This window comes from Kitasatospora sp. NPDC088779, assembly GCF_040685395.1.
Classification (GTDB): domain Bacteria; phylum Actinomycetota; class Actinomycetes; order Streptomycetales; family Streptomycetaceae; genus Kitasatospora.
Genome location: NZ_JBFBHW010000054.1, coordinates 1 through 55,678 on the forward strand (window position 1 = coordinate 1; position 55,678 = coordinate 55,678).

The window sequence follows — 55,678 nt, forward strand, 5'->3', positions numbered from 1 at the left end:
GGCGGGGGCCGCCCGCCCCCCGGCGGGGGCCGCCCGCCCCCCGGCGGGGGCCGCCCGCCCCCCGGCGGGGGCCGCCCGCCCCCCGCCGGGCCGCCCGCCCCCCGCCGGGCCGCCCGCCCCCCGCCGGGCCGCCCGCCCCCGCGGGCGGCCCGGGGGCCCGGCCGTCAGCCGGCGTGGATGCCCTGGCCCGGCGCCAGGATCCCCGCCGGATCCCACCGCCGCTTGGCCCGCTCCACCCGCTCCCACAGGCCGCCGTAGTGGCGCCGCCAGTCCGCCCCCGTCATCCCCGGCACCGCCCCGATCAGGTAGCGCTTGCCGCCCAGCTCCACCGCCCGGTCGTACAGCCGCCGGTTGCGCTCCAGCATCGCCGCCGTGTCCGTCCCCGGCGCCGGGAACGCCAGCAGGTCGAAGTGCCAGCCCACCGGCTCCTGCGGCAGCACCGCCAGCGGCGCCCCCACCCGCGCCCGCGCGTACGGGTAGAACAGCAGCAGCCCCGCCCCCAGGTCCGCCGCCGTCAGCAGCGCGGTCGCCTCGCGCATGAACACCCCCACCGTCGAGGCGGGCAGGAACAGGCTCAGCCACGGCTTCGCCAGCCCCCAGAACCCGGCCGCGCGCAGGTACCCCGCGAACGCGTCCACCCGGAACGCGTACTCGCGCCAGCTCTGCTCCACCACCGTCGTCTCGCCCGGCACCCCGTGCAGCCCCGCCAGCAGCGCCTCCCGGTCCACCGCCCGCCCCGCGTCCCCGTAGGCCACCAGCTCCGCCGTGTAGCGCCACCGCTGCCCGTCCGCGCTGCGCACCACGTTGCCGACCTGGAGGTCGAAGCGGCCCTGGGCCAGCACCTTCTCCTGGTCCGCGCGGTAGAGGTCCGCGTCGTCGTAGGCCAGGGTGAACACGGTGGCGCGCTCGCGCACCGGCACCAGGGCGAGCGTGGCCCGCACGATGATCCCCACCTGCCCGCCGCCGGCCAGCACGGCCTCGAACAGCTCCCGGTTGTGCTCGCGCGAGGCCGTCACCAGCTCGCCGGTGCCGGTCACCACGTCCAGCGACCGCACGGTGTCCGCCTGCAGCCCGTGGCGCTGCACCGCCCCGCCGATGCCGCCCACGCTCAGCGTCCCGCCCACCGACAGGTGCAGGTAGTCCGTCAGGCACGGCGGCATCCAGCCCGCCGCCAGCGCCGCGTCCGTCAGCTGCGCCCAGGTGGCGCCCGCCTCCACCACGGCGAGCCCGGGTTCGACGGAGAGGACCCGCGACAGCCCCCGGGCGTCGATCGCGATGCCGCCGCGGGGGTTGGCCTGGCCGTAGCTGGAGTGCGACTCCAGCCCGCCGTCGCCGACGACCGCCTGGTCGCCGCTCTGCCCGTTGACCGCCACCGGGATGCGGTGGCGCCGGGCGAAGGCCACCACCTTCTGCACGTCGCGCACCGAGGCCGGGCGCAGCACCGCGCGGGGCGAGGCGGTGACCAGGTGCCCGAAGTCGGAGGAGAACCGTTCCACCTCGGCGCCCCGCAGGGCCACCGTGCCGTCCAGGGCGGGCAGTTGATCCACGTTCTCGCCCGGCTCGGCGGCCCAGGCGCGGGCGGCGGTGTTCCAGCCGACGACGGCGGCGCCGGCGCCGGCGATCAGTGCGCGGCGGGACAGACCTGAACTGCTCATACGAGAACTTCTCCGATCAGTCGTCAAATAGGGATTGTTGTACCGCAACCACCCCGCGACCACCTACCTCCCCGCACGCCCCTCCTGCTGCTCCCGCTCCAGCCCCGCCAGCGCGGCCGCGACGTACTCCCGCATCCGCACCTGGTGGGCCGGGGCGCCGGCGGGGATGTGCGCGCAGGCGGCCCGCGCCTCCTCCAGCAGCGCCCGCCGCGTCTCGGGCAGGTGCGCCACCCGCGGCGAGTCGGCCGCCGTCCACAGCACGTGGGCGAGCTTGTAGGCGTACACGCGCGGGCTGACCGGGAACAGCGCCCGGTACACCCACAGCCCCTCCGGGGCGTCCAGGACCCACTCGTTGTGGCTCAGCAGCCGCACCCGCGCCTTGAGCACCAGGTCCCTGTGCGCCACGTCCCTGCGCGCCACATCCTTGTGCGCCACGTCCTTGTGCGTCACGTCCCTGTGCACCGTCATCCTCGCGTCCCCCTTCGTCCGTTCACCGCCCACCGCCCCCGGCGCCGTACGGCCCGTGCGCAGCACGGCGCGCGCCCCGGCCGCCCTGGGCAGGGGGCCGGCGCGTGGCCGAAGGAGTGGATGCGGACGAGTCTGCGGGCTGCGCCCGCCGCCCGGCAAGGCGTGATCCGGGTGCTCTGCGTCCTACCGCAACCCCCCGCTGAACTGGCACAATGGGGTCCGGTACACGCCGCGAGCCCCGGCCGCGAGGCCCCTGCCGTGCGGGGCTAGCCTGGTCGCATGTTCGTACTTGAGCTGACGTACACCGCCCCGCTGGAGCGCATCGACGCCGTCCTGCCGCAGCACGTGGAGTGGCTGCGCGGGCACTACGAGGCCGGTACGTTCCTCGCCTCGGGCCGCAAGGTGCCGCGCGAGGGCGGGGTGATCATCGCGCTGGGCGAGGACCGTGCCGCGGTCGAGGAGCTGACCCGCACCGACCCCTTCGCCCGCGAGGGCCTGGTCGCCTACACGGTGACCGAGTTCCTCGCCACCACCACCGCCCCCGCCCTGGACGCCTACCGCCAGCAGTTGCCCGCCTGAACCCCGGCCCCTGAACCCCGGCCCCGCCGTGCCCCGCCCCGCCTCGCGGTTCGGGGCACGGTCGCGTTCTGGCTACGATCGGTGGCACGGGGCAAGGACGCGTACGGGAAGTTGGCGGGAGAAGACGGATGGCACACGCACGGGCCGGGCAGTTGGCGCAGCCGGATGACCTGGTGGATGTGGCGCGGCTGGTGACGGCGTACTACGCGCTGAACCCGGACCCTCAGGAGGTCGGCCAGCGGGTGGCGTTCGGCACCTCGGGCCACCGCGGGTCCTCGCTGGACGCCGCGTTCAACGAGGACCACATCGCCGCGACCACGCAGGCGATCTGCGAGTACCGGGCCCAACAGGGCATCGCCGGACCGCTGTTCCTGGGCGCCGACACGCACGCGCTCTCGGAGCCGGCGAAGGTGACGGCGGTGGAGGTGCTGGCCGCCAACGGCGTGCAGGTGCTGCTGGACGCGGCCGACGGCTACACCCCCACGCCCGCGGTCTCGCACGCGATCCTGGCCCACAACCGGCGCAGCCCCCGGGCGCTGGCGGACGGCATCGTCGTCACCCCCTCGCACAACCCGCCGCGCGACGGCGGCTTCAAGTACAACCCGCCCAGCGGCGGCCCGGCCGGCTCGCAGGCCACCGGCTGGATCCAGGACCGCGCCAACGAGCTGATCCGCGAGGGCCTGCGCGGCGTCAAGCGCGTCCCGTACGCGCGGGCGCTGGCGGCGGCGACCACCGGGCGCCACGACTACCTGGGCACCTACGTCGAGGACCTGCCCGCCGTGCTCGACCTGGACGCGGTGCGCGCGGCCGGGCTGCGCATCGGCGCGGACCCGCTGGGCGGGGCGTCGGTGGCGTACTGGGCGCGCATCGCCGAGACGCACCGCCTGGACCTGACGGTGGTCAACCCGGTCACCGACCCGACCTGGCGGTTCATGACGCTGGACTGGGACGGCAAGATCCGCATGGACTGCTCCTCGCCGTCCGCGATGGCCTCCCTGATCGGCCGCAAGGACGAGTACGCCATCGCCACCGGCAACGACGCGGACGCCGACCGGCACGGCATCGTCACCCCCGACGGCGGCCTGATGAACCCCAACCACTACCTGGCGGTGGCCGTCGACTACCTGTACCGCCACCGCGCGGACTGGCCCGCCGACGCCGCGGTCGGCAAGACGCTGGTGTCCTCCTCGATGCTGGACCGGGTCGCCGCCGACCTCAAGCGCGAACTGGTCGAGGTGCCGGTGGGCTTCAAGTGGTTCGTCGACGGGCTGGCGGAGGGCTCGATCGCCTTCGGCGGCGAGGAGTCGGCCGGCGCCTCGTTCCTGCGCCGCGACGGCGGGGTGTGGACCACCGACAAGGACGGCATCCTGCTGGCCCTGCTGGCCTCCGAGATCACCGCCGTCACCGGCGCCACCCCCAGCGCCTACTACCGCGAGCTGACCGAGCGCCACGGCGCCCCCGCCTACGCCCGCGTGGACGCCCCGGCCGACCGCGAGCAGAAGGCGCGCCTGGCCCGGCTCTCCCCGCAGCAGGTCACCGCGGGCGAGCTGGCCGGCGAGGCGGTGACCGCGGTGCTGGCCGAGGCGCCCGGCAACGGGGCACCGATCGGCGGCATCAAGGTGTGCACCGACAACGCCTGGTTCGCGGCCCGCCCCTCGGGCACCGAGGACGTCTACAAGATCTACGCCGAGTCCTTCCTCGGCACCGGCCACCTGGCCCGGGTGCAGGAGGAGGCCCGCGCCCTGGTCGGCGAGGTCCTCGGCGCCTGATCCCGCGCCCGCGGGTGCCCCGGACCGGTTCCCCGGCCCGGGGCACCCGCGTTTTCCGGGCCCGTCCTTCCCGGAGGCGCTGTCCCGCGCGCCCCGTCGCCCCTTAACCCCGCCGCCCCGTGCGCCCCTTGGCCCCGTTGCTCCTTCGCTCCGCCGTCCCTTCGCCCCGTGCTCAGCCGAACGGGCCCTGCTCGGTGAAGCGCCGCAGCGACCGGGCGAACGCCTCGGCCTCCCCGGGCGGCCAGGAGGCGAGCGCCTCCTCGATGCCGCCGGCCAGGCGCCGGCGCATCACCGCCACGGTGCGCTCGCCGGCGCCGGTCAGGGTCAGCAGGGTGGCGCGCTGGTCGCGCGGGTCGGCCTCGCGGCGCAGCAGCCCGGCCTCCTCCAGGCGGGTGGCCCGGCGGCTGACCCCGGAGCGGTCCAGGCCGATCTCGGCGGCCAGGTCGGCGGCGCTGCGCGCCCCGGTGCGGGCCAGGCCGGAGAGCACGGGGTAGGTGACCTCGTCCACCGCCTCGCCCAGGCCCTCGGTCAGGCGCCGGTAGAGCGCGGCGCGGGCGGGGCGGCGCAGCAGGACGGCCAGGGCCTGGGCGACGGCGTCCCCGAGGCCGGAGGCAGTTTCAGGAACGGGGTCGGGGTCGGGGTCGGGGTCGGGGTCGGGGATTTCGGGGGAGTGGTCCACCCCCCGATCATAGCGTGCGCGACGCACGCGTTCCTGGGGTACGCTCATCCCATGAAGCGTGCGCCACGCACGCATTGTCGGATTCCGAGAAGGGAACCCCCATGCCCGCCACCGCCCCCCGCACCACCATCGCCGCCGCCCTCGACGACCTGCTCTTCACCCCCGGCCTCGACCTGGAGACCGCCGTCGAGCGCCACTTCACCCCCGACTACCGCCAGCGCACCGACGGCCGCTGGGACGACCGCGCCGCCTTCACCGAGCACATCCGCCACCTGCGCGCCGTGGTCGCCTCCGGCCGCGTCGAGGTCCACGAGGAACTCCACGACGGCGACCGCACCGCCACCCGGCACACCGTCGACGTCCTCAAGACCGACGGCGCCCAGGTCTCCATGGAGGTCTACCTCTTCGGCCAGTACGGCCCCTGCGGGCGCCTGCGCCGCATCGAGGAGACCACCCTGCTGCTCGCCGGAGCCGAGGCCGACCGCAACCTCGGCTCCGCCCGCTGAGACCCCGCCCGCCGAACCCCGCCCGTCCGAGGATCAGGACCGCGACGGTGCCGGTGCCGGTGCCGGCGCCGGCACCGTCGCCTCCTCCTCCGTCGGCGCACCCGCCCGCGCGTCCCGCGTGGTCGCCGCCGCCGTCACCGCCGCCACCAGCGCCAGCCCCGCCGCCGCGAACGGGAACCACCGCCCGCCCAGCACCGCGATCGCCGCACTGCCCGCCACACCCCCGGCCGCCGTCCCCAGGTACAGCGCACTGCTGTTCAGCGAGATCAGCAGCGGCGCGTTCCCCGGATCGATCGACGCCAGCCGGTGCGGCAGCGCCACCGACACCGCCCACCCCGCCAGCGGCACCACCGCCGCGTACACCAGCGCCCCCGGCATGCTGCGCCCCAGCCACGGCAGCGCGGCGAACGCGCCCGCCGCCACCGTCGAGCCGGTGAGCAGCACCCGCCGCACCCCGACCCGGTCCACCAGGCGCCCGCCCAGCCAGCTGCCCGCCACCGACATCACGCCCGCCGTCAGCAGCACCAGGCTCAGCCGGTCCGCGTCGCCCCCGGTCGCCCCCGAGACGGCGGTGGCCAGGTAGATGTAGACGCACTGGAAGGCCAGGAAGAACGCCAGCGTGGTGGCCGCCGCCCCCAGCACCCGCCGCTGCCCCAGCGGGGCCAGGCGCGCCCGCAGCCCCGGCGCCGCCACCGGCGCCGGCAGGTCGCGCAGCAGCAGCGCCAGCCCCGCCAGCGCCGCCACGCCCAACGCGGTGACCAGCCACATCGTCATCCGCCAGTCGCCGCGCCCCACCCAGGTGCCCAGCGGTACGCCCAGCGCGGTGGCCACCGTCATCCCGCCCAGCACGGTGGCCAGCGCCCGTCCGCGCCGCTCGGGGGCGACCAGGGTGGTGGCCACCGCGTTGGCGGTCGGCGTGTACAGCGCGGCCCCGGCCGCCGCCAGGACCCGGGTGGCCAGCAGCAGGCCGTAGCCGGGGGCGAGCGCGCTGAGCGCGTTGGCCGCGCTGAACACCGCGAGCGCGGTCAGCAGCAGCCGCCGGCGCGGCCAGCGGGCGGTGAGCGCGGCCAGCACCGGGGCCAGCAGCGCGTAGCCGAGCGCGAAGACGGTGACCAGCTGGCCCGCGGCCGGCACGGACACCCCCAGGTCGGCGGCGATCGGGCCGAGGATGCCGGCGACGACCATCGAGTCGGTGCCCATGGCGAAGGTGCCGAGGGCGAGCAGGAGCAGGCGTACGGGCATGGAAAAGCCCCCCGATTGTTTGACGATAGGGCAACAGTTTGACGCTCGTCAAACACTAGGGATGGGTGGATGATTGTCAAACCAATGTCCAGCCGACGAGGACCACGCGCCATGACCGAAGACGAGCGGCTGCCCCAGCCCGCCACCGCCGACATCGACCTCGTCACGGTCCTGCACGCCCTCGGCGACCCCGTCCGGATGACCCTGCTGCTCAGCTACGCCGACGGCGCCGAACACTCCTGCGCCCCCCGCGACCTGGGCCTGGACCACCTCCACAAGTCGACCGTCTCCCACCACATGCGCGTCCTGCGCGAGGCCGGCGTCACCACCACCCGCGTCGCCGGGCGCAACCGCTTCGTCAGCCTGCGCCGCACCGACCTCGACGCCCGCTTCCCCGGCCTGCTCGACGCCCTCCTCGCCGGTGCGCCCGCCGCCCTCGACGGCTGAACCTGCCTGAACCTGCCTGGATCCGCCAGGACCCACCGCCCGCGGGGTGCCGGGGCGGTGGGTCCTGGAGTGGGAAGTCGACCTGTCCGACTTCTCGTGGCGGCGCCGTGCCGGGGCGTCCGTCGACAGGAGGTCGGCAGGAGGTCGGAAGGGGATCGGTAGGAGGTCAGCAGGAGGTCAGTAGGGAATCAGTAGGGGATCGGGCGGTTCTCGCGGGCCCACAGCTGTTCGGCCTCGCTCTGGGACGGGGGCGGGGCGATCCCGTTGATCATCCACAGGTCCCGGGGCGTCTCGTCGATGTGGAACTCGCAGTACAGGCCGCGCCCGGTGGTGTGGGGCGCGAGGAGGGCGGCGAGGGCCTCCCGGGTGCGCTTGCGCAGGTCGGGGTCCTCGGTGTGCCGGGCGATGTGCTCGACCACGATCCGCACCGCGTCGTGCGCGGGCTGGTCGCCCACGTGGAAGGAGTCGGCGCCGATCTCGTGGAAGAGCGTCATCACGTAGAACTTCGGCAGCCCGAAGCGGGTGTAGAACCCGGTGATGTCGGCGGCGAGCTGCTGCTTCTGCCCGGGGGTGTAGGTGCCGGGAGGGTGGTAGACGTGCCACAGGGGCATGGGTGTTCTCCTCGGTGTCGGCCGGCGGTGGCCGGCGGGTTTCGACGGGTTTCGGCGGGGCGCGGTTCAGCGGCGGATGGGGATGGTGAGGCCCTCCACCGGGCCGGGGAGCGCGGACTTGAGCGCCCGGGTGAGGTCGTCGACGAGGACTTCGCGATCGCCGCGCTCGACGCCGTCCAGGACGATGCGGGCCACCTCGGCGGCCGGGATCTTGTCGACGGGCAGGGCCGCCACCATCTCGGTGTCCGCGAAGCCCAGGTGCACGCCGACGACCTGGGTGCCCTGGGCGGCGAGCTCCAGGCGCAGGGAGTTGGTCAGGGACCACAGGGCGGCCTTGGAGGCGCCGTAGGCGCCGGCGCCCGCGCCCCAGGACAGCGCGGAGTGGATGTCGACCAGCGCCCCGCCGCCACGGGCCGCCAGCACCGGCGCGAAGGCCCGGGCGATGCGCAGCGGGCCCAGGACGTTGGTGTCGAAGGTCGCCTGGACCTGCCGCAGGTCGCCGGTGAGCAGCGCTCCCGGGTACAGGACGCCGGCGTTGTTGAAGACGAGGTCGACGTCCTGGACGCGCTCGGCCAGGGCGGCCACCGAGGCGTCGTCGGTGACGTCCAGGGCCAGGACCTCCACCCGACCGTCCTCGCTGGGCACGGGGGTGCGGGCGGTGGCGTAGACCTTCTTCGCGCCGCGCGCCAGCAGTTCCCCGACGAACGCCCGGCCGAGGCCGCGCAGGCCTCCGGTGACCAGGGCGGTGGAGCCGTCGATCACGGTCATGTGCGTGTTCCTCGCTCTCGGAAGGCGGCGCCCGTAGCCGGAGCACCGCAACGTTTAGATTATTACCATCATCTAAACTGGATGGGGAAGCCCGGATGGGAAAGTAGGACCACCACCACCGCAGGACGAGGAAAGGAACGCAGGCATGCCCCGCGTGTCACGGGCCGAGGCCGAACGCCACCGCCAGGAGGTGATCGACCACACCGCCAGACTGATCCGGGAGCAGGGCTCCGACCAGGTCAGCGTCCCCCAGGCGATGGCCGCCGCAGGCCTGACGCACGGCGGCTTCTACCGGCACTTCACCTCCAAGGACGACCTCGTCGCCCAAGCCCTCACAGCCGCCTTCACCGAACGCCGCGAAGCCATGGACCGCCTCGCCGACGACCCCACCCCCGACCCGGCCGCCGCCCAACACCCCACCCCCCGCGCCGAGTTCCTCGCCCGCTACCTCTCCACCCCCCACCGCGACAACCCCGGCCAGGGCTGCGCCGCCGCAGCCCTGGCCGCCGACGCGGCCCGCGCCGAACCCGGCTCCCCGCTGCGCACCGCCTTCACCGCCGGACTGCGCGACCTGGCCGACGGCTTCCAGCACCTGCCCGACGCCGCCGACCGCGAGAGCGCCCTCGCCGACCTGTCCACCATGGTCGGAGCCCTCCTCCTGGCCCGCGCCAGCGAGGACCCCGCCCTGTCCGACGAACTCCTCACCGCGGCCCGCCACCGCCTGACCACCCCCGCCGCGGACGCGGACACGGGCGCGCCGTCCGCGTAGGGCCCGCGGCCGGACCGGGGTCATCCCGCGCGCGCCTGTCCGCCTCCACCTTCGCCGTGTCCCCGGCGCTGCCGTGGACGCCAGGCGTGCCGCCGCTCCCGCCCGCCCCGCAGGGGCGTTGGCGCCTCCTGGCCCTGGCTCGACGCTATGGGGATGAAGCGCGGCCGGACTGTGAAAGGATGGTTCTCGCCCGAATTCATCCGGAATATCCGCTTTAGGCGAGGACTATTCCGGAAGGTTCGGTTTTGTTCGGCCACTGGGGGATTGACTCCGGGTCAGAGGCCAGTCGGCAGCGCGGCTAATGGCTTTGACGTGCGCGGATTTCAGCCGATAGCGTCCGCTTGATCTTTTCTTTGCCAGCTCGGGGGATGCTGGTATGCCTCCCCCGGCGCGTCTCTTTGGGGAGTCCTTGTGCGTACGGTGAGAAGACTGGCCTGGCCGCTCGGCGTGGCCTTGGCGATACCCCTGATGGCCGGTTCGATGCCGGCTACGGCCGCGTCACCGGAGGCCACGCCGCCGGTGGCGGTGGAGAGTTTCTCCTATCCGGACGCCGAGAAAATCCTCGCGGACCGGAAGATCACCCTGAAGGCGGGCGACGGACACATCCAGCTCGCCGACTGCGCCTCAGGTCCCGGTCTTTTCCAACTGCTCAGCCGAGCGACCACTCCCAGCCAGGTCTGCTTCACGATCACCGGACCCACCGGTTACCTGGCGATGGAGATCCCTAAGGTCTACGACATCCGGGGCGATGCCCACACGGTCAAGGCCACGCTGAACACCGCTGGCAGGATCACCACCTTCGACGTTCCCAAGAATAAGTGGACGGGGCTGGGAGAGGGTGCGTCTGCCGATGCGACGACGCTGCTCGAACTCAACGCCACCGACGGACCGGGCGTGCCGACCTCCACTGGCGAGTACCCGGCGGTCGGCACCGTGACGGTCGGGCAGCCCGGACGCAGCGTGGACTCGCGGTCCTGCACTGCCACCCTCGTCGACCGCTACTGGCTCCTCACCTCGACAGGCTGCTTCGCCAGCGACCCGGCGGCCGTCGTCGCTGGAGCACCCCCGGTCCCGAGCAGTGCCACCATCGGTGGTAAGTCGGTCGCCATTGCCCAGCTCGTTTCCCGTGGCGATCGCGACCTAGCCATGGCCCGTCTTGCCACCCCCGTGACGGACATCAAGCCCGCCGCTCTCGCCACCACCGCCCCGGTGACTGGAGAGGGCCTGCGGGTACTCGGGTATGGCCGCACCGCCACCGACTGGGTCCCCTCCAAGGTTCACGCCACGACCCACGCCATCGGTACCGTCACCGCCACCAGTGTGGACACTGCGCCGACCGACGGCGGAGCCGCCATCTGCCCGGGAGACGCCGGCGCGCCCCTGCTGCGTGCCACGAACGGCGTCCCGGAGGTTGTCGGCGTTGCATCCCGCTCCTGGCAGGGCGGCTGCCTGGGCACACCCTCCACCGAGACCCGCATCGGAGCCTCCTCCAGCCGTGTAGACGACCTCGGCCCCTGGGTGCAGCAGGCCATTTCTGCATGGGGAACTGCGGTGGATTACTCCTCCGCAGTCGTGAACTCCGTGTACAACCCTGACTCCAAGACCGCGGAGATCTTCGCCCTGGGCACCGACGGCGTCCTCGCCCACGCCTCCAACACCGAGGGCAAGGGCTGGAACAGCGGCTGGGAGGCCCTGGGGGACTGGCAGTTCACGGGCATCCCCGCCACGATCTACAACCCCGCCACCAAGGCCACCGAACTGTTCGCCATCCGCAAGACCGGCGAACTCGGCCACAACTACTGGGACCCGGCCACCAAGAAGTGGGCCGGCTGGAGCGTCGTCCCCAGCGCCCTCAAGCTCAAGGCCAACCCGGTCGCCGTGTTCAACCCCTCGAACCAGACCGCCGAGGTGTTCACCCTGGACACGAACGGCTACATGACCCACACCTACAGCACCAACGGCGCCCGCTGGGACGACGTCCGGGGCCTGGGCACCTGGCAGTTCACCGGCACCCCCACCACCCTCTACAACCCCGCCACCGACGCCGTCGAACTCTTCGCCACCAGCAACCGGAACGAACTCGGCCACAACTACTGGGACAGCAAGACCAGGACCTGGGGCGACTGGAGCACCGTCGGCGGCCAGGCGGTGACCGGCAGCCCCACCGCCGTCGTGAACCCGGCCAACAACAGCGCCGAGGTCTTCGTCACCACCACCAACAACGCGATGGCCCACAGCTACAGCCTCAACGGCGCCCGCTGGTCCGACATCACCACCATGGGCGGCTGGCAGTTCAACGGCACCCCCACCGCCGTCTACAATCCCGCCGCAGGCGCCGTCGAACTCTTCGCCGTCCGCGACACCGGCGAACTCGGCCACAACTACTGGGACAACAAGACCAAGACCTGGGCCGACTGGAGCACCATCAGCGACTGGAAGTTCTCCGGCACCCCCTCCGCCACCTACAACGCCTACACCAACGCCCTCGAACTCTTCGCCACCGGCACCAACGGCACCATGTCCCGCGCCACCTACCAGAACAACCAGTGGCTCGCCTGGGAGAGCATGCCCGGTTGGACCTTCGCCATCACCGGCTGATTCACGCTCGTGCTGGCTCCCGGCGGAACACGCCATGAGCTGGGCCGGCGCTACATGACGCATATCGCCTGCCGCAACGCCTCCTGGCGGTGCGGCAGGCCGTGGTGCGGTGCTTCATCCCGCACCCCACGCTTCTGATCGATTTCCAGGGCCGCCGAACGTCGTGCCACTGGTTGCACGACGCTCCGGCACGCCCACACAGAACGGATTCGTATATCTATGAGGGTGTCTTTGACATCACGGGCCCGGTCGCGGCTGGTGGCCGGGTTTGTGGCCGGCAGCCTGTTGACGGGGCTTCTGGTGATCCCGGCGGCGGCGGCCGATGTGCCGCTGGCGACCGGGCCGAACGCGGACCGGGTGAAGGTGGTCGCGGCGTGGCAGGCCGGGGGACCCGCGGTGCGCGGGGCCGCAGAGACCGCTCTGACGGGCTCGGCCGACGACCTGAAGAATTTCCTGATGATGGGTCAGGCAGCCGCCGCCGACAAGGACCTGAGGACGCGGATCGAGGAGCTGATCGCGACCTCTGGTCCCGGGGTGCGTGAGGCCGGGACCGCCGCGTTGAAGGGGTCGGCGGCAGACCTACAGGCCTTCCTCGATAAGGACGCCAGGAAGGCCTACGAGGACGACCAGCGGGTACTGCTGTCGCAGATCATGACCGCAGGCGGACCCGGCGTGCGGGCCGCGGCCAACGCGGCTCTGGACGGTTCCTTCGGCGACGTGACCAGGTTTTTGAACGTCGATCAATACAAGGCGAGGGAAGACGACGACCGCGTCCGCCTCTCCCAGCTAATGACCTCCGGCGGACCGGAGGTGAAGAAGGCCGCGAACACCGCGCTGGACGGCACGATGGAGGATGTCCGGCAGTTCCTGCAGTACGGCTACCAGACCGCGGCAGCCCACGACCAGGAGACGCTGACCGTCGCGCAGTTGGCGGACCTGACGAAGAATGCCTCCGCCCAGGCGGGTGAGCAGTCCCGGACCGCCAAGGACGCGGCGGGTAAGGCACTGGACGCGACCCGTCTGGCCAAGGAGGCCGCCGAGCGGGCTGCCACCGAGACCAAGGCCGCGCAGGGTTCGGCCGGTCAGGCGTCGGACGCTGCCGGGCGCGCGGCGGACGCTGCCGGGCGCGCGGCCGACTCAGCTCAGACCGCCTCGTCGGCGGCCAAGGCCGCGAACGAAGCCTCCCGACAGGCTGCGAACGCCGCGGCCGCCGCGGCCTCGGCCGCGACGAAGGCGGGCAATGCCGCATCCCGTGCGCTGGCTGCTGCTGCGGGGGCCGCCGGCGATGCGGGAAAGGCTGACCTGGCGCGTGCAGCGCCGGTGACCGCCCGCAATGTCGCCGTGGACGCTCGTGCTGCGGCTGAGGCCAGCCAGTGGGCCGGCACCGCCGCGACTCAGGCCCGCGCCGCGGCTCAGGCCGCCGCCTCTGCGGGTATCAACGCTGCCGCCGCCGCCCAGGCCGCCGCCGAGGCGGCTGGCTACTCGGGTGTGACGGACGCTGCCGCCTACCGGGCCCGCCAGGCCGCCGCCCGAGCCAAGAGTGCCGCGGCCGAAGCCACCCGCGCGGCGAACGCTACCGTGAAGATCGCCAGCGACGCCGCCGCCGCGGCCGGTGATGCCCAGCGGGCCGCCACCGCCGCCGCGGACCACGCCGACGCGGCCGCTGCCGCGGCTGACGAAGCAGCCCAGCATGCTGGCAACGCCGGAAGCTGGGCCGCCACCGCGCAGGCCGCCGCCACCGCGGCCGGTGCCGCCGCAGACTCGGCCGCGAACTCCGCCACGCAGGCTCACAAGGTCACCGACATCGCCCGCGCCTCCGACCAGGAGCGTCTGGACGAGCAGCAGGCCGTCGAGATGGCTGCCGCAGACGAGGCTTCCCGCGAAGCGGACCGGAAGGCCAGGACCGCCGTGTGGGAGGCCGGCAAGGCAACCCAGGTCGCCACCGAAACCGAACAGCTGATCAAAGACGCGACGGCCGCGGGGGTCGACCCGAAGTCCGCGCTCCTCAAGGGCCGTCAGGCTGCGCTGCGGCTGCTGGATGCCGGCGGCCCGTGGACCAAGGCCGCCGCCCAGACCGCTCTGGAGGGCGATGACAGTGCCGTCCAGACCTTCCTGAACACCGGCCTGGCGGTGGCCCGAGACCGCGACGACCGCACCAGCGTGATGGCGATCTCCCAGGCCCCGGGCAAGCTGGAGAAGCGTCTCGCGGCGGAGACCGCCTCGGTGGGCACCCCCGATCAGGTGCGCGCTTTCCTGGCTACCGGGCAGTACCCGGGCAAGGACGACGATGACAGGGTCCTGCTCTCCCAGGTCATGACGGCCGGTGGCCCCGGCGTGAAGGAGGCCGCGGGCAAGGCCTTGGACGGCACGATCGACGACGTCCGCGCCTTCCTGGCCATTGGTCAGTTCAAGGCCCGCGACGACGACAACCGAGTCCTGGTCTCCCAGGCCCTGACCAGTGGTGGGCCTGAAACGAAGGCCGCGGCCCAGGCCGTCCTCTCCGGCCCGGCCGACCGCTTGATGCCGTTCCTGCAGACGGGCCTGCCCAAGGCCCAGCAGCGTGACGCCGTCACCGCCACCCACGTCGCCACCATCCAGTCCTACCTCGCCACCATCGACGGCTCGGTCGCCCTCGCCCGCCAGTACGCGGCCGAGGCCTCCCAGGCCTACGCCACCGCCCGCGGCGCCGCCGACGAGGCCGTCGGCTACGCCAACCAGGCCCGCACGTCGGCGGCCCAGGCTGCCGACTGGTCCAGCAAGGCCGCTGCCTCCGCCCAGCAGAGCCAGACCTCCGCCCAGCAGGCCGCTGGCTACGCCAAGCAGGCCCAGATCTCCGCCGCCTCCGCCAACGCCGCAGCACGCAGTGCCAGTGCCTCGGCGGCCATGGCCACCGGCTACGCGGCCCAGGCCCGCCAGTACGCGGCCACCGCCAAGAACGCCGCCGACCAGGCCCAGTCGAGTGCCGCAGCCGCACACAAGAGCGCCGACGAAGCCGACAAGGTCGCCGCGGAAGCCTGGGCCGCCGTCTGGCAGAAGCAGCAAGCGGAGGCCGCCGCCGCCGAGACCGCGGCCGGCACCGCCGGCAACGACGGCAGCGACGGCAGCGGCAGCGACAACGGTGGCCGGGCGTACTACGTCGAGGTCGTGCCCCACGACGACGTGAAGCCAGACATCGTCAAGGACGACATGTCCAAGTGCATCGCCGACGACCCTGGCACCCTGGGCGGCTGGCTCTTCGGCGACTCCAAGACGTGGCACAAGAACTCCGCCGGGGAGCAGATCTGCACCGTCCCGGTCAAGGTCAGGATCTCTGGCACCGTCGACTACGTCATGCGCACCTGCCCCGAGGTCGGGCTCAGCGTCGACGCCTGCAAGGGCAAGTACGGCAAGTGGGACACTCTCGTCCTCAACACCCAGCAACTCGACGGCAAGGCCCAGTACGACTCCACCATCGAGCTCACCTACAGCTACTTCGCCCAGCACTACAAGGTCTACTGCGGCTCCGAAGGCGTGTGCACGAGCGGGGACAGCTCCCGGCTGCTCCTCCACATGCTGACCGACGACTTCGTCAAGTGCTTCAACGACCCCCGCCTGAACGCGTCCTGCGGCTGGGCGGCGGCGACCGTCGCCCCCGTCGGCACCCTGACCAAGGCCGCCAAGGGCGTCATCGCCTTCCGCTTCGCGCTGGAGGCCGGCGTCGGCATCGAAGAGGCCAGGCTCGCCCTCCAGGCCACCCTCAACGGCTACAGCGAAGCGGCACTCAAGGGCTTCAACTCGGTGGCCGACGCAGTCGGCAAGTTCCGCCTCACCCTCGACAGCGGTGCCGGGACGGAAGAGGCACTCAAGGTGCTTCGCAACAACCCCGCCGTCGACCGCGACACGCTCCGGGGTCTTGAGGCCGAGGCCAAGGTTGCGGACGACCTCCGCAAGGTTTGCCTGGTCCCCGGCGCCCCCGGACTCCGCGCGTCCTACGGGTTCGCCGCGAACACCTCGGGACCGGTCTACAGCACGGCGTCCGACGACCCCAACCCGACGGTGTTCGACAACTTGTACCCGGAGGACAAGGACGGCTGGACCAGGATCTTCGCCCCGGGCACGGTGGGCACGCGCACCGGCAACTACGTGTACGTGGTTCTGACCGACGGTACCCTGCTGATCGGCCGGGGCGACGGCCACATCGCACTCACCAAGGGCGCACAGGTGCTGGCCGCTGGCGAGGTCCGCTTCAAGAGCGGCAGGATGGTAGAGGTGAACAACAAGTCCGGCCACTACAAGCCCCGCGGGACCAACGCCGAAGCCGCAGCCGTTGAAGCCTTCAACAAGGTCGGACTCGACGCGACAGGAAAGTATGTTGAGTACAAATTCCCCTGCTGACGACGGTGGCTGCGGCCTCGTCCTCGACAAGATCGACTTTCTGCTGAAGGTCCAGCAGATCGCCGACGGCGTGGACCAGGTCGAGCCGCTCCTGGAGGACCTGGCCGATCACATCACCGCCGCAGGGGAGCGCTGCAGGCCGGCGGTCCGTGTGCGGTTCCTCGCGCTCATGCAGGACATCGACCCCTGGAACCTGGAGGTGATGCAGTACTGCATGCACGCCCTGCGGTGGCAGGAGGTGCTCGACCACGCCGAAGCCCTCTTCCGGCAGGAGAAGGGCGTCAACCGGCACCGCCTGTACGAGCGCCTCATCGAGTCCTTCGACGACGACTGGCCGGATCGTGAGTTCTTCCGCCGCTACTCGGACTGACCCGCGCCCGACGGCGGTGAACGCATAGCCACCGTCACCGGTGCACAAGCTCGGGCCGTCTCAGAGGAAGCCCTGCCGAACACGTTCGGCAGGGCTTCCTCGCGCTTCGGCGACTTTCGGCGACCGGTTCCCCCGAACCCGCCTTCCAGGGGAGCCTCTGACGAGCCCCCGGTCGGCGGGGGAACGGAATCCCGTTGCGAGGTGAGGGCCGTCGCTGTAGACATGCCGCGATGACGATTTTTCATTGCGCCGCCTGCGGCGAGGCCCTCACGGCCGACCTTGAGCCCCTCCCGGCGGTTCCTGCCCGGCACCTGTTCGAGGGCGAGCTCGTCAACGGCCGGCGACAGGCCCCACCCACCATGCCCCGTGGCCACTACGCCGTCGATCCGCAGCCGCACGGGCCGCCGTTCGTCCCGGCCGAGGACCAGGACGACTGGCCTCCCGCCTACCCCGGCGGCCCGTGCATCAGCGACTTCGACGGAACGGTCGTCGTCTCGGCCGGACCCCGGAACACCTTCGTCCTGCACCCCGAGGACGGGACCGGCCTCACCTGGCACACAACAACGACCGGGCCACCCAGCTGCTGCGGAGCCCCCGGCGACGGCCCACCCAACCGTGCCTGCCACTGCGGCGCCGTGGTCGGAAGCGAAATGTCGGACTGCTACACACCCTACGAACTCCACCTGCTGCCCGACGCCGTCCGCCCCGCTGCCCACACCCCCGACCACTGACGCACGCGGCCACACGGACACCACGGGCGACTGGACGGCCGAGACGAGGCTGTCACCAGCACCCAACAGTTCCTTTGTTCCACCCAGGAATTGCCACTACCGGGCGTCGAACTCACCCGCGCGGACGGCGGCGACGAAGGCCCGCCAGGCGGGGGAGCGGAAGAGGAGGACAGGCCCGTCGGGGTCTTTGGAGTCCCGGACGGGCTGCACACCGGTGAAGCCGTCGGCGACCTCGACGCATTCGCCGCCCTGGCCGCTGTAGCTGCTCTTGCGCCAAGTGGTGTCCATCGCGGTTGCCTCCTGCGGGCGGAGTGGAAAGTCGATGGGGATGACTTCCCACTCCGGCGCCGGGTTAGACGCAGGTGTCAGCGCGGGCCGGAACGGATGTCGCTGCCCCGGGACCAGAGTTCTTCGACGTGTTCGGCGAAGCGGTCGAACATGCGGTTCTCCTCGCTGCGCCGCAGGTGCATCAGGGGCGAGTCGTGGCCGACGGTGTGGGCGAGGTGGGGCGTGACGAGGGCGTGCTCGTCGAAGCGGAAGACGGAGAGGCCGACGTGGTTCGGGCCGTCGTCCGGAGCGCTGAACCGGGCCTCGATGCCCTCGGTGCCGGAGAGCTTGGCCAGGTTCTCCAGGGTGACCCTGATCCTGGTGGACACCGTGAGCGCCACGTCCTCGATCTGCTCGCGCTGACGCGTCGTGTCGGAGACCGGATCCCCGAGGAGAAACCGGACCCGGCAGCCGCTCTCGGCCTTGCGCCGCAGAGTCTGCAACAGGGCGGGCTGCTCCAGCCAGACGAAGTAGCTGGTGTAGCCGGCGAGGAAGATGTCGGACCGGGCCTCGGCGATCAGCTGCGCCCAGACCGACTGCGGGCAGCCGAGCGGTACGGGTAGACGGCGAACACCTCCCGGTCGTGCCCGGTCTTGACGTTCGCCCGGACGGTGTTGGGCCAGATCATCCGTTCATCACCCCTGAGGTCACGGCGGCGGGTTGAACCGGGTGGAGGGGTTGAGAAGGCCCCGCCGCCCTGGATCGGGGCGTCGGGGCCGGAGTTGCTGCTACCGGGCGTCGAACTCGCCGGCGTGGACGGCGGTGACGAAGGCCTGCCAGGCGGGGGAGGGGAAGGCGAGGGTGTGGCCGTTGGGGTCCTTGGAGTCGCGGACCGGGACGATGCCGGGGAAGCCGTCCGCTACCTCGATGCATTCGCCCCCTCCGCCGCTGTACGTGCTCTTGCGCCAGCGAGCGCCGGATAGGTCAATGTGCACTTTCAAATTCCTTCCGTACTGCGCGGATCAGCTCAAGCGACGCAGCCAGAGGTAGTGCCTCGGCTTGCAGCCGATCGTACTCCCTGGCCCAGCCCGCGAGGGTTTCGGCGTCGCGCTCCAGATGGCCGCGCAGATGGCTCTCCGAATAGCCGAGCAGCGAACGATTCGGCATCGTCAGAAGCGTCACTGGGTGCGCGAACGGCCGGTTCTCCCCGAGGCTGATCGGGGCTACCTGGATGGTCATGTTCGGCCGACTGGCTAGCTCTTCCAAATGGGCCAGCTGGCCCACCATCACCGCTGGTCCGCCGACCGGCCGTCGCAGGCTCCACTCGTCGAGTACGGCCTGGATGTATGGCGGAGACGGCTGGTTGATCCGTTCCTGCCGGGTGAGGAGGAACCGCATGCGTTCGTCGGCCTGCTGCTGAGTGACGATCCCGCGCCGTACGAAGGCCTGTTCATAGGCTGCCGCATACTCGGGAGTCTGCAGCAGCCCTGAGATGACCCCGATCTGGAAGGGCCGGATGACGGTCGCTTCGGCTTCCTTGTCGGCGTACTCAGGGAAACCCTCTATCAGGATGCTGTGTTCGAGCTGGTCGAGCATCAGGCCGAGCGTGCCGCCGGTGGCGAGGTGCTCGTCCACGAGATCGACGAATCGGCGGCTCGGCGCGCGGATGCCGCGTTCGATGCTGGAGATGTAGGCGCCGGAGTAGGCGATGGCCTCTCCGAGTTCCGTCTGGGTCAGGCCGCGTGCCTCGCGTGAACGGCGGAGCTGAATCCCGAGGGTCGCGTACGGGGATGACGCAGGATCAAGCTTCTTACGGTTCATGATGCTTCCCAACTGAACCATGCTGAACTGGCGACTTCAGATGCTTCCCTAGGAGGGGGTCGTTCCGCAAGTCTTTCCCACACAGAAAGTGAAGGATTGACTGCGGAAGGTTATTCCCATGGCTGATGCCCAAGTTCCCCGCCTCCACGGCTACGGGGTGCGGTGGGACCCGGAGGGCCGGTGTTACCGGGTGCGGAACGAGACGACGGGGGAGTGGCTGCGCAGCGGCACCTCGGGTGAGCTGGCCTCCTTCTCCTCGTTCTCCGCCGCCTTCAGCGCCTGGCGGGGGTTCGAGGTTCGGTGGCAGGTGGGGGCGTGATGGGGGAGAAGGTCTACCGGGCCACGGCCGACCAGCGGCGCCAGGCGGCCGACGTCCTCGACGACCTGATCACCGTCCTTGCCCTGGGCGGGGTGAAGTTGCCCTCCGTCGAGGTGGATTGGGAGCACGGCCGCAGGACGGGTTGCTACCTCATCGGCCTCGGCTGCGCCCGCCCGTCCGAACTCCTGCGGGTCGTGGACCTGCTGCGCAAGGGGCTGCGCTACGAGCGCCTGACGCATGACGACTGAACTCCTGGTCCGCCTGCTCTGGTGGGCCGGCTTCTCCCTCGTACTCCTCGCCGCCCTCAGGAAGTGAACCGCCCGATGCGTGACCCCCGTCTGCTCGCCAAGCCGCCGGTGTGCCGGCTCGGCTGCCTCGTCCTCGTCCGCAACCCGCGCGGCGACGTCCTGCTCGTCGACCCGGACTACATGGACGGCCTGATCCTCCCGGGCGGCGCCGCCCAGCCCAACGAGCCGCCCAACCTCGCCGCCGCCCGCCACCTCCACGCCGAGACCGGCCTCAACCTGCGCCTCGCCGACGTCCTGGCCGTCGACTTCACCCCGGCCGACCGCCACCTGGAGCGCCTCAACCTGGTCTTCGACGGCGGCACCGTGCGCGACGACACTCGCCTCACCGTCCCGCCGCAGCACCGCAGTGGCCTGTTCGGCGCCCGCTTCGTCCCCGCCCACGAACTCCCGGACGTCATGGCCCCCGCCCAGGCCGCCCGCGCCGCCGAAGCCCTCGCCAACCGCGCCGTCCCCCTCCTCCTCCACGGCCAACGCACCACCTGCGACGAGAACCGGCCCCCACCGCGCTAGAACGCCGGGAGGCAGCTACCTCGCCGACACCCGAATCCGAACCCGGCCCCGGCAGTGGGCGCTCAGCTGACGCCCCGCAGGACACACAGGGTCCCCTGCGGCGCGTGGAACGCCTGCCGCACCTCCCACGCGCCGCTCTGCCCCGCCTTGACGTTCACCGCCGTGTCGCCGAGGGCGAGCACCGTGGCCTTCGCCGAGGTGAAGTAGACGACGATCCGGTAGTCCGCGTCCCGGCCGCCGGGGTTCACCGCGGTGCCGGCCGCGCGCCAGCCGTCCTTGGTCGCCTCGCAGGTGCCGATGGTGACCTGCTTGCGCTTCTCCTGGTCGTTGGCGACGGACGACGGAGGCGGCAGCGTCGGCTGCTCCAGCACGGCGATCTCACCGCTGCTCGCAGCGTCCTCGGAGGGCGCGGCCGTAGCGGCCTGCACGTCCTGACTGCCACCGCTGTGGGGCTGGCGGCAGCCGGACAGGGCGGCGAGGGCGAGCAGTGCGATGCCGGCGGCGGCACCCGCTCGGGCCTTGTGCTTGGTTTCGCGCATCTCTTACTTCCTTCGGCTGTGGGCGGCGCCAGGAACGATCACACCGGTGTCACCGCAGAGGGGCCCGGCCTGTCTTACCGTGCCGGTGCGGGCGGCGCGGGCTCGGCGGGCCTGGCGGTGGCGGAGGTTCATCCGTTCGGCTGAGGTTCGTCCCGTCGTCCGCCCCTCACCCACGGGCCGGACGGACGACGGACGGACGACGGACGGGCACAGAACGGCGGCGGTCCCCGGAGCCCATGCTCCGGGGACCGCCGCCGTCAGCCGCCGTTGCTAGCCGCGACGGCGGGTGCGGCGCGTCACCAGCGCCAGCCCACCGCCGAGGAGCAGGAGACTCCCCGCCAGCCCGGCCAGGTGGGTGTTCGCGCCGGTGCTCGGCAGGTGGCCGTGCGGCGGCTTCGCGGTCACCGTCGCGCTGGACGGCGGGGAGGTCACCGGCGGCCCGGACGGCGGAGTGCCCGTCGCCGTCGCCGTGTTGGTGATCTTCCCGCTGTTCAGGTCGGCCTGCGTGACGGTGTAGGTGGCGGTGCAGGTCACGGACGCGCCCGGTGCGAGAGAGGCGGCGCCGGCCGGGCAGGTCACCACGGGAGCGGTGCCGCTGCCGGAGAAGGCCGTCTCGTTCACCGTCACGTCGGTCAGTGTGACGTTCCCGGTGTTGGTCACCAGGAAGCTGTAGTCGACGGTCTGACCCGCGGCCGTGACCGTGGTCGGGGAAGCCGACTTCACCACGGTGAGCGCCGGGGCCGGGGTGTTCGGGACGTTGGTCGAGGACGGCGGGGACGTCACGGGCGGGCCGGTGGGCGGAGTGCCCGTCGCTGTTGCCGTGTTGGCGACCTTGCCGCCGTCCAGGTCGGCCTGTGTGACGGTGTAGCTGGCGGTGCAGGTCACGGACGCGCCCGGTGCGAGGGAGGCCGCGCCGGCCGGGCAGGTCACCACGGGAGCGGTGCCGCTGCCGGAGAACGCGGTCTCGTTCACGGTGACGTTGGTGAGGGTGACGTTGCCGGTGTTGGTCACCAGGAAGGAGTAGTGCAGCACCTGGCCGACGGCGGTCAGTTCCGTCGCATCCACCGACTTGACGATGGTGAGCGCCGGGTTGGGGGTCGTCGTGACGGTTGCGCTGGAGGGCGGTGAGGTCACCGGGGGGCCGGTGGGCGGTGTGCCGGTGGCCGTCGCGGTGTCCGTGATGCTGCCTGCGTTGAGATCAGCCTGTGTGACGGTGTAGCTGGCGGTGCAGGTCACGGACGCGCCGGGCGCGAGGGAGGCGGCGCCTGCCGGGCAGGTGATCACGGGCGGGGTGCCGGTGCCGGAGAACGCGGTCTCGTTCACGGTGACGTTGGTCAGGGTCACGTTCCCGGTGTTGGTCACCAGGAAGCTGTAGTCCACGACCTGCCCGACGGTCGAAACCGTGCTCGGCGAGGCGGACTTGACGATGGTGAGCGCCGGGGCCGGGGTGTTCGGGACGCTGGTCGAGGACGGCGGGGACGTCACCGGCGGGCCGGTGGGCGGGGTACCCGTTGCCGTCGCCGTGTTGGTGACCTTCCCACTGTCGACATCCGCCTGCGTGACGGTGTAGCTGGCGGTGCAGGTCACGGACGCACCGGGCGCGAGCGAGGCGGCGCCTGCCGGGCAGGTGATCACGGGCGGGGTGCCGGTGCCGGAGAACGCGGTCTCGTTCACGGTGACATTGGTGAGGGTGACGTTGCCGGTGTTGGTCACCAGGAAGGAGTAGTGCAGCACCTGGCCGGCACCGGTCAGTTCCGTCGCATCCACCGACTTCAGGATGGTGAGCGCCGGGTTGGACGTCGCGGTGACGGTCGCGCTGGAGGGCGGTGAGGTCACCGGCGGGCCGGTGGGCGGTGTGCCGGTGGCCGTCGCGGTGTTGGTGATCGAGCCCGCGTTGATGTCGGCCTGCGTCACCGTGTAGGGGGCGGTGCAGGTCACGGACGCGCCGGGGGCGAGGGAGGCGGCGCCTGCCGGGCAGGTGATCACGGGCGGGGTGCCGGTGCCGGAGAACGCGGTCTCGTTCACCGTCACGTTGGTGAGGGTGACGTTGCCGGTGTTGGTCACGAGGAAGCTGTAGTCCACGACCTGCCCGACGGTCGAAACCGTGGTCGGGGACGCGGTCTTCATAATCGTGATCGCCGGAGCCGGTGTCGCGGTGACGGTCGCGCTGGAGGGCGGTGAGGTCACCGGCGGGCCGGTGGGCGGTGTGCCGGTGGCCGTCGCGGTGTTGGTGATCGAGCCCGCGTTGATGTCGGCCTGCGTCACCGTGTAGGGGGCGGTGCAGGTCACCGACGCGCCGGGGGCGAGGGAGGCCGCGCCGGCCGGGCAGGTGATCACGGGCGGGGTGCCGGTGCCGGAGAACGCGGTCTCGTTCACCGTGACGTCGGTCAGCGTGACGTTCCCGGTGTTGGTCACCAGGAAGCTGTAGTCCACGACCTGCCCGACGGCGGTGACCGTGGTGGGGGACGCGGTCTTCACGATCGTGAGCGAGGGCGTCGCGGGGACCGGGGTGTTGGTGAAGGTGCAGAGCACCATCGGGCTGTTCTTGCCCTCCACCGTGGGCGGGAACGGCAGGTTGAACGTGGTCGCGCCGGTGCCCGAGGCGACCGGGGCGTTGCCGTTGGCGGTGTCGACGCAGTCGTAGGCGGTGGTGTAGTTGGCGAGGCTGCCGGAGACGGCGGTCTCGGTCAGTGTGTAGGTGGTCCCCGATACGGCGATGACCGGGCCGGCGGGGGGTGCCTGGACGCCGGTGCTGGTGCCGGTCGTGGTGGCGGTGTTGCCCTGGGTGATGCCGCCGCCGGTGATCGCCAGGCCGAACTGGTCGTTCGAGGTGGTCGACTCGGCGAACCGGCCGACGATGTTCTTCTGCAGGGCCAGGGTCGGGTTGGTGGAGCAGGCGCCGAGGTCCACGGACAGGAACGCGTTGTTGGAGTACGGCGTGGGCCCGGCCGTGATCACGCCGGTGTTCGGGTTGAGCTGCTCCAGGTAGGTGGTGCTCCCCGAGGCGAACTCGATGTAGAGGTTTCCGGCGTTGTCGAAGGCCGCCCCGTTGAACGAGTTGCCGTTCGGGTTGGGCAGGGTGCTCAGCACCGTGTCGGTCAGCGGCACACCGGTGGCCGACCCCGTGGTGGGGATCGGCCCGGCCACCCGACCGATGGCGGCGTCGGTGCCGACGGAGGAGAGGACGTAGAGGTTGCCGGCCGCGTCGAAGGTGATGTCGCCGTTGGGGCCGGAGGCTCCGGTGACCGGCAGGTCGAACGTGGCGATCACGCCGGGGATCGCGGTGTTGGTGACGGTGTTGAAGCCGTAGAGGGTGGCCACGCCGGGTGTGGTCGCCGTGCCGGGTTCGAAGCTGGCGTAGTAGTAGATGCCGTTGGCCGGGTTCACCGCGCCGGCGACGAAGGAGTCGGTGGTGGCGCCGGCGGATCCGGTGTAGGTGGTCCAGGCCCCGGTGGCCGCGTTGTAGCCGTACACGTTGACGGACCCGGCGACGGTCGGGGTCTGGTCGACCACGTAGGCGGCGGTGCCGCCGTCGGTGATTCCGAGGGCGTTGGTGAAGCCCGACCCGGCGGGGAGCGTGCTGACCGTCGTCGCGGTCACGCTGGATCCGCCGACGGTGCCGGCGGCCAGGGCGAGCAGGGTGCCGGTCGCGGCGGTGGAGGAGCCGCGCTGGATGGCGTAGATCGTGTTGCCCGTGCAGTCCAGGGGGTCGCCGGGTGCCCGGGGCAAGCGGCCGAGCGGGGCGGCGCTGCTCGGGCCGGCCGGTCCGGCCGCTGCGGATGGCGTGGTCTCCGGGGACGGCGTGGTCTCCGGGGACGGGGCTCCTGGAGCGCTGCTCTGGCCGGTGGGCGTCGAGGCCGCTGACGGGTCGGCCTTCGCCGTCGTGGCGCCGGCGCCGGGATCCTTCCACTCCAGCACGACGAGGCCGTTGCCGCCGTCGCCGCTGTGGCCGCCGCCCTTGGCCGCGTCGGCGCCGGTGTTGGCGTCGGTATCGGCGCCGTTGACGTCCGTGATGGACGGCGCGAAGCCGCCGAAGGCCGCCCCGGTGACGTACTGGCGCTCGGTCACGTGAGGGGCAAGGCCTTGCGGCCCGTCTTCAGGACCGGCCCCGGCAGCACCGGTGCCGCTCGCGGTCGCGGTCTCAGTCTCGCTCGTGGCCGTGCCGCCGTCGGCTGCCAGCAGGGTGTCCGCGGGGGTGTGGGACTGGCCCGACCGGATGGTGGAGGCGCCGCCGTTGCGGGCCGCCGGGGAGTCTGCGGCGTCGTCGGGGTGCGAGCGCCCGCCCTGACCCGGTACCACCGTCAGTCGCTGTCCGGCCGTCACTTCCAGTAGCGCGGTCGCGTAGGCGCCGGCGGCGCCCGGTCGGTTCGCGTGCTCGCGGCCGGCCGCGGCGGTGTCGCCGTCGGCGGCCGCACCCGCGCCCCAGGCCTTCGCCCTGATCGAGGAGACCCCGGTGGGGACGGTGAATTCCTGGTCGCTTCCGGTGTAGGCGAAGGACAGGCAGTCGGTGTAGCCGGCATCCGCCGGGCACGCCTGAGCCGCGTGCGCGGCGGGGGCGGCCAGCAGCGGGACGAGCGGCACCGGCGCCAGCATCAGCACGGCCGCGAGTACTCCGGACCAGCCGCGCCGATTCGGGGCGGCTCTCCCCGGTGCCTCGAAGGCTCGGGCCAAGCCCCAGCGGCGTCTGACTTCGGGCATCGGGGACTCCCCAGGGTGTTCACGGGACGCGTGGATGGCGGCATAAATACGCCATAAGGTGACGAAACGACTATGCCGTATACACCATCCGGGCCGATTCGGCACGCGGGGGAAGTCATCCCGGCGGCCCACAGGGACGGGCCGGCAATAGCGGACGGGCCGTCAAGGTGCGGCCGTCGGAGTGACGGCCGGTACTGCGGCGATCGTGGCGGCCCCCGCCCGCCCCTGGGGCTCCACCCGCCGACGGACGGTCGGGCGCAGTGGGCCCGGCGAGGCCGCCTTGCGTGCGAGACCCGCTGGGCGCGCCCGTGTTGTGCGGAACTCACCTTCTGCCAGCAGGAGTTGATCCGACCGGATCGAGGAGCGCCGAGCATGGCGGAGGGCCGGGGCGGTACCCGGTGCCTCCCGAACGGCCTTGGCAGGGGCGGGCCCTGGTCACGGGACGAGCACCGGGCGCTCGCGCAGGCCGCCGGCGGCGAGGCGGGTGCGGGCGTCGGCGGCGCGGGCCAGGCGCAGGGTGAGGCGGCCGTCGGCGGTGATCCACGCGTTGGCCACGCGGATGCCGCGGATGCCGCGGATGCCGCGCAGGTCCGCTGGCCGGCTGCCGCCGGCCACCGCGACGAAGGCGCCGCGGCGGCGCACCGCGCCGAGGGTGGCGGCGCCGAGCGGGGCGGCGCAGTTGGCCGGCCGGGGCTGTTCGCAGCCGGAGAATTGATGGTTCGTCAGTCGCCGGGTCCGGTGGCGAAGGCGGCGATGTCGGCCAGCGGCGGGCGGTAGCCGTGGGTGGTGTCCACGTGCAGGTGCGGCGCCGGCAGGGACGGCGGGGTGAAGTCGTCCAGCAGGTTGCCCGGGCCGGGCGGGGCGGCGAGGAGCGTGCGGTCGGCGTGCGCGGCGCGGTGCGGGTGCGTCGTCAGGCGGGTGCGGATCCGGGCGCGGGCCACTGCCGGGTCCACCCGGCAGTGCACGATGCGCAGTTCGGCGTGTTCGGCCAGCGGGCTCAGGCCGGGCCGCCACAGCCGGTCCTGGTACGCGGCCTCCGCCACCACGCTCACCCCCGCGCGCACCAGGACCTCCAGGACGTCGAAGAACGCCGCGCGCACCGCCTCGTCGGGGTTCCCGGCCCGGGTGCCCGCGTGCACCAGGCCCTCCTTCAGCTCGTCCCGGCACACCGCCGGGCAGCCGAGGGCCTGTGCCAGCGCGTGGGCCAGCGTCGTCTTCCCGCTGCCCGGCCCGCCGCTCACCACGATCAGCATCTCGGACCCCTTTCGTCAGGCCAGGTCAGGTCAGGTCAGGTCAGGGCGCGGAGCAGGCGGTCGGCGAGGGTGGGGTAGGGGCGGCAGTCCAGGACGGGCAGGTGGTGGGTGCGGGCCTGGTCGGCGAGCCAGTGGGAGTAGCGGGCGCTGACGGCGGCGCGGCGCTCCTGCGGGCCGCAGTCGGGTTCCCGCTGGGCGTAGTTGGCGCTGATGCCGGCCGCGTCGCCCTCGTGCAGGAACACGGCGCGCACGACGCGGCCCTGTCCGGCGGCCTCGGCGGCGGCGCGGGCGGCGGCGGCCGGGGTGAGGTAGTCGCCTTCGACGATCGCGGGCACGTCGACGGTGAGGCGGTTGCGCACCACGCCGAGCAGGGCGTCGTCCAGGGCGCGGGCGGTGGCGATCTGCAGTTCCAGGACGCGGTCGGCGGGCAGCGCGTCGGGGTCGTCGAGCCCGTCGAAGTGGTGCAGGCCGGGGTGGCCCTCGGCGGTGGTGGCGGCGTGCAGGGCGGCGGCGACGTCGTCGAACTCGACCACGAACGCGCCGCTGTGCCGGGCGAGTTCGGCGGCGGCGCGGCTCTTGCCGAGGCCGGAGGCGCCGCCGAGCAGCAGGACGTCCCAGGTGGGGGTGCTGCCGTTGACGTCCCCGTTGCCGCTCCCGCTGCCGTTGTTGTCGTTGCTGTGCATCCGGGCACGGTACCCGCCGCGCGGGGTGGGGCGGTAAGCGGTTTCGGGGGCGGGCGGGCTCTGAGGGGTGAGGGAGATGTGGGACTTCCTCGCCTGGCCCCCGGCGCCCGACAGCCGGCCCCGGCCCGGTCCCGTCCGTCACCCGCGCCGCGCCCGCCCCCGGCGCGGCGCGGGTGACGGGAAGCGGGCGCGCTGTCCCCGGTGGTGCCGGCCGCCGGGCGCCGGTTCAGTCGTCGTGCAGCGGGCGGCGCACTGCCCAGGGCAGGACGAACCACAGCCCGGCGAAGATCAGCGCGACGACGGAGGTGATGGCCAGGGCCGTGGCGGTCCCGAGCACGACGTCCAGGACGAGCAGCACGGCGCCGGTGAGCGCGCAGGCGAGCAGCATCAGGCCCAGCTGGGCGATGTGGGCGGAGACCTTGACGATCCGCGCCTTGCCGGGGTGGCGGAACAGCCCGCGGTGCAGCGCCACCGGGGTGGCGAACACGGCCGAGGAGATGACGGCCAGCAGCAGGGTGGTGACGTAGACGTCCTGCTGGCCGTCGGTGAGGGTGGCGAAGCGCGGGGTGAAGGCGACCCCGAGCAGGAACGCGAACACGATCTGCACGCCGGTCTGCAGCACCCGCAGCTCCTGCAGCAGTTCCACCAGCCGCCGGTCGGCCCGGGCCCCCGGGCTCTCCGGGCTGCCGGACGGCGACGGCTGGGGCGGCTGGGGCTGCGGTCCGGGCTCGGGTTCGGGCTGGGACGGCGGCGGAGTGCTGGTCATGCGTCACATTCTGCTGGCCCGCCGCCCGGTGCGGTGCCGTCCAGGCGGTGCTGCCAGGCGGTGAGGAGGGTCTGCAGGGCGGCGGCCTCCTCGGGGGACAGGAGGGCGAGCAGGCGGTGCTCGTTGCGCATGTGGGCGGTGAACGCCTCGTCGATCAGCCGCAGGCCGGCGTCGGTGAGGGCGACGAGGCGCCCGCGCCGGTCGCCCTCGGCGAGGCGGCGGGTGACCAGCCCGGCGCGTTCGAGGCGGTCGATCCGTTTGGTCATCGCGCCGGTGGTGACCATGGTGTGGGCGGCGAGCTCCCCGGGGGCCCGCTCGTAGGGGGCGCCGGCCCGGCGCAGCGCGGCCAGGACGTCGAACTCGCCCTCGCCGAGGCCGTAGCGGGAGTAGACCAGGGCGAGTTCGCCGGTCAGCCGGGCGGCGAGGCGGTGCAGGCGGCCGATGACGGCCAGCGGGGAGACGTCGAGGTCGGGGCGTTCGCGCCGCCACTGGGCCTGGATCAGCGCCACGTGGTCGGCGTCCGCGCCCGGCGGGGAGGGCGTCCGGGGGTGCTGCTGGTGGTGCTCCATGGGGCCATCCTACCGCCAGTACCTTCCCGGGAAGGTATATTGCCTTCCATGGAAGCCAATCTGCGGTGGGTGCTGCTGACCGCGGTCGCGCCGCTCGCCTGGGGCGCCAACTACTACGTCACCCACGCCTACCTGCCCGCCGACCGGCCCCTGTGGGGCGCGGCCCTGCGCGCCCTGCCCGCCGGACTGGTCCTGCTCGCCCTGTCCCGCCGCCGCCCGCACGGGCCCTGGTGGTGGCGCAGCGCCCTGCTCGGACTGCTGAACACCGCGGTGTTCTTCGTCCTGCTCTACCTCGCCTCCCAACTGCTGCCCACCAGCACCGCCGCCACCGTCATGGCCGCCTCCCCGCTGGCGATGCTGCTCACCGCCTGGGCGCTGGCCGGGCAGCGCCCGCACCGCGCCCACCTGGTCGGCGCGGTGGTGGGCCTGGGCGGGGTGGCGCTGACGCTGCTCGGCGCGGGCGGCACGGCCGGCGGGGCGGGGCTGGCGGCGTCGGTGGCGGCGATGCTGGTCTCCTGCGTCGGCTACGTGCTGGCCGCCCGCTGGCGCGAGGGCGCGGACCCACTGGCCGTCACCTCCTGGCAGCTGACCGCCGGCGGCCTGATGCTGCTGCCCCTGGCCGCCGCCGTGGAGGGCGCGCCCCCGGCGATGGACGCCCGCACGCTCCCGGCCTTCGGCTACGTCGCCCTGGTGGCCACCGCCCTCGCCTTCGCCCTCTGGTTCGCGGGCCTGCGCCACCTGCCGGCCGGCACGGTCGGGCTGCTCGGCCTGCTCAACCCGCTCGCCGGCGTCCTGCTGGGCGCCGGCCTCGCGGGGGAGGGGCTCGGCGCGCGCCAGGTGTGCGGGCTGGCCCTGGTCCTGGCCGGCGTCCTGCTCGGCCGCCCCCGCGGGCCCGCCCGCCCTGCCGAAGCCTCAGTCGTGGCCAAATCCATGACCCGCGTCAAGAATTGACGGACCGACAGTCCAACAGTCGGGCCAGGTGATGGCCCAGGACGGCGCGTGCGGCCTCGGGGGAGCGGTGCCCGATCGCCACGGCCACGGCCACGGCCGCAGTCGCCGCCCGGCCCCGCCCCGTCCTGACCGGCCCCTGGCGCCCGCGCCCCGCTGCGCCGCGCCGGCGCCCGCTGCCCGTAGGCTGGGCGGGCCGTCACCGGCACAGACCGTCACCAGTACTGACAAACACGACAGAAGCGGGCAGGGGCATGCAGTTCGACGACCAGGGCGACCTCGACACCTCGCAGGTGGACGACCGGCGCGGGATCCCGGGCGGGAAGGTCGCCATCGGCGGCGGGGCGGTGGGCCTGATCGTCGTACTGTTCGCGGTCGTCCTGGGCGTGGACCCCCAGCTGCTGGGCCTGTCCTCCGGCGGCGGCTCCACCACCTCCAGCGGCGCGCACACCGCCGGCGAGGTGCAGCAGGCCTGCAAGACCGGCGCGGACGCCAACCGGCGCCAGGACTGCCGGATCGTGGCGGTCACCAACAGCGTGCAGGAGTTCTGGCGCGCCGAACTGCCCAAGCGCACGGGCACCGCGTACCGCAACGCCGAGACGGTGCTGTTCACCGGTCAGGTCTCCACCGCCTGCGGCCCGGCGACCTCCGCCGTCGGCCCGTTCTACTGCCCCGGTGACCGGAAGGCCTACTTCGACCTCGGCTTCTTCAACGAGCTCTCGGCCCGCTTCGGCGCCAAGGGCGGGCCCTTCGCCGAGTCCTACGTCGTCGCCCACGAGTACGGCCACCACATCCAGAACCTCCTCGGCACCATGCAGAAGGTGGGCAGCGACCGCCAGGGCGCCAACAGCGCCTCCGTGAAGCTGGAACTCCAGGCCGACTGCTACGCCGGGGTGTGGGCGCACCACGCCACCACCACCCCGCAGCCCTCCACCGGGCGGCCGCTGATCGCCTCCCTCACCGACCAGGACATCGCCCAGGGCCTGGACGCGGCCGCGGCCGTCGGCGACGACCGGATCCAGAAGCAGGCCACCGGCCGGGTCAACCCGGAGAGCTGGACCCACGGCTCCTCCGACCAGCGCAAGACCTGGTTCACCACCGGCTACCGCACCGGCGACCTCGCCCAGTGCGACACCTTCGGCAAGCTCTAGCCCGGTGAGCCGGCGAACCGGCTCCCGGAGTGCGGCGGCGCGCCCCTGTCAGATGTCAGGGACCGCCGCCGCGCCCGCGTTCCTAGGCTGCTGAGCACCGGCCGGACCCCACGTCAGGCCGCTCACCAGCCAAGGGAGAACCATCCATGCGCAGGATCACCCACGCCGTCGCCGCCCTCGCCCTCGCGACCGCGGCCCTGACCACCCTGACCACCCTGGGCGCCGGCAGCGCCGGCGCCGCCGACGGCTCCTGGGCGGGCTGTCCGTACGGGGCGGTCTGCGTCTACCCGCAGAACCAGAACCCGGCCTCGGCCCCGAGCGAGGTGTACTGGAGCTACGGCGCGCACAACCTGAGCAACCAGTACGGCAACCACTGGGTCCTCAACAACCAGTCCGGCGGCGCCCACGCCCACCTGTGCCGGGGCTCGGGCGGCGGCAGCTGCGTCTACGACATCCCGGCGCAGAACGGCGTCTGGTACGACCTGGGCCCGATCAACTCGATCACCCTCGACCGCCCCTGACGCGTCGTTCCTGACGCACCGGTACCACCTCCGCACGGGGGCGCCCGCCGCACGGGGGACGGCGGGCGCCCCACCTTCCTGACACTCCGACAGGTTGATCGACTCTTGAACGGCGGGCCCCGCAACGGGCGCCGCCGTTCCGTCATTTGGAGCTTCCTCCAGGTTTCAACTCCCCGTCAGTGTTCATGAAGATAACGAGTAGAGGCGCATCGCCCGCAGTATGAATTTACTTATTGACGTCATGTACGCGTTCAGGTTTAACTCCCCCCACCCCGCCGCAGAGCCGCGGCGACGTCAGGGAGAGGCACCCCCATGAACGCAGCACTGCGTCGCGTCCTCATCGCCACCACCGGCATCTCACTGGCCCTGTCCATGGCCGCCTGCGGCAAGGCGGGCGGCGACAAGAAGGACGCGGCCGCTTCCGGAGACGGCAAGTCCATCGGGCTGCTCCTACCCGAGAACGCCTCCTCCACCCGCTACGAATCCTTCGACCGCCCCTTCGTCGAGGCCAAGGTCGCCGCCCTGTGCGCGGACTGCAAGGTCCTGTACAACAACGCCGAGGGCAGCGCCGCCAAGCAGAAGCAGCAGTTCGACACCCTCCTCGCCCAGGGCGTGAAGGTGATCATCCTGGACCCCTTCAACGCCAAGTCCACCCAGGGCTGGGTCCAGGAGGCCGCCGCCAAGGGCGTCAAGGTCGTCGCCTACGACCGCCTGGCCACCGGACCGGTCGCCGCCTACGCCTCCTTCGACAACGAGAAGGTCGGCGAACTCCAGGGCCAGGCCCTCGTCGACGCCCTCGGCCCGCAGGCCGCCGACGCCAACGTCGCCATGATCAACGGCGACGAGGCCGACCCCAACGCCGCCGACTTCAAGACCGGCGCCCACAAGATCCTCGACGCCAAGGTCAAGAAGATCGTCTACGAGCAGTCCGGCCAGTGGGACGCCACCGTCGCCGGCCAGAAGATCGGCGCCGCCGTCACCCAGCTCGGCAAGAACGGCTTCCAGGCCGTCTACTCCGCCAACGACGGCATGGCCGGCGCCATCATCACCCAGCTCCAGGGCGCCGGCATCAAGGTCCCCGTCGGCGGCCAGGACGCCGGCCTCGACGCGATCCAGCGCATCGTCAACGGCGACCAGGCCTTCACCATCTACAAGGCCTACCGCCCGCTCGCCGACTCCGCCGCCGAACTGGCCGTCGCCCTCCTCAAGGGCAAGGACGTCAAGGCCGTCGCCACCGCCACCGTCGACAGCGCCACCGACAAGGCCATCCCCGCCAAGTTCCTGGACGCCAAGGTCGTCACCAAGGCCAACATCGCCACCACGGTCGTCGCCGACGGCCTCTACAAGGTCTCCGACATCTGCACCGCCGACTACGCCGCCGCCTGCGCCGCCGCCGGCCTCAAGTAGCCCGGCCCCGCCCAGTTCGACCCGGGTCCAAGTCCACCACCGCAGAAGAAGGTTCATGTGACAGGCGCACCCGTCCTCCAGCTGCGCTCGGTCTCCAAGCGCTTCGGTGCCGTCCAGGCCCTCACCGATGTCGGCCTCGATGTGCACACCGGTGAAGTCCTCGCCCTCGTCGGAGACAACGGCGCCGGCAAGTCCACCCTCGTCAAGACCATCGCGGGCGTCCACCCCGTCGACGAGGGCACCATCACCTGGCACGGCGAGCCCGTGCGCCTGACCCGCCCCCAGGACGCCCAGGCCCTCGGCATCGCCACCGTCTACCAGGACCTCGCCCTGTGCGACAACCTCGACGTCATCGCGAACCTGTTCCTCGGCCGCGAGAAACGCCGCCGAGGGCTCCTGGACGAGGTCGCCATGGAGCAGCACGCCCGCGAACTCCTCGACACCCTCGCCATCCGCATCCCCGACGTGCGCACCCCCGTCGCCGCGCTCTCCGGCGGCCAGCGCCAGGTCGTCGCCATCGCCCGCGCCCTCGTCGGCGAGCCCGCCCTCGTCATCCTGGACGAGCCCACCGCCGCCCTCGGCGTCGAACAGACCGCCCAGGTCCTCGACCTCGTCGAGCGGCTGCGCGAACGCGGCCTGGCCGTCGTCCTCGTCAGCCACAACATGGCCGACGTGCGGGCCGTCGCCGACACCGTCGCCGTCCTGCGGCTGGGCCGCAACAACGGCGTCTTCCCCGTCGCCGGCACCACCCAGGAGCAGATCGTCTCCGCCATCACCGGAGCCACCGACAACGCCCACGCCCGGCGCCAGGCCCGCCACACCGAGGAGGAGGACGCCGCATGACCACGCCCAGCACCCCCGCCGACACCCCCGCGGCCCCCGGCACCGACCCCGTGGTCCCCGGCGCCGACCCCCGCCTGCACACCCGGGCCGCCGGCCCCGCCGGCTACCTGGACGCCGCCCGCCGGCGCCTGGCCGCCGGCGAACTCGGCTCCCTGCCCGTCGTCGTCGGCCTCATCCTGATCGCCGTCATCTTCCAGTCCGTCACCGGCCACTTCCTCCAGGCCGACAACCTCACCAACATCACCCGCTTCATCGCCGGCCCCGGCCTCATCGCGGTGGGCGTCGTCTTCGTCCTCATCCTCGGCGAGATCGACCTCTCCCTGGGCTCCGTCGCCGGCGCCAGCGCCGCCCTCGCCGCCGTCCTCGCCGTGCGCCAGGGCGTCGCCGAATGGCTCGCCGTGCTCGCCGCCCTCGCCGCGGCCACCGTCATGGGCCTGCTGCACGGCCTCTTCTTCGCCCGCGTCGGCGTCCCCGCCTTCGTCGTCACCCTCGCCGGCATGCTCACCTGGAGCGGCCTGCAGGAGTACGTCCTGGGCGACCTCGGCACCGTCAACAACCGCCACGGCGGCCTCATCGCCACCCTCGACACCACCTTCCTCGGCGATGGCGACATCGCCTACGCCTGGGCCCTGGCGGTCCTCGCCCCCGCCCTCTACCTGCTCGCCCACCTGCGCACCGCCCGCCGGCGCACCGCCGCCGGCCTCACCGCCCGCCCCACCGCCGACACCGTGGTGCGCACCGGCGCCCTGGCCGTGCTCACCCTCGCCACCGCCTACGCCCTCAACCAGGACCGCGGCCTGCCGCTGCCCCTGGTCGTGCTGGTGGGCGTCGTCGTCCTCACCGACTTCGTCCTGCGCCGCACCTCCTACGGGCGCCAGATCTTCGCGGTCGGCGGCGGCGTGGAGGCCGCCCGGCGCGCCGGCGTCAACGTGGCCCGGGTGCGGATCTCCGTCTTCATGCTGTCCGCGTTCCTGGCCGGCCTGGGCGGGTTGTTCTACGCCTCCCAGCAGGGCTCCGCCGACAAGCAACTGGGCGGCGGCAACGTCCTGATGAGCGCGATCGCCGCCGCCGTCATCGGCGGCACCAGCCTCTTCGGCGGCCGCGGCAAGACCTGGTCCGCGCTGCTGGGCATCCTGGTGATCCAGTCCATCACCACCGGCCTGGACATGGTCCACGCCGCCCAGGCCATCCAGTACATGATCACCGGCGCCGTCCTGCTCGCCGCCGTCGTCCTGGACTCCCTCTCCCGCCGCACCCGCACCACCGCCGCCCGCACCTAGCCAAGCCGAAAGACCCGGGCCCGCGTCTACCGGCCTGGCGCCCCGCCGCATCGCGGGGCGCCAGGCCAGGAAACGCGCGGCCGCCCCGCCCGAGGAGCCCGGCGCCGGCGAGGCCCCCGCGCACGGATTCACCCGAGGGCGGCTATTGCCGACGTGATGAGCGCACGTGCCCGGGCACCGTAGACCGCGAGGCGCTGCAACTCGCCGAACGCCCGGGTGTAGTCAGCGATCTCGCGGGGCTGGGTGACGTTGACCTCAGCTGTCAGCGTCTCCACGACAGCATGCCGATCGTCGTACAGGTAGAACGCTTCGAGGGGCCACATACCGCGCTGTGCGGTGGACGGGATGACCCCCAACGACAGTGATGCCAGCGGCATCACCGCCAGAAGGTGACCTAGTTGACCGGCCATGGTCTCCGCGTCACCGATCCGGGAGCGGAGCACCCATTCCTCCATCAGCACCGCGAACCTGTGCCTGCCCTTGTGCAGGAGCCGCCCTCTCGCCACCCGCGCGGCAACGGCGTCGGCCACATCATCAGGGGTCCCCTGAAACTCCGTGATGGAGCGCATCAGGGCAGTCGCGTACTCGGGCGTCTGGAGGAAGCCGGGAACGACATTGGAGACGTACGTCCGGCACAACTCCGCCCGCTCGTGGAGCGCGTAGAAGTCCTCCTGCACCTGGCGCATCCCCGCGCGGTGCAGCCGACGCCACTCCATGTACATCGACTCGACCGCTCTCGACGTGGCGATCAGGTCGTCCGACTGGTCAGCCGCTGCGCAAGCAGTGCACCACGCCCGAATGTCGGAGTCAGACGGAGGAGTTCGCGCGCTCTGGATGCGGGAGACCTTCGACGGGTTCCACCCGCACCGGACCGCTAGCTGTTTACCCGTCAGGCCGGCATCCTTGCGGAGATCGACAAGGCGGTTGGCAAGGGCAAGACGCGCCGCTTGCGCGCTTGATGACGGAGACGTCGGCATAGGTCTGGCGGTCCGGTGCTCGCAGGGTAAGGGCGGGTCAGACGCTGTACTCGTCGTGCGGGGTGCCACGCTCCCACACAGCCTCGAACGCGGAGGAGACGAGACGAACCGTCGCGGAGTCCTCGGAGAAGGCGAACCCGGGCTCGGCCCAGTCGCCGTACCCCGTGAAGAAGTGGAACAGCACCAGCTTGTCGTCGATCAGCCAGAAGTCGTTCCCCGGCAGCGCGATGTTCGACGTCTGACTCCTCGGCAGCCACCGAACCAGTTCTCCGGCCGCCAGGTTCATCGGGGTAACCGCGTGCTCCCACCGGATGTAGTCGGTCACCGGCTCGGACACGATCCGGGCCCGCCGCACGACCACGCCACGACCGACCGTCTCGCGGACGAGTCCCAGCCACTCGGGCCACCACGACGCTTCGGGGTCCAGCTCGATCTCGCCGGTGCGGGCGAAGCGATCGATCTCCTCCGCCTCGTCCTCGACCCACACGGTAGGCGAGCCTCCGCCGCCCGTGCTGGGGTCGATGCCCACAAAACCTAGTGCCATGACGATCTCCAACGTCTGTGGAGTTGCAGGGACGTGCACCACCGTCAGCCCTGCGAGTCAGAAGCACAACCCCGCATGCACGAAATTGCACGAACCCGGGCAGAGCCACACCTCTGACACCCCTCCACGCAAGAGGAGCCGGACTTGTCCAACGGCCGGCGGGCCCTTGGGCCTGTTGGATTCCACAGGCCCAGAACGCACGAAAGGCCCCTAGAAACCGCCGTGTGGTGCCGAGGCGAGTGGAAGTGGAGGGTGTCGGCGGATGGCGGCCCTGAGGTCCGGCTGACCTGGACGAGCCGACCGCGCTGCGCAGGAAGTCGGCGGGCCCGACTTCCTGCGCACGGTCGGGTGTTGCTCAGGAGCGGGTGGTTCGGGCGGCGCGGTCTCGGCAGTGGGCGAGGGCGTGCTTGATGCGGATGTCGGCGGTGGGGGCGGCGACGAGGAGTTCGCCGGCGTCGACGAGGGCGGTCCAGTAGTGGGCGGGGTCGCCGACGGTAGGGCGGGGGCGGGCGGCGGTGAGGGAGAGGTAGGCGGCGGTGAGGTTCCCGGTGGTGAACCAGCGGGCCAGGCCGTGCTGGTGGCCGGCGCGGATGCCACCCATGGCGTCGATGGCGGCCAGGAAGAGGTCGACAACGGCGAGTTCGGTGGCGTCGAGGGGCTTGGGGATGTCGAAGACGCCGAGGGCTTCGAGGAGTTCGCCGGTGTCGGCCTCGGAGCCGGGGCGGGGGTTGGCGAGGAGGGCGTCGTAGCAGTCGTCGAGGCGGAGTTGGGTGTCGGTGAGGGGGATGCCGAGGGCCAGACAGACGGCGCGGGCGGAGGGCAGCGGCTTGCGGGTGCGGCGGGAGAGGAGGGCGTAGGTCTCGGCAGGGGTCCTGCCGCGGGAGAGGACGTGTCGGGCGAGGGCGGTCAGGGAGGGCTGGTGCATGGGGAGTCGGTCTTTCAGACGGTGGTGAGGGAGGAGGGGGCGATGCGGGCCCAGACGAACTTGCCGATGCTGCCAGGGCGGTTGGCGCAGCCCCAGTGTTCGGCGAGTTCGTCGACGAGGAACTGGCCGCGTCCGTGTTCGTCGTCCGGGGCGACCGCCCGGACGGTGAGTGGCTGGTGCTGGCGTCGTGGACCTCGATGCAGGTCGAGGCAGGTGGGGCGCCCGGCCACCAGCAGGACCTTCATGGTGTTTCCCACCGGATCGTGCTGCTGCCGGTTCACTGTGTGGTCCTGAGCTTGAGGTCGGCGTGGACGGTCTTGCCGTCGGACATGAGGGCGGCGCCCCAGTGGCCCCGGGTGAGCTTGTGTACGAGGTCGAGGCCCCGGCCGCCCTCGGCGTTCGGACCGGCGTCGACCCTCACAGGCAGGATCCGGCAGCCGTCGGTCACCCCGATCCGCACGTCCCTGCCGGTGATCGAGACGATCTCGACGCTCATCGTGAGCTGGCAGCCGGTCTTACTGGCGTTGCCGACGAGCTCGGAGACGATCAGTTCGGCGTCGTCGGCCAGGTCCTCCAGGCCCCACTTGACCAGCACTGTCCGGACCAGGTGGCGGGCTGTCGAAGCCGATTCGGGTCGGTAGGGCAGGTGGACGGCCTGCCGCCTCTCGCCGCCCACCAGGGCCGGGGTGGGGGCAACGGTCGTGTTCACGCCGCCTTCCATCGCCGAAGAGCGAGCAGACGGACAACGTGCGAGGGCCTACCAGTGGCGATCACGGCGCGACTCCGGAAAGAGAGCTGGTGATGGGAGGTTTGGCCGGCGCCAGGCCCACGTGGGACGCGGCCCGGTGCCGGGCACCCGCCCCGAGGGGCGGGCGGCTTGCATCCAGTGAACGGCCATCACGAGACGGGTGGTGAGGCAAAGTCGGCGGCGTTCTGGTCGGATCCCAGCCGGAAAACTTGACCGTCCCATTGCCTGGTCGCCTGCACGGCAGGTGATGGCGCGGCTACGTTGACTCCATGGTGGTCAACGTCCAGCTCCGTCACCGGATGGCCGAACGCCGCATGACGAAGGTCGAGTTAGCCCGCGAAGTGAACCTGGAGATCGAGATCCTCACCGGGCGGCTCGGCACCGTATCAGAGCGCACAGTGCACAACTGGCTGAGCGGTTCGACCCGGTGGCCACCGGAGAAGATTCGCCGCGCGCTCAAGGCAGTATTCGGCTGTACGCCCGAAGAGCTGGGCTTCGTCCCGACCGGGAGGGCCCGCACCACACCGGAGGAAGACGTGAGGCGACGCGACTTCATAGCGGCGGCCGGCGGTACGGCGGTCACCCTACTCACCCCTACCCCTGCAGCGTCGGCAGGTAGCCGCATCGGCATCACCGACGTGCAGAACCTGCAACGGCGCTTTACTGAGGTCATCGCCAGCGACCACCGTCACGGCGGCCGGCTCAGCGTCGAGTCCAAGGCCGCATCGCTCGCCGACGAAGCCCTCGAACTGCAGAAGAACGGCATCGCGACCCAGCGGATCCGGGCCCAGCTGTACGCCAGCGCGGCGGCCTTCATGTCCTCGGCGATGTGGGCCGCGATCGACGGCCGCCGCTTCGATGCCGCACTCGAACACCACCGGAAGGCCGCCTCCCTGGCTGCTATGTCCGGAGACTCCGGCATCCAGTTCCGGATCTGGTCCCACGCGGGAAGTATGTACCGGCATCTGGGACAGGTGGGCGACGCTCTGGCAGCCAACGACGTGGCCCGCAGCCTGCCGATCGCCCGCCGCGACCCGCTGTTCGCCTCCCTCGGGCACGCCCGCCACGCGGCCATCCACGGCCTGACAGGCGACTCCAACGCGGTCCGCCGTTCGCTCGGACACGCACAGGACGCTCTCGACCGGGTGGACCAGGCAGCCACCCGATCGGTGTGGATAACCGCCTTCTACGATCAGTCCGAGCTCGACTCCCTCGCCCTCGCCGCCCACCTGGCGGCCGGGAACTGGGAGGACGCCGAAGCACGAGCCCACCGCAGCATCGCCCAGCGGCGCGACGCCATGCGGCGGTCCATCGCGATCACCACCGTCCGCCTCGCCAGGGCCCAGCTCGGTCAGGGGGACCTGGAGCCTGCGGTCGCCACGGCGATGTCCGTGCCGACCGCAGGCTCCACCCACCCCCGTGTCAAGCGCATGCTGGCGGCCTTCGGCACCAACCTGCATGAGCGGGCGCCCGGCAGCACATCGGACAGGACCTGGACCGCGTACACTCACGACACTTGGAGGACCACCGCGTGACCGTCGAACTCCGCCACCACACTGCGTTGGCGCCCGAGGCCCGACAGGATCTGCTGGACGTCTACGCCGACGTGCGCGGCCCGCTGCTGCACCTGCCGAACTACCGTGTCGCCGCATTCGCCGAACGCCTTGACCGGCATACCGCCGAGCCCGGCTTCGAACTCGTCCTCGGCTACGACGGTGAACTGCCGGTCGGATACGTCTACGGAAACACCGTCGAGGCCGGCGACCGGTACTGGAAGCGCATGACCGATCAGCTTCCCGACGGCTGGACCGACACGCCGACCCTGGCCATCAAGGAGATCGGCGTGCGCACGCCCTGGCGTGGCACCGGCACCGCCCGTCGCATCCACGACGCACTGCTGGCCAACCGCACCGAAGGCCGAGTCACGCTGATGGTGAACCCGCTCGCCGGGGACGGGAAGGTCCAGCGTCTCTACGAGACCTGGGGCTACCAGGCGTTCAACGCCCAGCAGCCATCACCGGAATCGCCTCGATTGACGGCGATGATCCGTCCGACCCGCTGAACTCCGCGACGGCGACCCTGCGCGTGAGGCCGTCGAGCACGGGCAAGCCCTCGCCGCCCGGCGACCGCGCGGGCGCCTGGCCGCCCTGCCCCTTCCCTCTTCGGCATGGAAGCGGAACACCACCCCATGCCGGACCAGGAACGCGTCATCAGGATCCGCCGCCCTATCTCGACCTGATCGCCGGCGGCACCAAGACCGTCGGGGTGCGCGTCGGCTACCCCAGCATGCGAAAGATCCATCCGGGGCAGCTGCTCGTCTTCGAGTCCGGGGACGCCCGCTACCGCGCCCGGGTCACCGAGGTGGTGGAGTACCCGGGCTTCGATGCGATGCTCGATGCCGAGGACCTGGAGGTGATCGGATCCGAGGGGGTGAGCCGGGCCGAACTCCTCGCCGCCTATCGCGAGATCCACCCGCTGGAGAAGGAGCGGCTCGGCGTCCTCGCGATCCACCTGCGGCTCGCCCCGTAGCCGGGGAGCGACCGCGCTGCGCGGGAAGTCGGCGGGGCCGACTTCCTGTGCGCGGAACGGGTTTTCAGGTGCGGGTGGTGTGGGTGGCTTGGGTGCGGCAGTGGGTGAGGGCGGGTTTGAGGCGGGGGCCGGGGGAGGGGGTGGCGGTGAGGAGTTCGCTGAGAAACCGCTGGGCATCGGTTCGGCCTTGACCTACGATCGCGCGAATGATCACTCATGGAGCGATACTCGACACCGCCCTCGCCCGGATCACCGCTGGTTACGTGTTCCCCGAGAAGACGGCGGCCATGGAAGTGGCGATCCGGAACCGGCTGGCGGAAGGCGCTTATGAGGGCCTGGACGAGCGGGGGCTGTGCGAGCGGGTCACGGAGGACTTGCAGGGGGTGTGTCCGGACAAGCACCTGCGGCTGCTGTGGAGCGAGGAGCCGCAGTCGATGGACGAGGAGCCGGAGGACGTCGCCCGGGCCCGGTTCGAGCGGTACGCCCGGGAGAAGAACTACGGCATCCGGCGGGCAGAGCAGCTCGACGGCAACATCGGCTACCTCGATCTGCGCATGATTCCCCCGGCCGGGGTGGGCGGTCCCGCGATCGCCGCCGCGATGCAACTGGTCGCTTCCACCGAGGCGTTGGTCATCGACCTGCGGCAGTGCAGCGGCGGTTCACCGGAGGGTGTGCAGCTGTGGTGCAGCTACTTCTTCGCTGACGACGAGGTGCACCTCAACGACATCTACGACCGGGCTACCGACTCCACCCGCCAGTACTGGACCCTCGGGCACCTCGCCGCGCCGCGCTATTCGGACCGTCCGGTGGTGGTGCTGACCAGCGACTTCACGTTCTCCGGCGGGGAGGAGCTGTCGTACAACCTGAAGGTGCTCAAGCGTGCGACGCTGGTCGGGCAGACGACGCGTGGTGGCGCCCACCCGACGGCCCGTATTCCTGTCGCGCCGCATGTGACGGTGACCGTGCCGGCGGCCCGCTCGATCAACCCGGTCACCGGCACCAACTGGGAGGGCGTTGGCGTGGAGCCGGACGTGGCGGTTGCCGCTGAGGATGCGCTGGAGAAGGCACTGGAACACCTTCGCGCGTAGTCGAGTCCCCCGGCTGCTCAGCCCTGAGCAGCCGGGGGGCCTATGCGAGGCGACTGGTGCGGCGCGGTCACGCTCAAGGCTCAGCCACCACGTGGTCCCGCCGCCCCCGTGAGCGGCGGGACCAGGGGGCGGCGGGTCAGGCGGGGTGGATGCCCGGGTTGCCGGCCTCGGTGACGAAGGAGGCCGCGGTGGTGACGGTGCCGCCGGGGCGGGTGATGTGGGAGACGGCCCGGTAGTCGGCGCGCACCTGGTGGCGGTCCAGGGTGAGCGTGGTGTAGCCGCGCCGCCCGTCGTAGAACTTCATGTGCGGGTTGGCCGACATCAGGTTCTGCCAGTTGGACGGCCGCTCCTCGCCGTCGCCGTCGCTGCTGATCGAGGTGCCGACGAACTCCACGCCCACGGTGCGCGAGTCCGGCTTGTCGAAGTCGCGCTTGACGTCCAGGGCGTAGGCGACGTGGACGTCACCGGTGAGCAGCACCAGGTTCTCCACCCCGGCCCGGTCGACGGCGGCCAGGAAGCGCTCGCGGGCGGCCGGGTAGCCGTCCCAGGCGTCCATGGAGAGCTTGGAGCGCTCGGCGGTGGTGTTCTTGCGGCGGGAGAAGACGACCTGCTGCGGCACGACGTTCCAGGTCGCCCGGGAGCGGCGCAGGCCCTCGGCGAACCAGCGCTCCTGGGCGGCGCCCATCAGGGTGCGCCGCGGGTCCTCGGACTCCGGGGTGGGGTACTGCCAGCCGTCGCCGTTGGCCTGGTCGTCGCGGTACTGGCGGGTGTCGAGGATGTCGAACTGCGCCAACTGCCCGAAGTGGACGCGCCGGTAGAGGGTGAGCTCGGTGCCGCGCGGCTGCGGCATCCGCAGCGGCATGTTCTCCCAGTACGCGCGGTAGGCGGCGGCGCGGCGGGCGATGAACGGCGCCGGGTCCTGGCCCTTCTCGGGGATGCCGGCCGCGTAGTTGTTCTCCACCTCGTGGTCGTCCCAGGTGACGTACCAGGGGTGGGCGGCGTGCGCGGCCTGGAGGTCGGGGTCGTTCTTGTAGAGGGAGTAGCGCAGCCGGTAGTCCTCCAGCGTGGCCGTCTCGTGGTCGAACAGCGCCGGCAGGGTGCGGTCGGTGTACTTGCGGTCGCCGCCCGCCGCGTCGATGCCGTACTCGTAGATGTAGTCGCCGACGTGGAACACCGCGGCCAGGTCCTCGTCGGCGAGGTGGCGGTAGGCGGTGAAGTAGCCGTCCTCGTAGGCCTGGCAGGACACCAGTCCGAAGCGGACGGCGTCCAGCCTGCGCCCGCGCTCCGGCGCGGTGCGGGTGCGCCCCACGGGGCTGCTCCAGGTACCGACGGTGAAGCGGTACCAGTACACCCGGTCCGCGTCGAGGCCGTCGACGTCCACGTGCACCGCGTAGTTGAACTCGGCGTGCGCGCGGGCGCTGCCGCGCCGCACCACCTTGCGGAACCGCTCGTCGCGGGCCAGCTCCCAGCCCACCCGCACCGAACCGGTGGGCGGCAGGCCGGCGCCGGGCTCCAGCGGGCGCGGCGCCAGGCGGGTCCACAGCACGACGGACTCGGGCAGCGGGTCGCCGGAGGCCACGCCGAGGGTGAACGGGTCGCCGGTGATGGCGCGCGGGCCGAACTCGGCGTCCTCGGCGTGCGCGGACGGCAGGTTGACGGTGAACGCCAGCGCGGCGGCGGCCGAGGTGACGGTGAGGAAGCGGCGCCGGTCCAGCCGCGCGGCGGCCTCGCGCAGCTGCTGGTCGGGGGAGGGGCGGTCGGCAGGGCGGGTCATGGGGTGAAGGCCTTTCGCTGCTCGGCGGTGTGCGAAGGAATTCGAGTGGACCGCGCCGTACGCCAGGGGTCGGAATTCCGGCAGCCGAGTGATCATCTGATGGGGGATCAGTGAAGGTCCGACAAATCCCCCCGGGTGGACGGAAACGGACGCGCGTAGCGTCACCCGCGCGACCGGTCCACTTGGCCGGCGGCCGCAGGCCCTCCCGCCACCGTCCGGGCCCGCCACCGGCCCCGGCCGGCCCGCAGGCCCCGCACCGCGGCCGCCCGGCAAAGCCCCGAACCCGCACGAGGGGACGGCTGCTCCGTACCCGGAACGGGCCGCGCGACGAGATCCACCCCAACTGCACACAGGCGCTGGCAAAGTCAAGAAAAACCACCCGAACGGGGGGGTCCACTTCTACGCCGGAGGGCGGTCGTGATGTACAACACGCTGGCACCCCAAGCGAGTTGACTGATAGGAATCACCCCGGGGGACCCGACCATCAGCTCACACCTCTGGGAGGGAACCATGAAGAACCGCTTCGTACGTCGTGCGGGTGTTGTGGTGGCCGGCCTCGCCGTCCTGACAGTCGGCTTCGGCAGCACGGCGGCCATGGCGGCCGCCCCGGCCCCTGCCCTGGCCCCGGTCGCAGTGGTCCAGAACGTCACGCCCGCCATCACGGCCGTGCAGACCTGGACCTACGTCACCGGCCCGCTGGAGACCACGCTCACCCTCGACACCACCGCCCGCTCCGCGTCCATCGTGGTGTACGCGAACGTGCCGCTCCTCGGCAAGGTCAAGGTCGGCAGCGCCTCCGGCAGCCTGACCGAAGGCATCACCTTCCACCTGGGCCTGTCGCCGTTCGTCAACGGCACGCAGAGGTTCTACCTGGTCGGCGACGACGTGCACCTGTACTACGACTTCGACGCGCTCGGCAAGCACTACACGGGCGACGTCAAGCTCGGCACGCTCCCGCCGTTCTAGCAGCCCCGCTCCACACCTCCGGCGCCGCCCGCCGCCCCCGCGACCCGGGGGCGGCGGGCGGACCCACACCCGCACCAGCCGCCCGGCCCCCGCCACGGCCACCCGCGCGAACGCCGGCCCTACAACTGCTGCGGCAGCCAGCCGTTCTGCACCGCCCGCATCCCGAACTCGAAACGACTGCGCGCACCCAGCCGCTCCATCAGATCCGTCGCCACCCGCCGCGCCGTCCGCGACGACACCCCCAGCCGCTTGGCGATCGCCTCGTCCGTCAGCCCCTGCGCCAGCAACCGCACCACCGTCGCCTCCTGCGCACTGAGCCCGCCCTCGTCCCGCACCGCCGACGGCCCCAGCTCCCGCGCCTGACCCCACACGTGCTCGAACAGCGCGCACAGCGCCACCAGCGTCCCGTGACCGGTCAGCACGACCGCCCCCGCACGGGTGTCCTCCCCGCTCACCGGGATCAGCGCCGTCGCCCGATCGAAGATGATCATCCGGGTCGGCAGCTCCGGCACCGTCCGCACCTCCCCGCCCAGCTCCGCCAACCAGCCCACGTACGCCACCGTCGGCTGGCTGTTGCGCACACTGTCCAGGTACACCGTCCGCATCCGCACCCCCCGGCCCAGCAGATCCCGGTCATGCGGCCGGGACGCCTCGATGCTCTCCGGAGAATGCCCGCCACCCGGCGCGAAGGTCATGATCTCCGCCGTCAGGCCACGGGCCAGCGACGCGATCCGGTCCCGGATCTGGTCCAGGCCCACCAACTGCTCCACCCCCGCGTGCGAGGCGGCCGGCCGCAGATCCGCGTACTCCGCGATCAACTGCGCGGCCGCCGCCCGGGACGCCTCGATCCGCAGCTGCTGCGCCGCCAGATCCGCCTGCTGACGGGCCATCAGCAACTCCATGCCGACCTGCGGCGACACCGCACGCAGCTCGCCCTCCCGCTCGTAGGAGGGCCGGATCAGCGCCAGCTCGCTCAGCAGGTCCAGACAGCGCCGGACCTCCTCCTCGCTGCGCCCGAGCCGCTCCGCCAGCGCCCGCACCCCGTCGCCGGGATGCGCGAGCATGCTGCGGTAGACGCTCTCCGACACGGCATCCAGCCCGAGTGCGGTCAGCATGCCTCGTTACCCCCCGGTGTGTAAGGCCTGAATCGCCAATCGCTGCGTACGCGATCATCGCACGCGAGTGCGAGAGGGGGCCAGCAAGCGGTCCTGGACGGTTCCGGACACCGCCGGAACCGTCCAGGTTGATCCTCTATGCCGGGATGTCGACGGTTCGGCAGAGTCCGTTCCATGTACCTGATTCACGCCGAGATCCAGGCCCCGGCCCCGGCCCCGGCCTCGGGAGCAGCGCTCGCGCCCGACACCGCCGGGGTGCTGCTGGCGAGCGCGCGGCCCCAGGAGCGCATCGAACACGTCGCCGTGCACGAGGGCGCCGGGCCCGGCGCCGTCCTCGGCGTCTACCTGGTCGCCGGCCGGCTGAGCGCCGCCGAGACCGTCGTCGACGCGTTCTGCCGGCGCGCGGTCGAGACCGTCCCCGCGCTGCGCGGCTGGACGCTCACCCGCGTCGGAGCCCCGCTCGTCGCGCCGTTCTACGAGCGCCTGCTGGACTGATCCGGCCCGGCTGGACGGATCCGGACGCTGCCGTTTCCGTCCACCGGAGAACCCTTCCACCCGCCCTGAACTGCGACGAAGCTAGTACTCGCCAGCAGGGCCCACCGCCCGGAGGCAAACCGGCCGAGCGTCTACCGCGGGACGCGACACCGGACTCACCGCCACCCGTCCAGTTCTCGAAAGAGGTCAACTCCCATGCTTCGCACCCCGCTCGCCAAGGCCGCCGCGGTCGCCGCCCTCGCCCTCGCCGCCGCCCTGCCGATCGCCGGCCAGGCCTCGGCGAACACCATCTGGGACAGCCCCACTCCCGCCCCGGCCGCCACGACGGCGAACACCATCTGGGACGCCCCGGCCCCCGCCCCGGTCACCGTGACCCCGGCCAACACCATCTGGGACTGACCCGCCCCGCGCCGGCCACCGCCGTGAACACCATCCGGGACTGACCCGCCCCGCCGTCGCCCGAGGCCACCCGACCGCTGCTCCTGCAGGGCAGCTGTCCGCCTCCGTCCGGGCCACGCCCCTCTCTTCCCGCGCCGGCCCCGGCGCCACCACCCCTTTCACCCTGTCAGGACGTGTCGTCGTGCCCTCCGCGCTCTCCAAGCTCGCCCGCGTCACCCTCGCCGCCTCCATCGCCGCCTCCGGCGCGATAGCCGCCACGGCCGTCACCACCACCGCGGCCCACGCCGCCGCCTCGTCCACCGTCGGCGGCCAGATCACCCGGTCGGAGATCATCTCCCGCGCCCAGTACTGGTTCAACCAGAACCCGGGCCTCACCTACAACCAGGGCGCGACCTTCCCCGACTCCAGCGGCCGCTACTACCGCAAGGACTGCTCCGGCTACGTCTCCATGGCCTGGCACCTGGGCTACAGCGCCACCACCCAGTCCATCGCCGACTCCGAGACCTACCCGATCTCGCGCAGCGACCTGCGCCCCGGGGACGTCCTCAACAGCTACTACGACCACGTCCTGCTCTTCGAGAAGTGGGACGACCCCGGCCACACGACCTTCTCCTACTACTCCTTCGGCTCCACCCCGGTGAAGCACATCACCGGCGCCTCCATCAACGCCGCGAAGTTCGACTCGCACCCCAACGGCGACTACAAGGCGCTGCGCTACAAGAACGTCGTCGAGGACGTCAACACCTCCCCGTCCTCGCTGCCCTCCGGCACGCTGGTCAAGTCCCCGAACGGCGCCTCGGTCAAGGTCATCATCAACGGCGCGGGCCTGCCGGTCGCCGGCTCCGACGTCGCCCCCGACGGCTACGACCTGAGCAAGATCGTCCAGGTCGACGACGGCGCCTTCAACGCCCTGCCCACCGTGCCGCCGCCCGGCACCGTGGTCCACGACCAGGCCGGCGGCTCCTCCCGCTACGTCGTGGTCGGCGGCGCGGCACTGTTCATCTCCGGCGCGGACTGGACCGCCGACGGCTACAACACCCGCGCCGACATGGGCGTCCCGTCCAGCTGGCTGCAGGGCGCGATCAACACCGGCCCGGCCACCGGACTCGTCGTGATGGACCAGTCCGGCACCGACGCCGGCCGCTACGTCGTCGTCAACGGCACCGCCATGCACATCTCCGCCGCCGAGTGGACCGCCGACGGCTACAACACCCAGTCCCTGATGGGCGTGCCCAGCGACTGGCTGAAGGCCGCCATCGCCAAGCCCATGCCCAACGGCACCGTCCTGATGGACCAGTCCGGCACCGACCCCAGCCGCTACGTCGTCGTCAACGGCGCCGCCGTGCACATCTCCGCCTCCGAGTGGACCGCCGACGGCTACAACCTCCAGTCCCTGATGGGCGTGCCCGGCGAGTGGCTCAACACCACGGCCAAGAAGACCGTCCCGGACGGCACCCTGATCAAGGGCCAGGCCGGCACCGACCCGTCGATCTACGTGATGGCCAACAACTCCGCACTGCCGATGACCAGCGCCGAGTTCACCACCGTCTACGCCAACCAGCCGGTCCTGGGCGTCCCGGAGGAATGGGAGGCCGCCGAGGTCGCCCGCCCGCTCGCCAACGGCACCCTGATCACCGACGCCGCCGGCACCGACTCCACCGTCTACGTGATGGCCGGCGGCCTGGCCGTCCCGCTCACCTACGCCGACTTCACCGGCTACGGCTACGACAAGCTGCCGCTGCGCGGCGTTCCCGGCAGCTGGGAGCAGTCGGCCGCCGCCAAGAGCGCCCCCGCCGACGGCACCCTGCTCCAGTCCTCCGACGGCCCCACCGTCTGGCAGGTCGTCAACGGCGGCAGCAAGAAGGCGGCCGCACCCGGCTCCTACAACGCCGCCGACGTGGTGAAGGTCCCGACCGCGCTGACCGCCAAGCTCCCCACCGTCGCCTGACGTACCCACCCCGCCAGGGCGGCCCGGCCACCGCAGGCCGGGCCGCCCCGCGCCCGCACGCACCGCACCTGCACACACGTACCGCGCCCGCACGCACCCGCTCGTCCGACCAGCCAACCCGCATCTGCCCAGGGGGACTTCCGTCATGACCGCCGCCGCCCGCAAGACACCGGCCCTCGCCGCCGCCACCGTGCTGCTCGCCCTCGCCGCCCCGCTCGCCCTCGGCGGCCAGGCCTCCGCGGCCTCGGTGTCCACCTGGGACAAGGTCGCCCAGTGCGAGAGCGGCGGCAACTGGAGCATCGACACCAACAACGGCTACTTCGGCGGCCTCCAGTTCTCCCAGAGCACCTGGCTCGCCTACGGCGGCAGCCAGTACGCCCCCTACGCCAACCGGGCGACCAAGCAGCAGCAGATCCTGATCGCCGAGAAGGTCCTCGCCGGGCAGGGCCAGGGCGCCTGGCCGCACTGCGGCCCGGCGGCCAACCTGGGCGCCGACCACGCCAACCCCTACCCGGCCGGCACCTCCTACCCCGACCCGGCGTCGCTGCCCACCGGCACGCTCGTCAAGTCGCCCAACGGCTCCTCGGTCAAGATCCTGATCAGCGGCGCCGGCCTGCCCGTCACCGGCTCCGACGTCGCCCCCGACGGCTACGACCTGAGCAAGATCGTCCTGGTGGACGACGCCCGCTTCAACGCCCTGCCCACCACCCCGCCCGAGGGCACCGTCGTCCACGACCAGGCCGGCGGCTCCTCCCGCTACGTCGTCGTCGCCGGCGCGGCGCTGACCATCTCCGGCGCGGACTGGACGGCGGCCGGCTACAACACCCGCCCCGACATGGGCGTCCCCACCGCCTGGCTGCAGAACGCGCTCACCAACACCCTCCCGACCGGCCTCGTCGTCCACGACCAGGCCGGCGGCAACGCCCGCTACGTCGTCGTCTCCGGCGCCGCCCTGCCCATCTCCGGCGCCGAATGGACCGCCGACGGCTACAACACCCGCGCCGACATGGGCGTCCCCGGCGCCTGGCTCACCTCCGCCACCCAGGCCACCGTCCCGAACGGCACCGTCGTCAACGGCCAGGCCGGTACCGACCCGTCGATGTACGTCATGGTCAACGGCACCGCCCTGCACATCTCCGGCAGCGAGTGGACCGCCGACGGCTACAACACCAAGACCCTGATGGGCGTGCCCGAGGCCTGGCTGCAGGGCGCCGTCGCCAAGCCCCTGAGGAACGGCACGGTCCTCACCGGCGCCGCCGGCACCGACTCCACCGTCTACGTGATGGCCGGCGGCCTGGCGGTCTCCCTGACCTACGCCGACTTCACCGCCATGGGCTACGACAAGCAGCCGCTCACGGGCGTCCCCGGCACCTGGCTGGGCGCGGCCGCCGCCAAGAGCGCCCCCGCCGACGGCACCCTGCTGCTCTCGCCCGACAGCCCCACCGTCTGGCTGGTCGCGGGCGGCGGCAAGAAGGCCCTCACCGCAGCCGACTTCGGCCCCGGCAAGTACAGCCCCGCCGACGTGGTCAACGTCCCGACCGCGCTGACCGCCAAGCTCCCGACCGCCACCGCGTAACCCCGGCCCCCGACCACCCCGAGCCGCCCGGCCACACCCGCCGGGCGGCTCGGGCGCGCCCCGGAGACGCCCGAAACCCGCGTGCCCCACCGGACACCGCTCCGGTAGCCTGCAGACCATGTCGAGCCCCGAGGCATCCAGGGTGGGGGCTTTCGGTCACGCGCCGTCAGCCCCCTGAACCCCCGAGCCGCGCACCCCGCCCTCCCGCCGCACCCCGCAGCCGGACGGGCACGCCCTCAGGCCCCGGGCGCTGACCGCGGTGACGAGACGCCGACCTCCCGCGCATCTCCTCACTCCGGAGCCCTCAGATGTCCCCGACACGCCCGATGCCCCTCCCGCTGTACCTCCTCGCCCTGGCCGTCTTCGCCATGGGCACCTCCGAGTTCATGCTCGCCGGCCTCCTGCCCGACCTCGCCGCCGACCTCGGCGTGAGCGTCGGGGCGGCCGGCCTGCTCGGCCCCGCCTTCGCCGCCGGAATGGCCCTCGGCGCCCCACTGATGGCCGCCCTCGCCCGCACCTGGCCCGCCCGCACCAGCCTCCTCGGCCTCCTCCTCGCCTTCGCCGCCGCCCACGCCGCGGGCGCCATCACCACCAGCCTCCCGCTCCTGTGCGCCACCCGCGTCGCCGCCGCCCTCGCCTGCGCAGGCTTCCTCGCCGTCGCCCTGACCACCGCCGCCACCCTGGTCGCCCCCGACCGCAAGGGCCGCGCCCTGGCCGTCCTGCTCTCCGGCACCACGCTCGCCACCATCGCCGGCGTCCCGGCAGGCGCCGCCCTCGGCACCCTGCTCGGCTGGCGCGCCACCTTCTGGGCCGTCGCCGCGCTCTGCCTGCCCGCCGCCGCCGGCCTCCTGCGCGGCATCCCGGCCGCACCCGCCCCACACGACAGCGCCCCGCATGACAGCGCCCCGCATGACACCGCCGAACCGGCGCTGCGCACCGAACTCGCCCAACTGCGCCGCCCCCGTCTGCTCCTGGTCATGGCGCTCGGCGCCCTGGTGAACGCCGCGACCTTCGCCGGCTTCACCTTCCTCGCCCCCGTCGTCACCGACACCGCGGAACTGGGCCGGCTCTGGATCCCCGTCGCCCTGGTGCTCTTCGGCGCCGGCTCCCTGCTCGGCGTCACCACCGCCGGACGCCTCGCCGACCACCGCCCCCGCCTGCTCCTCGCGGCCGGCGGCCCGCTGCTGCTCGCCGGCTGGCCCGCCCTCGCCGTCCTGGCCGAGGAGCCGGCCGCGCTGCTGGCCCTGGTGTTCGTGCAGGGCGCGCTGTCGTTCGCACTGGGCACCACCCTGATCACCCGGGTCCTCTACGAGGCGGCCGCCGCCCCCACCATGGCCGGCTCGTACGCGACCGCGGCCCTCAACGTCGGCGCCGCCACCGGACCGCTGGTCGCCGCCCCCACCCTGGGATCCAGCGCCGGGCCGCTGGGCCCACTGTGGGCGAGCGCCCTGCTCGTCCTGCTCGCGCTGTTCGCCGCTGTCCCGCTGCGCGGGGTGCTCGCCCCCCGCCACGGCGGCGCGTAACAAGCCCCGGGCCGCACCTCGCGGCAGCTGCGCCGTGGGGAGTCGGCGTGGCCGACTCCCCACGGCGGCCGCACGCCCCGTCGGTGGGCACGGCCCCGGCGCGGCACCATCCGTGTACGCCCCTTCACGTCCTGCCGTGAGCCGGTGATGCCTCCCCGCGCCCCCGTTGCGTCCGCCGGGGCACCGGCGCGTCGACGCCGGCGGGCGCGGGCCGACCCCCTTGACTTGGGGGGCGGGGCGCCCCGGACCGGTTCCGCCGTGTGTGCGCCCCGCGCCCGCCGGTTCGGAGAGGACGGCCTTGAAGGTTCTGACGCACAACGTGATGTTCCTGTCCTGGCTGACGCAGAAGAGCGAGGGCGACTGGAACAACGCGGCGCGCTCGCGGCTGATCGCCGAGTCCGCGTACGTCGCGGACCACGACGTGCTGGTCTTCCAGGAACTCTTCGACCCCGGCCCCTCCGAGGAACTGATGCAGGGCCTGGAGGACCGGGGGTACCGCCACCGCACGCCGGTGGTCGGGGTGGACGAGTCGGGCTGGGCCGCCACGCACGGCCGGCAGATCTCCCCGCTGCACGCCCGCGGCGGGGTCGCGATCGTCAGCAGGTGGCCCATCCTGCGGATGGAGCAGTACGTCTACGACGTGGCCTGCGGCTGGGACGCCGAGGCCGCCAAGGGCTTCGCCTACGCCGTACTGGAGGTCGCCGGCCGGCGCGTGCACGTGGTGGGCACCCACCTGCAGTCCGACGACGGCGCCTGCCTGACCGGCCAGGCGAGGATCATGCGCCGCTCCCAGCTGCGCGACATCGACGTCTTCCTGACGGACCGCCGCATCCCGGCGCACGAGCCGGTGATCGTCGCCGGGGACTTCAACACCGACCGCCACTCGCCCGACTTCCAGGACGTCCTGGGCTTCGGGAACCTCCACGAGGCGGGCCCCCGGACCGGCTGGAAGTACTCCTTCGACACCATCGCCAACGACGCCGCCCTGCACCGCCACCCGGCCGACCCCGCCGAGGACACGGACCACGTCCTGCTCCGCAAGGGCCACGCCCCACCGTGCGACGCCTGGACGAGCGAGGTCCTGAAGACCGCCTCGCCGAGCTGGGAGGCGGGCGGCCGGGCCTTCACCGACTACAGCGACCACTACCCGGTGACCGCGGGCCGCTGAGCCCGGGCCGGCCCCCGGACGGCCGCCCGCGGACCGGCACGCCCGCCCGGCAAGCGCGAGCCGTCCGACAGGAGGAGCGGATATGAGCTACTCGGCACCACAGCAGTTCGGCGAACTCACCTTCGTCTTCAGCACCGGCGAGACCAGACCGCCCGAGGGCTACCACGCCCTGTGCAGCGTCATCCCCGACAACGCCCCGATGACCTGGGTGAGGGGGAGCACCGGCGGCTCGGCCGCGCTGGCCGAGCCCAAGCAGTGGCGCAAGGTCACCGACTCCGACGGGGTGCTGCGCGGCCTGGTGCCGGTGGCCCCTCCCGGGTACCGGGCGCTGAGCGCGCTGTGGTCCTCGGACACGGTCCACGGGCCCCGTGACGTCCTGCGCGACCTCGGCGGCGCGGCCTTCGTCGCCCAGGGCGACCTGCGCTGCGTGAAGGAGGAGATCGGCGGACGCCCCTACGTGGCCGTCGGCGCCTGGCGCGGGCGCGGCGGCCTGGAGATCCCCGAGACCGTCCGCCCCGAGACGATCCCCGGCGGCACGGGCTGCCTGCTGACCCCCGGCATCGCGACCTGGATCTCCTACTTCGACGGCGACTACGAGGGGGAGGACCCCGGCGACGTCCACGTGCTGGACGTGCCGATGCGGCAGGTCCGGCAGGGGACGGCGAAAGGCCCGGCCGTCACGGACGGAGGCGACGTGCCCGAGCGGACCGAGCCGGTCGTCGACCGGGAGGTGGTCCTCCCGTGCACCGCCGTCCTCGACCGGGGCGCGTCCACGGAGTGGATCCTGCGCAACTCGCCGACGTACACGGTGCGGCGCAAGCGGTTCTACACCCGGGTCGCGGTCACCGACCTGCGGGAGGACCCGGGCCCGGGCACGGTCGGCGCCACCGTCCCGTGGGGGGTGGACGAGGCGCAGGCGCAGGCCTGCCGCGAAGCCGTCGGCCTGTCCGTGGGGTTCGAGGCGGGCGTCGAGACCGAGGGCTCCGGCGCCAGGGCGGGCGCCTCCCTCAGCCGCGAACTCGGCTACGACAGCACGCGTTTCGTCGCCGCCATGACCCGCGAGCGGCAGGAGGTCCGCGCCCCCGCGCCGGGCCTGCACCTCACCGCGCTGTACGTCGAGAGCCACCGCATCGAGGTCGTCCGCAACGACCCGGACCACACGCTCCCCTCGGACCGGGCGGGCCTGACGTTCAACGCCCACGCGTCCTGGACGGCGCCCACCTACCCGCCGCGCCCGGCCCGCTGAGGGGCCGGCGCCCCGCGGCGGCCGGCCCCGCTGCGCACCGGCCGGTGCGCCCCGACCGCCGTTGTCACCGCGCCGTTGACTGTTCATCAGATCTTGCGAACTCGTGGTCGTCGGCTGGTTGGGCCGGCCGGGCGGTGGCTACGCTCGGCCGTGTCGTCCGATGGGGGGCGGCACCCGTCGCGTGCCGCACGCGCCCGGCCCTCGTGGCCCTCGGGCGTCGGAGCGGAGCACGCGCGGGCGGTTCCCACGGGAGTGGATCATGAGCTCTGTTGGTCGCAAGACCGTCGCGGTGATGGCCGCGGCCTTGGCCTCGCTGGGCGCGGGGAGCGCGGTCACCGCGTCCGCGGCCGCCTCGCCGGCCCCGCCGTGCAGCGGGGCGGAGTGCCCCAGCCTCAAGCCGACCAGGCTCTCGGCCAGTCAGGCGAGCCTGAACGTCACCCAGATGCAGCTGGAGAACATCCACGCGATGGCCTCGGACGCGGTGACCGGGGAGCCCATCCGAGGCGCCCGGATCGTGTTCGCCACCGTGGGCGGCCGGACGCTGGGCGCGGCCTACACCGACTACGACGGCATCGCGGCGATCACCGCCCCCGAGAACCTGGGCCCCGGCACCCTGCAGGAACTGCTGGGCGGCTACGAGGCCGCGATGGTCGGCGACGGCGTCCACGCCCCGGCCGGCGCCCACGGGGCCATCACCATCGGCACCGACCAGGGCCCCGGCGTCCCGGGCAACCCGTGTGCCGTGTGCAGCGACCGCGGGCTCAAGCAGGACGTGGTCCCCGTGGACTGGAGCCGGTAGGGGCGCGGGTGCGGCACCGGCCGGTGCGGCCCCGGGCGTGAGCGCGCCCGGGGCCGCGGGACGACGAGAGGGCGGGACACCATGACGGAGCCGGACACCAGGACAGGGCCGGGCACCGTGACGGAGCCGGACACCAGGACAGAGCCGGACATCATGACAGGGCCGCACACCGTGACGGAGCAGCCGTCGCCGGTGAGCACGGACGCGATCTGGCGGCTCCCGGTGACGGTCTGCCGCATCACCGGGCTCCTGGGCGAGCGGACGGCCGGCGCCCTGCTGGAACGCGCCGTCGCGCTCGCCCGCGCCGGCGACGCGTTGCAGCCCTCCCTGATCGGGGACCGGGAGCTGGTCCCCGGCTTCCGCCGCTCCCGTTCGTGCCGGGAGTTCGCCGCGCCCGAACTGCTGGCGG

General features: G+C 72.5%; 55 protein-coding genes and 1 pseudogene (1 of these 56 cut by a window edge). 32 read left to right on the forward strand and 24 right to left on the reverse strand.

Annotated elements, in window-relative coordinates; translation table 11 throughout:
• Positions 1–164 precede the first annotated feature (164 nt).
• Both AB0P03_RS33795 and AB0P03_RS33800 read right to left on the reverse strand, forming a co-directional pair.
• Positions 165–1,655 (reverse strand): FAD-binding protein, encoded by a 1,491-nt coding sequence (locus AB0P03_RS33795; protein WP_363632395.1) that lies wholly within the window; start codon positions 1,653–1,655, stop codon positions 165–167.
• A 63-nt stretch (positions 1,656–1,718) separates the two neighbouring features.
• A complete protein-coding gene (locus AB0P03_RS33800) occupies positions 1,719–2,123 on the reverse strand; it encodes a hypothetical protein (RefSeq protein WP_363632397.1) in 405 nt (134 codons plus the stop codon).
• Between the two features lie 279 nt (positions 2,124–2,402).
• On the opposite strand from AB0P03_RS33800, the gene AB0P03_RS33805 reads away from it, so the two are divergent.
• Together AB0P03_RS33805 and pgm are read left to right on the forward strand one after the other, a co-directional pair.
• Positions 2,403–2,702, forward strand: a complete 300-nt coding sequence (locus AB0P03_RS33805; protein WP_363632399.1) for a YciI family protein — start codon at positions 2,403–2,405, stop codon at positions 2,700–2,702.
• Between the two features lie 128 nt (positions 2,703–2,830).
• A complete protein-coding gene (gene pgm, locus AB0P03_RS33810; protein ID WP_363632400.1) occupies positions 2,831–4,471 on the forward strand; it encodes a phosphoglucomutase (alpha-D-glucose-1,6-bisphosphate-dependent) in 1,641 nt (546 codons plus the stop codon).
• A gap of 172 nt (positions 4,472–4,643) precedes the next feature.
• Here the strand turns inward: pgm and AB0P03_RS33815 are convergent, their stop codons facing one another.
• Positions 4,644–5,051 carry a MarR family transcriptional regulator gene (locus AB0P03_RS33815; protein ID WP_363624086.1) on the reverse strand — a complete coding sequence of 136 codons (408 nt, stop codon included), beginning with the start codon at positions 5,049–5,051 and terminating at the stop codon, positions 4,644–4,646.
• Between the two features lie 200 nt (positions 5,052–5,251).
• Here AB0P03_RS33815 and AB0P03_RS33820 point away from each other — a divergent pair, with 200 nt between their 5' ends.
• Positions 5,252–5,656 carry a nuclear transport factor 2 family protein gene (locus AB0P03_RS33820; protein WP_363632401.1) on the forward strand — a complete coding sequence of 135 codons (405 nt, stop codon included), beginning with the start codon at positions 5,252–5,254 and terminating at the stop codon, positions 5,654–5,656.
• A 33-nt stretch (positions 5,657–5,689) separates the two neighbouring features.
• Here the strand turns inward: AB0P03_RS33820 and AB0P03_RS33825 are convergent, their stop codons facing one another.
• A complete protein-coding gene (locus tag AB0P03_RS33825) occupies positions 5,690–6,898 on the reverse strand; it encodes an MFS transporter (protein WP_363632403.1) in 1,209 nt (402 codons plus the stop codon).
• A gap of 111 nt (positions 6,899–7,009) precedes the next feature.
• On the opposite strand from AB0P03_RS33825, the gene AB0P03_RS33830 reads away from it, so the two are divergent.
• Positions 7,010–7,345, forward strand: a complete 336-nt coding sequence (locus AB0P03_RS33830; RefSeq protein ID WP_363589178.1) for a transcriptional regulator — start codon at positions 7,010–7,012, stop codon at positions 7,343–7,345.
• A gap of 188 nt (positions 7,346–7,533) precedes the next feature.
• Here the strand turns inward: AB0P03_RS33830 and AB0P03_RS33835 are convergent, their stop codons facing one another.
• Positions 7,534–7,956 carry a tautomerase family protein gene (locus AB0P03_RS33835; RefSeq protein ID WP_363589180.1) on the reverse strand — a complete coding sequence of 141 codons (423 nt, stop codon included), beginning with the start codon at positions 7,954–7,956 and terminating at the stop codon, positions 7,534–7,536.
• 66 nt (positions 7,957–8,022) lie between these two features.
• On the reverse strand, positions 8,023–8,724 hold the full coding sequence (locus AB0P03_RS33840; RefSeq protein ID WP_363589182.1) for an SDR family oxidoreductase: 702 nt from the start codon (positions 8,722–8,724) through the stop codon (positions 8,023–8,025).
• 145 nt (positions 8,725–8,869) lie between these two features.
• Between AB0P03_RS33840 and AB0P03_RS33845 the strand changes: the two genes are divergently transcribed.
• From AB0P03_RS33845 to AB0P03_RS33865, 5 genes are all read left to right on the forward strand, one after another.
• Positions 8,870–9,493 (forward strand): TetR/AcrR family transcriptional regulator, encoded by a 624-nt coding sequence (locus AB0P03_RS33845; protein WP_363632405.1) that lies wholly within the window; start codon positions 8,870–8,872, stop codon positions 9,491–9,493.
• A 519-nt stretch (positions 9,494–10,012) separates the two neighbouring features.
• The gene (locus tag AB0P03_RS33850; RefSeq protein WP_363632406.1) at positions 10,013–12,091 is read left to right on the forward strand and encodes a trypsin-like serine protease; all 2,079 of its coding nucleotides are present in this window, start codon (positions 10,013–10,015) and stop codon (positions 12,089–12,091) included.
• Positions 12,092–12,310: 219 nt separating this feature from the next.
• Entirely contained in the window at positions 12,311–16,465 is a 4,155-nt protein-coding gene (locus AB0P03_RS33855) for an ALF repeat-containing protein (RefSeq protein WP_363632408.1), read from the forward strand.
• Complete coding sequence (locus AB0P03_RS33860; protein WP_363589189.1) at positions 16,443–16,835, forward strand: hypothetical protein; 393 nt, start codon at positions 16,443–16,445, stop codon at positions 16,833–16,835. Before AB0P03_RS33855 ends, AB0P03_RS33860 begins: the two co-directional genes overlap by 23 nt.
• A gap of 230 nt (positions 16,836–17,065) precedes the next feature.
• Positions 17,066–17,566: a hypothetical protein gene (locus AB0P03_RS33865; RefSeq protein WP_363589191.1), complete on the forward strand. Its 501-nt coding sequence runs from the start codon at positions 17,066–17,068 to the stop codon at positions 17,564–17,566.
• 96 nt (positions 17,567–17,662) lie between these two features.
• Here AB0P03_RS33865 and AB0P03_RS33870 read toward each other — a convergent pair whose 3' ends face one another.
• The 4 genes from AB0P03_RS33870 to AB0P03_RS33885 form a co-directional block, all read right to left on the reverse strand.
• Entirely contained in the window at positions 17,663–17,854 is a 192-nt protein-coding gene (locus AB0P03_RS33870; protein WP_363632410.1) for a DUF397 domain-containing protein, read from the reverse strand.
• A 77-nt stretch (positions 17,855–17,931) separates the two neighbouring features.
• Positions 17,932–18,336: a DUF5919 domain-containing protein gene (locus AB0P03_RS33875; RefSeq protein WP_363632412.1), complete on the reverse strand. Its 405-nt coding sequence runs from the start codon at positions 18,334–18,336 to the stop codon at positions 17,932–17,934.
• 285 nt (positions 18,337–18,621) lie between these two features.
• On the reverse strand, positions 18,622–18,834 hold the full coding sequence (locus tag AB0P03_RS33880; RefSeq protein ID WP_363632413.1) for a DUF397 domain-containing protein: 213 nt from the start codon (positions 18,832–18,834) through the stop codon (positions 18,622–18,624).
• On the reverse strand, positions 18,818–19,654 hold the full coding sequence (locus AB0P03_RS33885; RefSeq protein WP_363632415.1) for a helix-turn-helix transcriptional regulator: 837 nt from the start codon (positions 19,652–19,654) through the stop codon (positions 18,818–18,820). The genes AB0P03_RS33880 and AB0P03_RS33885 overlap by 17 nt, the downstream gene beginning before the upstream one ends.
• A gap of 190 nt (positions 19,655–19,844) precedes the next feature.
• Here AB0P03_RS33885 and AB0P03_RS33890 point away from each other — a divergent pair, with 190 nt between their 5' ends.
• The 3 genes from AB0P03_RS33890 to AB0P03_RS33900 all read left to right on the forward strand — a co-directional run bounded on the left by AB0P03_RS33890 (position 19,845) and on the right by AB0P03_RS33900 (position 20,791).
• Positions 19,845–19,973, forward strand: a complete 129-nt coding sequence (locus tag AB0P03_RS33890; RefSeq protein WP_363632417.1) for a hypothetical protein — start codon at positions 19,845–19,847, stop codon at positions 19,971–19,973.
• Complete coding sequence (locus AB0P03_RS33895; protein ID WP_363632419.1) at positions 19,973–20,221, forward strand: hypothetical protein; 249 nt, start codon at positions 19,973–19,975, stop codon at positions 20,219–20,221. The genes AB0P03_RS33890 and AB0P03_RS33895 overlap by 1 nt, the downstream gene beginning before the upstream one ends.
• A 75-nt stretch (positions 20,222–20,296) precedes the next feature.
• Positions 20,297–20,791: an NUDIX domain-containing protein gene (locus AB0P03_RS33900; RefSeq protein ID WP_363632420.1), complete on the forward strand. Its 495-nt coding sequence runs from the start codon at positions 20,297–20,299 to the stop codon at positions 20,789–20,791.
• A 62-nt stretch (positions 20,792–20,853) separates the two neighbouring features.
• Here AB0P03_RS33900 and AB0P03_RS33905 read toward each other — a convergent pair whose 3' ends face one another.
• The 7 genes from AB0P03_RS33905 to AB0P03_RS33935 all read right to left on the reverse strand — a co-directional run bounded on the left by AB0P03_RS33905 (position 20,854) and on the right by AB0P03_RS33935 (position 29,299).
• Positions 20,854–21,330 carry a hypothetical protein gene (locus tag AB0P03_RS33905; RefSeq protein ID WP_363589746.1) on the reverse strand — a complete coding sequence of 159 codons (477 nt, stop codon included), beginning with the start codon at positions 21,328–21,330 and terminating at the stop codon, positions 20,854–20,856.
• 270 nt (positions 21,331–21,600) lie between these two features.
• Positions 21,601–26,028 carry an LPXTG cell wall anchor domain-containing protein gene (locus AB0P03_RS33910; RefSeq protein ID WP_363632422.1) on the reverse strand — a complete coding sequence of 1,476 codons (4,428 nt, stop codon included), beginning with the start codon at positions 26,026–26,028 and terminating at the stop codon, positions 21,601–21,603.
• A gap of 435 nt (positions 26,029–26,463) precedes the next feature.
• A complete protein-coding gene (locus AB0P03_RS33915; RefSeq protein WP_363632424.1) occupies positions 26,464–26,670 on the reverse strand; it encodes a hypothetical protein in 207 nt (68 codons plus the stop codon).
• Positions 26,671–26,750: 80 nt separating this feature from the next.
• Positions 26,751–27,281 carry an AAA family ATPase gene (locus AB0P03_RS33920; protein WP_363587888.1) on the reverse strand — a complete coding sequence of 177 codons (531 nt, stop codon included), beginning with the start codon at positions 27,279–27,281 and terminating at the stop codon, positions 26,751–26,753.
• A gap of 35 nt (positions 27,282–27,316) precedes the next feature.
• On the reverse strand, positions 27,317–27,964 hold the full coding sequence (locus tag AB0P03_RS33925) for an AAA family ATPase (protein ID WP_363632425.1): 648 nt from the start codon (positions 27,962–27,964) through the stop codon (positions 27,317–27,319).
• Positions 27,965–28,190: 226 nt separating this feature from the next.
• Positions 28,191–28,730: a DUF6328 family protein gene (locus AB0P03_RS33930; RefSeq protein ID WP_363587884.1), complete on the reverse strand. Its 540-nt coding sequence runs from the start codon at positions 28,728–28,730 to the stop codon at positions 28,191–28,193.
• Positions 28,727–29,299 carry a MarR family transcriptional regulator gene (locus tag AB0P03_RS33935; protein ID WP_363632427.1) on the reverse strand — a complete coding sequence of 191 codons (573 nt, stop codon included), beginning with the start codon at positions 29,297–29,299 and terminating at the stop codon, positions 28,727–28,729. The genes AB0P03_RS33930 and AB0P03_RS33935 overlap by 4 nt, the downstream gene beginning before the upstream one ends.
• 48 nt (positions 29,300–29,347) lie before the next feature.
• Here AB0P03_RS33935 and AB0P03_RS33940 point away from each other — a divergent pair, with 48 nt between their 5' ends.
• From AB0P03_RS33940 to AB0P03_RS33965, 6 genes are all read left to right on the forward strand, one after another.
• Positions 29,348–30,250, forward strand: a complete 903-nt coding sequence (locus AB0P03_RS33940; protein WP_363632428.1) for an EamA family transporter — start codon at positions 29,348–29,350, stop codon at positions 30,248–30,250.
• Between the two features lie 251 nt (positions 30,251–30,501).
• The gene (locus AB0P03_RS33945; protein ID WP_363587878.1) at positions 30,502–31,398 is read left to right on the forward strand and encodes a neutral zinc metallopeptidase; all 897 of its coding nucleotides are present in this window, start codon (positions 30,502–30,504) and stop codon (positions 31,396–31,398) included.
• Between the two features lie 146 nt (positions 31,399–31,544).
• Positions 31,545–31,919 (forward strand): hypothetical protein, encoded by a 375-nt coding sequence (locus AB0P03_RS33950; protein ID WP_363587876.1) that lies wholly within the window; start codon positions 31,545–31,547, stop codon positions 31,917–31,919.
• Positions 31,920–32,231: 312 nt separating this feature from the next.
• A complete protein-coding gene (locus AB0P03_RS33955) occupies positions 32,232–33,326 on the forward strand; it encodes a substrate-binding domain-containing protein (protein ID WP_363587874.1) in 1,095 nt (364 codons plus the stop codon).
• A gap of 57 nt (positions 33,327–33,383) precedes the next feature.
• Complete coding sequence (locus AB0P03_RS33960) at positions 33,384–34,169, forward strand: ATP-binding cassette domain-containing protein (protein WP_363587872.1); 786 nt, start codon at positions 33,384–33,386, stop codon at positions 34,167–34,169.
• Positions 34,166–35,449, forward strand: coding sequence for a sugar ABC transporter permease (locus tag AB0P03_RS33965; protein WP_363632430.1), 1,284 nt, complete (start codon positions 34,166–34,168; stop codon positions 35,447–35,449). The genes AB0P03_RS33960 and AB0P03_RS33965 overlap by 4 nt, the downstream gene beginning before the upstream one ends.
• 128 nt (positions 35,450–35,577) lie before the next feature.
• Here the strand turns inward: AB0P03_RS33965 and AB0P03_RS33970 are convergent, their stop codons facing one another.
• The 5 genes from AB0P03_RS33970 to AB0P03_RS33990 form a co-directional block, all read right to left on the reverse strand.
• Entirely contained in the window at positions 35,578–36,426 is an 849-nt protein-coding gene (locus AB0P03_RS33970) for a helix-turn-helix transcriptional regulator (RefSeq protein ID WP_363632431.1), read from the reverse strand.
• Positions 36,427–36,463: 37 nt separating this feature from the next.
• Positions 36,464–36,970, reverse strand: coding sequence for a DUF6879 family protein (locus tag AB0P03_RS33975; protein WP_363632433.1), 507 nt, complete (start codon positions 36,968–36,970; stop codon positions 36,464–36,466).
• Positions 36,971–37,325: 355 nt separating this feature from the next.
• Complete coding sequence (locus AB0P03_RS33980; RefSeq protein ID WP_363587864.1) at positions 37,326–37,895, reverse strand: hypothetical protein; 570 nt, start codon at positions 37,893–37,895, stop codon at positions 37,326–37,328.
• Positions 37,896–37,909: 14 nt separating this feature from the next.
• The gene (locus AB0P03_RS33985) at positions 37,910–38,152 is read right to left on the reverse strand and encodes an ATP-binding protein (RefSeq protein ID WP_363587862.1); all 243 of its coding nucleotides are present in this window, start codon (positions 38,150–38,152) and stop codon (positions 37,910–37,912) included.
• A gap of 20 nt (positions 38,153–38,172) precedes the next feature.
• Entirely contained in the window at positions 38,173–38,604 is a 432-nt protein-coding gene (locus tag AB0P03_RS33990; protein WP_363632434.1) for an ATP-binding protein, read from the reverse strand.
• Positions 38,605–38,912: 308 nt separating this feature from the next.
• Here AB0P03_RS33990 and AB0P03_RS33995 point away from each other — a divergent pair, with 308 nt between their 5' ends.
• From AB0P03_RS33995 to AB0P03_RS34010, 4 genes are all read left to right on the forward strand, one after another.
• Entirely contained in the window at positions 38,913–40,178 is a 1,266-nt protein-coding gene (locus AB0P03_RS33995; protein WP_363632435.1) for a helix-turn-helix transcriptional regulator, read from the forward strand.
• Complete coding sequence (locus AB0P03_RS34000) at positions 40,175–40,705, forward strand: GNAT family N-acetyltransferase (RefSeq protein ID WP_363623967.1); 531 nt, start codon at positions 40,175–40,177, stop codon at positions 40,703–40,705. The genes AB0P03_RS33995 and AB0P03_RS34000 overlap by 4 nt, the downstream gene beginning before the upstream one ends.
• A 23-nt stretch (positions 40,706–40,728) precedes the next feature.
• Complete coding sequence (locus AB0P03_RS34005) at positions 40,729–41,172, forward strand: ASCH domain-containing protein (RefSeq protein WP_363632437.1); 444 nt, start codon at positions 40,729–40,731, stop codon at positions 41,170–41,172.
• Between the two features lie 263 nt (positions 41,173–41,435).
• Positions 41,436–42,260 (forward strand): S41 family peptidase, encoded by an 825-nt coding sequence (locus AB0P03_RS34010; protein WP_363632438.1) that lies wholly within the window; start codon positions 41,436–41,438, stop codon positions 42,258–42,260.
• A gap of 136 nt (positions 42,261–42,396) precedes the next feature.
• Here the strand turns inward: AB0P03_RS34010 and AB0P03_RS34015 are convergent, their stop codons facing one another.
• Positions 42,397–44,034 carry an alkaline phosphatase D family protein gene (locus tag AB0P03_RS34015; RefSeq protein WP_363632440.1) on the reverse strand — a complete coding sequence of 546 codons (1,638 nt, stop codon included), beginning with the start codon at positions 44,032–44,034 and terminating at the stop codon, positions 42,397–42,399.
• A 510-nt stretch (positions 44,035–44,544) separates the two neighbouring features.
• Between AB0P03_RS34015 and AB0P03_RS34020 the strand changes: the two genes are divergently transcribed.
• Positions 44,545–45,000: a hypothetical protein gene (locus AB0P03_RS34020; RefSeq protein ID WP_363587849.1), complete on the forward strand. Its 456-nt coding sequence runs from the start codon at positions 44,545–44,547 to the stop codon at positions 44,998–45,000.
• A gap of 119 nt (positions 45,001–45,119) precedes the next feature.
• On the opposite strand, the gene AB0P03_RS34025 is transcribed toward AB0P03_RS34020, so the two are convergent.
• The gene (locus AB0P03_RS34025; RefSeq protein ID WP_363632442.1) at positions 45,120–46,115 is read right to left on the reverse strand and encodes a helix-turn-helix transcriptional regulator; all 996 of its coding nucleotides are present in this window, start codon (positions 46,113–46,115) and stop codon (positions 45,120–45,122) included.
• Positions 46,116–46,289: 174 nt separating this feature from the next.
• On the opposite strand from AB0P03_RS34025, the gene AB0P03_RS34030 reads away from it, so the two are divergent.
• From AB0P03_RS34030 to AB0P03_RS34070, 9 genes and pseudogenes are all read left to right on the forward strand, one after another.
• Positions 46,290–46,610 (forward strand): hypothetical protein, encoded by a 321-nt coding sequence (locus AB0P03_RS34030; protein ID WP_363632444.1) that lies wholly within the window; start codon positions 46,290–46,292, stop codon positions 46,608–46,610.
• Between the two features lie 195 nt (positions 46,611–46,805).
• A complete protein-coding gene (locus AB0P03_RS34035) occupies positions 46,806–47,009 on the forward strand; it encodes a hypothetical protein (protein ID WP_363632446.1) in 204 nt (67 codons plus the stop codon).
• A gap of 181 nt (positions 47,010–47,190) precedes the next feature.
• On the forward strand, positions 47,191–48,957 hold the full coding sequence (locus AB0P03_RS34040) for a hypothetical protein (protein ID WP_363632448.1): 1,767 nt from the start codon (positions 47,191–47,193) through the stop codon (positions 48,955–48,957).
• A gap of 145 nt (positions 48,958–49,102) precedes the next feature.
• Positions 49,103–49,429 (forward strand): annotated as a pseudogene (locus AB0P03_RS34045) (transglycosylase family protein); the annotation flags it as partial.
• Positions 49,430–50,859: 1,430 nt separating this feature from the next.
• Complete coding sequence (locus tag AB0P03_RS34050) at positions 50,860–52,056, forward strand: Cmx/CmrA family chloramphenicol efflux MFS transporter (protein WP_363632466.1); 1,197 nt, start codon at positions 50,860–50,862, stop codon at positions 52,054–52,056.
• 298 nt (positions 52,057–52,354) lie between these two features.
• On the forward strand, positions 52,355–53,224 hold the full coding sequence (locus tag AB0P03_RS34055) for a sphingomyelin phosphodiesterase (RefSeq protein ID WP_363632450.1): 870 nt from the start codon (positions 52,355–52,357) through the stop codon (positions 53,222–53,224).
• A gap of 82 nt (positions 53,225–53,306) precedes the next feature.
• Positions 53,307–54,470 (forward strand): hypothetical protein, encoded by a 1,164-nt coding sequence (locus tag AB0P03_RS34060; protein ID WP_363632452.1) that lies wholly within the window; start codon positions 53,307–53,309, stop codon positions 54,468–54,470.
• A 259-nt stretch (positions 54,471–54,729) separates the two neighbouring features.
• Positions 54,730–55,269 (forward strand): hypothetical protein, encoded by a 540-nt coding sequence (locus AB0P03_RS34065; RefSeq protein WP_363587833.1) that lies wholly within the window; start codon positions 54,730–54,732, stop codon positions 55,267–55,269.
• An 81-nt stretch (positions 55,270–55,350) separates the two neighbouring features.
• Positions 55,351–55,678, forward strand: partial view of a 2OG-Fe(II) oxygenase gene (locus tag AB0P03_RS34070; RefSeq protein ID WP_363632453.1) — the beginning only. Its footprint extends 440 nt past the window's final position; the window shows 328 of its 768 coding nt (coding positions 1–328); it begins with the start codon at positions 55,351–55,353; its stop codon lies off the right edge, out of view.

What these genes read in the sequence shown, in the direction of transcription:
- AB0P03_RS33795 (WP_363632395.1), bottom strand. Translation starts at nt 1,655, where the DNA reads ATGAGCAGTTCAGGTCTGTCCCGCCGCGCACTGATCGCCGGCGCCGGC.
- AB0P03_RS33800 (WP_363632397.1), bottom strand. Translation starts at nt 2,123, where the DNA reads ATGACGGTGCACAGGGACGTGACGCACAAGGACGTGGCGCACAAGGAT.
- AB0P03_RS33805 (WP_363632399.1), top strand. Translation starts at nt 2,403, where the DNA reads ATGTTCGTACTTGAGCTGACGTACACCGCCCCGCTGGAGCGCATCGAC.
- pgm (WP_363632400.1), top strand. Translation starts at nt 2,831, where the DNA reads ATGGCACACGCACGGGCCGGGCAGTTGGCGCAGCCGGATGACCTGGTG.
- AB0P03_RS33820 (WP_363632401.1), top strand. Translation starts at nt 5,252, where the DNA reads ATGCCCGCCACCGCCCCCCGCACCACCATCGCCGCCGCCCTCGACGAC.
- AB0P03_RS33825 (WP_363632403.1), bottom strand. Translation starts at nt 6,898, where the DNA reads ATGCCCGTACGCCTGCTCCTGCTCGCCCTCGGCACCTTCGCCATGGGC.
- AB0P03_RS33830 (WP_363589178.1), top strand. Translation starts at nt 7,010, where the DNA reads ATGACCGAAGACGAGCGGCTGCCCCAGCCCGCCACCGCCGACATCGAC.
- AB0P03_RS33835 (WP_363589180.1), bottom strand. Translation starts at nt 7,956, where the DNA reads ATGCCCCTGTGGCACGTCTACCACCCTCCCGGCACCTACACCCCCGGG.
- AB0P03_RS33840 (WP_363589182.1), bottom strand. Translation starts at nt 8,724, where the DNA reads ATGACCGTGATCGACGGCTCCACCGCCCTGGTCACCGGAGGCCTGCGC.
- AB0P03_RS33845 (WP_363632405.1), top strand. Translation starts at nt 8,870, where the DNA reads ATGCCCCGCGTGTCACGGGCCGAGGCCGAACGCCACCGCCAGGAGGTG.
- AB0P03_RS33855 (WP_363632408.1), top strand. Translation starts at nt 12,311, where the DNA reads ATGAGGGTGTCTTTGACATCACGGGCCCGGTCGCGGCTGGTGGCCGGG.
- AB0P03_RS33865 (WP_363589191.1), top strand. Translation starts at nt 17,066, where the DNA reads ATGACGATTTTTCATTGCGCCGCCTGCGGCGAGGCCCTCACGGCCGAC.
- AB0P03_RS33870 (WP_363632410.1), bottom strand. Translation starts at nt 17,854, where the DNA reads ATGGACACCACTTGGCGCAAGAGCAGCTACAGCGGCCAGGGCGGCGAA.
- AB0P03_RS33885 (WP_363632415.1), bottom strand. Translation starts at nt 19,654, where the DNA reads ATGAACCGTAAGAAGCTTGATCCTGCGTCATCCCCGTACGCGACCCTC.
- AB0P03_RS33895 (WP_363632419.1), top strand. Translation starts at nt 19,973, where the DNA reads ATGGGGGAGAAGGTCTACCGGGCCACGGCCGACCAGCGGCGCCAGGCG.
- AB0P03_RS33900 (WP_363632420.1), top strand. Translation starts at nt 20,297, where the DNA reads ATGCGTGACCCCCGTCTGCTCGCCAAGCCGCCGGTGTGCCGGCTCGGC.
- AB0P03_RS33905 (WP_363589746.1), bottom strand. Translation starts at nt 21,330, where the DNA reads ATGCGCGAAACCAAGCACAAGGCCCGAGCGGGTGCCGCCGCCGGCATC.
- AB0P03_RS33910 (WP_363632422.1), bottom strand. Translation starts at nt 26,028, where the DNA reads ATGCCCGAAGTCAGACGCCGCTGGGGCTTGGCCCGAGCCTTCGAGGCA.
- AB0P03_RS33920 (WP_363587888.1), bottom strand. Translation starts at nt 27,281, where the DNA reads ATGCTGATCGTGGTGAGCGGCGGGCCGGGCAGCGGGAAGACGACGCTG.
- AB0P03_RS33925 (WP_363632425.1), bottom strand. Translation starts at nt 27,964, where the DNA reads ATGCACAGCAACGACAACAACGGCAGCGGGAGCGGCAACGGGGACGTC.
- AB0P03_RS33930 (WP_363587884.1), bottom strand. Translation starts at nt 28,730, where the DNA reads ATGACCAGCACTCCGCCGCCGTCCCAGCCCGAACCCGAGCCCGGACCG.
- AB0P03_RS33935 (WP_363632427.1), bottom strand. Translation starts at nt 29,299, where the DNA reads ATGGAGCACCACCAGCAGCACCCCCGGACGCCCTCCCCGCCGGGCGCG.
- AB0P03_RS33940 (WP_363632428.1), top strand. Translation starts at nt 29,348, where the DNA reads ATGGAAGCCAATCTGCGGTGGGTGCTGCTGACCGCGGTCGCGCCGCTC.
- AB0P03_RS33945 (WP_363587878.1), top strand. Translation starts at nt 30,502, where the DNA reads ATGCAGTTCGACGACCAGGGCGACCTCGACACCTCGCAGGTGGACGAC.
- AB0P03_RS33950 (WP_363587876.1), top strand. Translation starts at nt 31,545, where the DNA reads ATGCGCAGGATCACCCACGCCGTCGCCGCCCTCGCCCTCGCGACCGCG.
- AB0P03_RS33955 (WP_363587874.1), top strand. Translation starts at nt 32,232, where the DNA reads ATGAACGCAGCACTGCGTCGCGTCCTCATCGCCACCACCGGCATCTCA.
- AB0P03_RS33965 (WP_363632430.1), top strand. Translation starts at nt 34,166, where the DNA reads ATGACCACGCCCAGCACCCCCGCCGACACCCCCGCGGCCCCCGGCACC.
- AB0P03_RS33970 (WP_363632431.1), bottom strand. Translation starts at nt 36,426, where the DNA reads ATGCCGACGTCTCCGTCATCAAGCGCGCAAGCGGCGCGTCTTGCCCTT.
- AB0P03_RS33975 (WP_363632433.1), bottom strand. Translation starts at nt 36,970, where the DNA reads ATGGCACTAGGTTTTGTGGGCATCGACCCCAGCACGGGCGGCGGAGGC.
- AB0P03_RS33980 (WP_363587864.1), bottom strand. Translation starts at nt 37,895, where the DNA reads ATGCACCAGCCCTCCCTGACCGCCCTCGCCCGACACGTCCTCTCCCGC.
- AB0P03_RS33995 (WP_363632435.1), top strand. Translation starts at nt 38,913, where the DNA reads ATGGTGGTCAACGTCCAGCTCCGTCACCGGATGGCCGAACGCCGCATG.
- AB0P03_RS34015 (WP_363632440.1), bottom strand. Translation starts at nt 44,034, where the DNA reads ATGACCCGCCCTGCCGACCGCCCCTCCCCCGACCAGCAGCTGCGCGAG.
- AB0P03_RS34020 (WP_363587849.1), top strand. Translation starts at nt 44,545, where the DNA reads ATGAAGAACCGCTTCGTACGTCGTGCGGGTGTTGTGGTGGCCGGCCTC.
- AB0P03_RS34025 (WP_363632442.1), bottom strand. Translation starts at nt 46,115, where the DNA reads ATGCTGACCGCACTCGGGCTGGATGCCGTGTCGGAGAGCGTCTACCGC.
- AB0P03_RS34030 (WP_363632444.1), top strand. Translation starts at nt 46,290, where the DNA reads ATGTACCTGATTCACGCCGAGATCCAGGCCCCGGCCCCGGCCCCGGCC.
- AB0P03_RS34035 (WP_363632446.1), top strand. Translation starts at nt 46,806, where the DNA reads ATGCTTCGCACCCCGCTCGCCAAGGCCGCCGCGGTCGCCGCCCTCGCC.
- AB0P03_RS34050 (WP_363632466.1), top strand. Translation starts at nt 50,860, where the DNA reads ATGCCCCTCCCGCTGTACCTCCTCGCCCTGGCCGTCTTCGCCATGGGC.
- AB0P03_RS34060 (WP_363632452.1), top strand. Translation starts at nt 53,307, where the DNA reads ATGAGCTACTCGGCACCACAGCAGTTCGGCGAACTCACCTTCGTCTTC.
- AB0P03_RS34065 (WP_363587833.1), top strand. Translation starts at nt 54,730, where the DNA reads ATGAGCTCTGTTGGTCGCAAGACCGTCGCGGTGATGGCCGCGGCCTTG.